We start from the raw sequence: 51,981 nt of genomic DNA, 5'->3' as shown, positions 1-51,981 counted from the left end.
AGAGGGATACCATAGGTCCCAGGGTGGTACACTTTTCATTCCCGCTTTTGGGCCATTATTGCATTACCAGTGACACACCGGCCGGCAAGAATCCGACCCGTGACTTCAAGGGTGAGAAACTGGCCAACGAAACTCACGCATCGACCACTGATCCCGAAGCCAAGTATTACCGTAAGAGCATCAACCAAGAGCCCCGGTTGTCGTTTGCGGCCCATCTGCTGACAGAGAATCTGAATGGACTGGTCATGATGAGTACCGTTACCGAAGCCAACGGCTTTGCTGAGCGCACTGCCGCCGAGGCCATGATTGCCAAGGTCGCACCCCGAAAACGCCGCATTACGGTAGCTGCTGACAAAAATTACGACACCAGCGGGTTTGTCAAGGCGATGCGAGAGTTGAAGGCAACTCCGCATGTCACCCAAAACCACATGAAGAAAGGCGGTTCATCCATTGATGGTCGCACCACTCGGCACAGCGGCTACGCAGCGAGCCAGAAGTTCCGCAAGCGCATCGAAGAGGTTTTCGGCTGGCTCAAGACGGTGGGCCTGTTCCGCAAGACCCGCTACCGAGGAGTCAGGAAGATCGACTGGCACTTCACCCTGGCGGTCACGGCTTACAACCTAGTTCGAATGCGAAACTTGGGGGTTTATGCCACCTGATATAGGGCAATGCCGCCGAAAAGGCAAAAAATGGCCTGTCCGGCCGGCTGAAACTGTTTCAAAGAGCAAGAAAACAGCAAAATAATCAGCAAAAATCAAATTGACCGTCCCCGGTAAACCTCAAACGGAGATTGTAGGGGCGAAATTAAGGAGTTTTTCAAAGACCTGATATAGGAAACATGTTTCTTATATAGGAAAACCTATTATTTACGAGTTAGGCAGAGAAAAATGAATCCTGACATAAATGAAATGCTGGAACTGATGGGCCGAACGTTTCGGGACTTCGAGAGTGGGATGCCGAGTAGGCCCCGGATGGTAAAGCTATCCTTCGGGTTTGCTTATCGATTCGTAGAAAAAGATATTTATCAAGCAATGTTCCTGAAACTAGCCCGTGTGCAGAGCCTTGTTCGAGCTGCTACCGTGCTATTGGCGAATGGCTTTGTTCAAGAACAAGGCATCCTTCAGCGGACTATTGATGAAACGAATGAAGACATAATGTTCTTAGTGTACGCTGTGACCAACGACAAGATCACAGAATTACACAAGAAGTTTCTGGGAGCGTTCTGGGAAGAAGAAATTGATGAATCAGGAACGCTGATGAATTCCAAGCAAAAAAGACCAATGATTCCGAGAAAGCAGATTCAAGCATATCTGGCAAGAATTGAAGGAGTCAAAATAGATCCAAGCAGACAGCAAGATGCTGCAAAAACTATATACAAAACTTATTCCGGCTATGTGCATGGTGCATCCCCCCACCTCATGGATATGTACGGTGGCAATCCACCGCACTTCCACACTAATGGGATGTTAGGGACACCAATAGTTGAAGAACATGCAGATGATCTCTGGAATTACGCTTACAGGAGCCTCATCTCGCACATTGTTGTAGCTAAGGCTTTGGGCGCCGAAACACATGCAACAATTCTGAGCCAACACTTGAAAAGATTTGAACAGAATGCGGAGATGAGGAGGTAGGAATACCTAACAATCGGGTGCTGCCGTCAAGTCGGCAGACCCTCAAGACGTTGTGGCTAAAGCGCCATTACGATCTGTTACTCAATAAATCAACAATGCCCCCCTGTAGCTTTGGAGAAAACGTGAACGACTCAGATATAGAGCACCTCTTACAATCCCTTTCAATAGATTCGATTCTTGGCTATAGCTATGTTAGTAGACTAGTCGGGGGGCTAGCTGCAACTGCACTGCTTTATTCAAACGGAACAGAAGAAATTGTCCTAAAGTTACTCGTCATGCCACGAAATGCTGAGGAGTTAGCTTCTTTCAAAGATGAAGCTGAAGCGATCAATGATGCTATATCCATTGCCTTCGTACCGCACATAAGAATACCTTTCACGAAGGTTACTAACCTCCCCGTTTACTACTACGGAATGGAGTACCTAAAGGGGATCACGTTAAAATCTTACATAGATACTGATCCATTACCATGGAGTTGGGATAAAGCTCTCACTGTTCTTGCAAAGGTCGCTAAAGCTCTTGGTATTTCATTGTTCTCACTGGTGCATAGGGACTTGCACTCAGGAAACATATTGGTTGTCGATGAATGCAAGATGATGGACCCTGATGTTTATTTATCAGATCCTGGAGTGCGGATTATTGATTTGGGTTGCCATAAAAATCTGTTTCAAGAGACATACGGAGCATGGAAAGAGAAAGATCTTTTCCGGCCAATTGGAGCCATTTCGACGTGGTCGCCAGAATTCTGCAAAAACCCTGAATCTATAAGTTACAAACATGATACATGGGCTTTAGGGACTCTTCTGTACAGGCTATTGACTAACTGTCTTCCTGTAGAAGGAAAAAATTTTGGCGAAGTTGTCTCGAAGCTATCAATGGAACCTTTACAGATAGATGTGTCAAAAATTACGGCACCTTACGGGGTGCAGGCTTTCGTACTCAATCTACTTGATCCTGATCCCTCTAAGCGAGGCCATACCTCATCTATCGTCAAGTTCTCCTATGATGCCCTTCACACCAACTTGCTATCGATGAAAAATGAGTTTGTCGATCTCTATATTGGTTATGGTGGGGAGGTTTATCTCTGCTGTAGATGCCATCATTTCACAGTTGGATACGGCAGCAAGTGCGGAAAATGCGGTCAAGTATTAGATGAAGAAACGGTTCACACCATAGTGGACTTCAGAGAAGTAGCAGCCTCTTTAGAAATGATTTATGAATCATTCTAGGTACCGGAGTGAAAATGAATAGCAGCATAATATATAGGGGTATGGATACCGTAATAATTGGAAAACAAGAAATCGTAAATGATTATCTCCTTTCACCACGTTTACCTCGTAATATGCCATTCAACCTGCACAATGATGCAGACATATGGTTTGGTGAGAAGTTCAAATTTAAGTTCAGATCCCAAGCTATATTCTGTACCGGATCCATAGCTGTGGCTCGGACGTTTGGGGCGCCCGCAGCAATCTGTCCTATCGGAGAGCATCTTTTCTGCTGGAGTCCTGACATCGGAGACCTGTATATCTCCTACCAAACCTCCTCACTATCCATGCAGCAGTTGTTGGAAGCTAGCTTCTATACCACCTTTACCTATTCAGATACAGAAATTATGAAAAAAGCTCTTGCCAGTGGAAATGAAATGATGCTGTGGTGCAATTCATACTTAGCAACAGAGCTTAACCGAATCTGTCTGACCTAAGAGTTTTAGGGGACGCCCTTCACATATTCAAATTTGAGGAAAAAGGATGTCCCAACTCTCGTGTGGACTCGGTCGCCGCGGTAAAACTGCCGCGCCGGTCACACTCATAGACGTTGGTAAGTTTCTTCGGTTACTAGAACAATCTCGTGGATGACGGGAGCGAGACAATAGAGATGACTAATACAAAACGTTTCGTTGGGAAGTACGCGTTGCCGTCAGGACAGGAAGCGGTTGGGGAGTTGACTCTGGCTGGGAGCAAGACTCTGTTGACCCTGCACTCGGACGATTTTTTGCAGAACGTTGAGCCGGGTGCGTGCCTGACTGGTGTTGCCTACAATGGCGATATTCTAAGCCTGATCGACTGTAGGAGTTCGGGGACCGGGCATACCAGTTTTAAAGATGGCCCAACAAAGTACCACGCTGATGTTTTTCCTCATTTTGTCGCTGTGGGCAGGGTTCACTTGAGCCCAGCTGAGGCGCGCATTGCTGGCGTGCACTTCACAACCACAGACCTGTCAACTCTTTTCTACGACTTCGATGCCTTTAGTCATGTAATAGATGCTAGACCGATCATTGATGCCGTCTTGAGCGAGAGGCGTACAATTCGCGATGTTGAGGCTGGTGATTATCCGCAAGTGCTTTACTTCACAGGGAAAACATGCATTGCCGAGGTGCAGACGGTTATCGGCAAGATCTCAGTTCACCATTGTCCACGATCAAATATGGGTGGCCCCAGCGGGATCTACATAAAGAATCGCATCGTCGTGTCTATTGAGCCAGACTCTCCCGTTACGTTCGACGAGGCGATGAACAAGATGTACGAGGTATGTTCCTTTCTTTCCTTTATCGCAGGTCGTGCCCAGGGTATCGAGCGCATACATGTTACGACAACAGAGACCGTCGATGGCTTTCCACAGATGGTTACGGTCCACCAGAGCTATAAATGGAAATGCAGTGGTGGAGAAGAGCACCGACCGCATCCTGCCGACGTTCCGCTTGACCCAATACGGCGCAAGGAGGAATTCAACAACGTACTAGTAGACTGGATCACGCGGAATCGAGACTGGCGATTAGCGCGGGGACGTTACTTAGGATGCTTGCAAAAAAGCAACAAATATACAACAGACCGACTCGTCGGCGCGGCCAATATGTTCGACATTTTGCCAATGACCGCTCTCCCAGCTAATCCACCGTTGGAAGAGAATCTAGCCAAGACGCGGGATGCCTGTGTGGAGATGTTTCAGAAACTTCCAGTTGGACTAGATAGAGATAGTGCCCTGTCAGCTCTGGCCAGGTTAGGACAACCGTCATTACCCAAGAAGGTGGCGCATCGTGTAGCCATCGTGGAAAGAAAATTTGGTGAGACTTTACCAGACCTGCAATTTGTCACTAAAACTGCTATCCAGTGCCGGAACTTTTACGTTCATGGCAGTAGAGGACGGATTGACTTTGAGAAAATAGAGCCCTTGATGCACTTTCTCACAGATGCACTTGAGTTCGTTTTTGCAGCGTCAGATCTTTTAGAGGCTGGATGGGATCCGGCCCAGTGGATTGCTGAGCCGAAAGGATGGGGGCATAGCTTTGCTAGGTTTCGCGCAGAGTACAACTTGGCATTAAGAGAACTGCAGCGAACGATAAGTCCCCGGAGGAGTCTGCCCTTGACACGAGGCAAAAGTAAAAAGGCAGAAGGCTAAAATACGAAATCCCAACCAGGCAGTTCGACACCGGTCGGGCGGTAAAGCTGCCCGAACGGGTCAACTGCACAGCCCGTTATGCAGGGAAAATAAAGGCATGAAAAAACCAAATCTGACAACCATCTTCTTGACATGCGTTTTCGCCACGAGGACAGCAACAGCGCATGCGGACGTAGTTTGGCCAGCACTATACGTGGCAGATTCACAGAAACAGAGCAACAGCAAGAAAGAAAGGCAACGTCCAAGTGCCATTTGTGGAAGAAGCTGAATTTTATTTTTTAAAAACTGTGATCCCGAGTCGGAAGGCGACGAGGGATTACCTGCAAAGGAGTTGATAATATGAAAAAAATCAAACTTGACGATTATGAAAAGGAAATACTCGATGCTTACGAAAAGGGGGAGATGAAATCAACTGTCACCTCTGAATCTGATCTTGAGAAGTACCGCTCAGCGGCACGCGAAACCTTTATCAAAGATCGGCGTGTTAACATAAGGCTCTCTACTCCAGACTTGATGGACATTCAAGAAAGGGCAATTGAAGAGGGAATTCCATATCAAACGCTGATTGCAAGTGTCTTGCATAAGTATGTTAGTGGGCGCCTTATAGAGACTCCTTCTCGCCTAACCGCGCGCTCCACCGGGCGCGCAAAAAAGCTGCGCGCCGGTTAGCTCACAGCCTTTGGCAAACCATGCACAATTACAACTCTGGAGCAAAACGTGCCTGAACTCCCCGAGGTGGAACTGACCTGCCGCAGGCTGGAGCGGGAACTGACGGGCAAGAGGATCGAGCGGGTGATGGTCCGAGCGCCGAAGCTCCGTTTTCCGATCCCCCAGGAGCTGCACGCTTTACTGACGGGGCGGACAATACGATCCGTCGGGCGACGGGGCAAGTATCTGCTGTTCGACTGTGAAACGGGGTGGCTCATCGTCCATCTGGGGATGACCGGCTTTCTCCGCCTGCTTCCCGGGACGACCCCTCCGGGCAGACATGACCACCTCGATATCGTCTTTGACGATGGCGCGGTGCTTCGTTTCCACGACCCGCGAAAGTTCGGCACCGTGGTCTGGACCACGGATCTTCCCGCAACGCACCCGCTCCTGGCCGCGATCGGCCCGGAACCGCTGACCGCGGCCGTTGACGGCGCCTATCTCTTCAGGGTGAGCCGGACACGCAGGGTTGCGGTGAAACAGCTCCTCATGAACGCGGCGATTGTTGCCGGGGTCGGCAACATCTACGCCAACGAGGCCCTGTTCCGCGCCGGAATCAGTCCCGACCGGCCCGCCTCTTCCCTCAGCCGACCTGAATGCGAGCGGCTGGCCCACACCGTTCGTGAAGTGCTGCAGGAGTCGATCGATCAAGGGAGCACCTACCGGGTGGAGGAAGAGACGGTCGCCTACCATCCGCTGGATTTCGACGTTTACGGGCGCGGCAAGGACGCCTGCACCCGCTGCGGCGGGGCGCTGAAGGAGATCCGACTCGGCAACCGGAGCACGGTCTTTTGCCCCCGCTGTCAAACGTGACCAGACCTATGATTTCGGAGACCTCATGCTTACGAAGAAAAAAGGAAATTTATGCTCGGCTCCCTAACCCTGATTCTCATCTGCCAGTTGATCGGAGAGATCATCACCAGGCTCACCAAGATACCCGTGCCTGGTCCGGTAATCGGGATGATTCTCCTTTTTTGCGGCCTGGTCTTTTTCCCTCGGCGGATGCCCAGTGAAGTGGAAACCGTCGGGGGGTTCCTGCTCCGTTACCTGGCTCTGCTTTTCGTTCCTGCGGGGGTAGGCGTCATCACCCATCTCGACCTTCTGATGAAGTCATGGGCTCCGATATCCGGCGCGATCATCATCGGAACCCTTGCGACAATTGCAATAACCGGTCTGGTCATGAAATTCCTTAATCGCCGATTCGCCTGCGCACACGAGGAGGCCCGGCAATGAGCGCTGAAATGCAGCAGGTATGGGTTTACCTGTCGACCTCTCCCCTGTTGTGGCTGACGTTGACCCTGATCGCGTACCAGATCGGCACCTGGGTCTTTCGGAGGCTCGACTGCCCCCCTTTGCTGAATCCGGTGCTGACCGCCATCATTCTGCTCGTTGTGCTGCTCAAGGTGAGCGGCATCGATTATCAGACCTATTTCCGGGGAGCCCAGTTCATTCACTTTCTGCTCGGTCCGGCAACGGTTGCCCTGGCAATACCGCTCTATCGGGAAATGGAGGTAATCAGAAAGTCCTTTATCCCGATTATCATCACCCTGGCCGTGGGCTCCGTAGCGGCCATCATCAGCGCGGTCGGCATTGTCTGGGCGCTGGGGGGAGAAAAGATCATTCTGTTGAGCGTGGCCCCGAAATCGGTTACGACGCCGATCGCCATGGGGATTTCCGAACAGATCGGCGGCTTGCCGTCGTTAACCGCCGTGGTGGTGGTTCTGACCGGCATCACCGGGGCCGTTGGCGGCGACTTCATACTGAACCTGCTGAGGATCAATGACGACAATGCCCGCGGCATGGCTCTGGGAGTCGCCTCCCACGGTATCGGCACCGCCCATGCCATTCAGAAGAGCCGGGTTGCCGGTGCGTTTTCGGCGCTGGCGATGGCGCTGAACGGGTTGTTTACCGCTCTGCTGCTGCCGGTGCTCGTTCATTTGCTGCAATAGTCGAAGGAAATAGAGAGGTGGCCCCCATGAAAAGACCAACTTTCCCTGCGCCTTACAAACATGAACACGCTCCGGTCAAAAACGTCAACGAGGTCGTCAATGAACAGCTGACCATAGGCCAGAGGGCGGCGGACTGGATCGCCGCCAAGGTCGGCTCATGGGAGTTCATTATCGGGCAGTCCGCAATCCTTACCTTCTGGGCGCTGCTCAACGTCACCGCCTGGGTCCGGCACTGGGACCCGTATCCATTCATCCTGATGAACCTTGTCCTGTCCCTTCAGGCGGCCTACACGGCGCCGATGATCATGATGAGCCAGAACCGGCAGGCTGCTTACGATCGGATCGAGGCCCACAACGATTACGAGGTCAATCTCAAGGCGGAAGAGGAAATCAAGGAAGTACTGGAGAACCTCGCCGCGCAGAACATCGCCATTGCCGAACTCCACGCGATGCTTGAAACCCTGCTCGCCCGACCGGAGGATAAAGAGTAGCCCGTATTTTCGTTACTCTTGCATGGGACTCGGCCCTGAATTCTGGAAGGAGGGCTGCCGTGGATACAGCACATCTGCAGAAAAAAACCGGTTATGTCATACGCCTGTCCGAGCATGCCCTGATAACGCTCATCCTGAATGGACTCGAAGCCTATTCCGTTGAACATGACAGGAAAACCCCGCATCTAGAGACATGCGGTGCCCTGTTCGGGTACCAGGTGCCGTTGAAGGACAACAGGATTCTCTACCAGATCGAGATTGCCAATGTTGATACGTCAGCCAAAAGAAACAAACGGTCGGTGACGCCGAATACCGATGCCATGAAGCTGAAGGCGGAAATCATGGGGGCCTTCTGGCCGAACCTCGAATACCTCGGGGACTACCATACCCATGTGTATAAATCCGTCAGCGATGTCTATTCGGTGGAACTGGAGGAAGGCGACCGCCGAGGGGACGACAAAGGCTATTACATCTCCAACGGGGACCGCCGCTGGCTGGAAGCGAATGCGGCGTTGTGCCTCAGCTACGGCTACCGGATAGGGCTCGTCGTTACCATTGCAGGGATGAAAAGAACGGGAGGCGTGGGTGCGAAACCCGCCAACACCAGATCACAGGCAATTGAGTTTAACCTGGGAAAGAAGAAAGTATGGCTATCGGCGTACTATGTGTACGAAGAAAACGGCACCATTAAATATTCAGCCAACAACGACCGGCTGATTACCATCGAGTGCCCTTCCCTCCTGGGGTTTCGGGGCGAAATCTGATCCGGATCCTTTTACCCTTCACTATTCTAAACAATTCCAGCCCCTTCCCTTGCGACCTCCCGCATCGGTTCTATACTTACCCATGAACCGCACCCCATACGAATAAGCAATCGCCCCCCTTGAAACATAACCGGTAGCGCATCCTCTCTCGATACGAAGGAGCACTTCATGGCCGACGACCCGAAGCAGCCCGTCAAACTCCGCATCCCCGGCACGGAAATCTCGGAACCGCCGCCGGCGGAAGCCAGCGGCAAGATCACCTTCAAAAAGGTGCAGACCTTCCAGATCAGCGCGGCGCGGTCCGGGGGAACGGAGACCCCGGTCATCGAAAGCGACCCCGACGACATCGTGGAGGTGGAACTGGAGGACGGGACCCGGTTCTGGACCTCCCAGGAGCGACTCCGGACCGAGGTGCTCAGCCTGGCCGGCACCAGGGGGGCGGAGGGTGTGGTGGAACTGCCGGCCGCCATCGACCGGCGGGGCGCCTCCCGGGGGCTCATCGGCAAGATCGTCATCAAGACCCTGAAGTTCTTCAATATCGACGTGGCGGCAGACGCGGCCCGCTTCATCGCGGAGAAACTGGAGAACCATCTCCTCGGGACAAAGGATGAGAACCGGGGCCCCGGGCTCTACCGTTTCCTGCCGGGAGACGAACTGGCGATCACGCCGGTTTCCGAGGCGGTGCTCGACCTCCCGGCGGACCGCCCGTCACTCCTCTTCCTCCACGGCACCGCCTCGTCCACGGCGGGGAGCTTCGGCAAGCTCTGGACCGAGAAACGCCGCCCCCAGCGGCAACAGCTCCTCACTCCCTACGAGGGGCGGGTCTTCGGTCTGGAGCACGAGACCCTCTCCAAGAACCCCATCGACAACGCCATCGCCGCTGCCGAGCGGCTGCCGGCCGGGGCGCGGCTTCACCTGGTCTCCCACTCCCGGGGTGGGATGGTGGGGGAACTCCTCTGCCGGGCCGGCATGGAGGGTGGCCGCGACCCCTTTGACGCCTCCGACCTCAGCTTCTTTGCCGAGCGCAACCCCGACAAGGCCCGGGGGGACTTGGAGCGCCTGAACAAACTCCTCAAGGAAAAGCAGTTCAAGATCGAGCGGTTCGTGCGGGTGGCCTGCCCCGCCCGGGGGACCACCCTCGCCTCGGAGCGCCTCGACATCTACCTGTCGGTTCTCTTCAACCTCCTGGAGGGGTACGGCTTTGTTGCCCAGCTCCCCGGCGGGATATTCACCAGCATCTTCAGCGAGCTGATCATGGCGGTGGCCAAGGAACGGACCGACCCCACGGTGCTGCCGGGGATCGAGGCGATGATCCCCTCCTCTCCCCTGGTGGCGCTCCTGAACCGGCCCAAGTCCCCCGTAGCCGGGGAGCTGCGGGTGATTGCCGGGGATATCGAGGGGGACAACGTCCTGAGCGCCATCGGCACCCTCCTGACGGACCCCCTCTACCAGGACGACAACGACCTGGTGGTGAATACCGAGGCCATGTTCGGGGGGGCCGAGCGCTCCGGAGGCTCCGGCTTCATCTTCCGGAGCGGTCCCGATGTGAACCACTTCAGCTACTTCGAGAACGCCGACAGCGCCGACGGGCTCGCCCGGACCCTCTCCCGGAGCGGCTCGGAGGCGGACGGGTTCGAGCCCTTCTCGGTGCGGGCCACCGACAGCGGCACCCCCCCCTACGAGAAGCGGGACGTGGCCGACATGGCGCCGGTGGTCTTCGTGCTGCCGGGGATCATGGGGAGCCACCTGGCCATCGATGACAACCGGATCTGGCTCGACCCCTTCGACATTGCGCGGGGAAAATTGCAGCTCCTGAGCTACGGCACGCCGAACCTGGTGAAACCGGACGCACCCATCTGGCTCTTCTACGGCGACCTGGTGAAGCACCTGGCCAGGACCCACCGGGTGGAGCCCTTCCCCTTCGACTGGCGGCTCTCGATCTTCGACGAGGCGAACCGCCTCGCCGACGCCATCACCAAGGCCCTGGACGCCACCGAAAAGAGCAAACAGCCGGTGAGCATCGTGGCCCACTCCATGGGGGGGCTCGTGGCCCGGGCCATGATCGCGGCCCGGCCGGAGGTGTGGGAGCGGATGAAGGGGCGTGCCGATGCGCGCATTATCATGCTCGGCACCCCCAACGGCGGCTCCCATGCGGTGGCCCAGGTGCTGACCGGGCGCGACAGCCTCATCCGCAAGCTGGCCCTGCTGGACATAACCCGCCGGAAGCGGGAGCTGATCGGCATCGTGGCCCAGTTCCCCGGTCTCCTGGAGATGCTCCCCGCCTTGTCCAGCTTCGATCTTTTCAGCGCCGCGGCATGGCAGAACCTGGCGGACGCCGACCCGGAAAACGACACCTGGCAGCCCCCCACCGCCGCCGCGCTGGCAACGGCCAACGCCAACCGGCAGAAGCTGGCCGCCTCCCCCATCGACCCGCAGCGGATGCTCTACATCGCCGGCTGCGCGCCGGCCACGCCGGTGGACCTGACCATCGAGGACGCGGGGGAAAAGAAGCGGCTGGTCTTCCACGCCACCCCCCGGGGCGACGGCAGGGTGCCGTGGGAGAGCGGCATTCCGGACGGGGTCAAGGCCTGGTACCTGCAGGCCTCCCACGGCGACCTTCCGAGCGCCGAGGAAGGGTTCGACGCCATAACCGACCTGTTGCGGCGCGGCACCACCGACCTTCTGCCCACGGCCCCGCCCGAAGCCCGCGGCGTGCCGGAGCGTTTCGAGCTTCCGGCGGAGAAGGAGCCCCTCTACCCCGACTTCACCGACCTGGCCCGGACCGCAGTGGGCGCCGGGCGCGCGAAGCGGCCCCGCCGCACCGAACACAAGATCCGGATCAGCGTCCGTCACGGCAACCTGGCCTTTGCCGGCCATCCGGTCCTCGTGGGGCACTACAAGGGAGACACCATCATCAGCGCCGAGGCGTACCTGGACCGGACCCTCGACGGCCGGCTGGGCGCACGGCACAAGCTCGGGGTATACCCCGGGGCCGACGGCACGGCTGAGGTATTCCTGAACCTCACGTGGGAGGAGTCACAACGAAATGACGGCAAGCCCGCCGGAGCCATCGTCATTGGCCTCGGCAGCGTGGGTGAGCTCTCCCCCGGCCAACTCCTGCGGGCCGTCTCCCGCGGAGCGCGGGCCTATTCCGTCGCGCGGGCCGAATGCCTCCCGGTCAGGAGCGGCACGCCCGGCCCCGCCGGCATCAGCGCGCTCCTCGTCGGCACCGGCGCCGGCGGCGTCTCGGTGCAGGACGCGGTGACCGCCATCCTGCGGGGGATCATCGACGCCAACCACGCCATCGCCGATTCGGGCCGCGCCGACTGCGCCCCCATCGAAGAGGTGGAGTTCGTGGAACTGTACGAGGACCGGGCCATACAGGCGGCCAGGACCCTTGCGCGGTTGCGCAGCGACCCGGACATCTCCCGGGCCTTCGACATCGATGCCACCCCCCTTGTCATCCCCCTGGAAGGGGGGATGCGCCGGGCCAGCTTCTTCGAGGAGGACCCCTGGTGGCAGCGGCTCCAGATCACCGAGGACGAGGAGGAGCGCCTCTCCTTCAACCTCCTCACCGACCGGGCCCGGGCCGAGGTCTACCTGCAGCAGTCCCAGCGGAGCCTGGCCGACCGGTTCATAGAAGAGATGTCGGAAACCACTGCCAGCGAAGAAGGGGTTGCCGTGACCCTCTTCGAGATGCTGGTCCCCAACGAGCTGAAGGAGTACACCCTTGACCGGCGGGACGTGGTGCTGGTGCTGAACGACACGGCGGCCCGCTATCCGTGGGAGATGATGCAGGAGCGCAGGCGTGGCGACAGCGCCGCCCGGGCCGAAAAGCCCCTGGCCGTCCAGGCCGGGATGGTGCGGCAGCTCCTGGTGGAGCGGTTCCGCGAGCAGGTGGTGATGGCACGGGATGCCACGGCCCTGGTCATCGGCAACCCCACCACCCCCTTCACCAACCTCCCCGCCGCCGAGCAGGAGGCACGGGAGGTGGAGAAGGCCCTCAAGAACTACGGATACACCATAACCCCCCTCATCGGTCCCGATGCCACGGGGCCGGCCATCATGACCGAGCTCTTTGCCCGGGATTACCGGATCGTCCACCTGGCCGGGCACGGCGTGCTGGACTACCGCCCGCCGGTGCCGTGCGGCTCCTGCCACCAGCAGACCGAGGGGAACCCCGTCACCGGCATGGTCATCGGCGAGAACCAGTTCCTGACGGCGGCCCAAATCCGGCAGATGCGCACGGTGCCGCAACTGGTATTCGTCAACTGCTGCCACCTGGGAAAGATCGACGACCGCCAGCCCCCCCGCAACCTGCCGAATCTGGCCGCCAACGTGGCCACCGAACTGATCCGGATGGGTGTACGGGGGGTGGTGGCTGCCGGCTGGGCCGTGCAGGACGATGCGGCGTCTCTCTTTGCCGCCACGTTCTACCGGGGGATGCTGACCGGCAGCACCTTCGGCCAGGCAGTTCTCGCGGCCCGCATCGCCACCTTTGCCGCCCATCCCGAAGCCAACACGTGGGGCGCCTACCAGTGCTACGGCGACCCCGACTTCACCCTCGGCAAGGGGGACGGCGCCACTGTTCCCCGCAGCCGCGGAATCGCCTACACCACAATCTCCGAGGCGATCGTCGACCTTGAGAACATCGCCGCGGCAGCAAAGACCTCCCGGGGACCGGCCGCTGACGCGCATCTGAAGGCCATCCGGGGCATCGAGCAGAGCGTGCCACCGGCATGGCTCGCCTGCGGCACCCTCCAGGAGGCGCTGGGGCGGGCCTACGGCGAACTGAAGCAGTTTGCGGAGGCGGTGGAGCACTACCGCAGTGCCACCGACGACGACAAGGGGCTCGCCACCATCAGGACCGCGGAGCAGCTCTGGAACCTCCAGTCGCGGTGGGCCCAGGAGCTGGCCGCCGCCGACCCGGCCAAGGCGCTTCACCTCGTGACCGAGGCGGAAGAGAGGCTGACGGGGCTGAACAGCGCCCTGGGCGAGACCGTGGAACGGCTGTCGCTTCTGGGGAGCGTTGCCAAGCGGCGGATGATGATCGCCACGGAGGTCCCGGAAAAGCAGGTGGCCCTCCACGCCATGGCGGATCACTACTACCGGGCGTACGCCCTCGGCGTTGAACGGGGGAAACCATCCTACTATCCCCTTGTCAATCACCTGACGGCCCAGACCCTGGCCCACCTGCTGGACGGAGAAGAACAGCTCCCTCCCGATTTCGAATCCGCCGTGGACAAGGCTGTGGAACTGGCGGAGGACGAGCACAACGCCAGCCCCGACTTCTGGAACACGGCCACGCCGGTGGACTGCCGCCTCCTCAGGCACCTGGCCGCGGGGGATCTGGCCGATTACACCGGCGACATAATCGACGACTACGCCAGGGCAAAGAATGTGGGATCGCCTCGGCAGTTCCAGTCGGTGCTGGACCAACTGGCGTTTCTCAAGAACGTACTCTCATCGGTACCGCAAGATCTCGAAAGACAGGGGCTCATGGCGGCCCTGCAGGAAATCCGTGAGGGGGCGGAAGCAGCGGGAAGCGGTGACGAAAAACGCGGGATCGGGCCAGTCGACATAGTGACGATGCGGGCGGGCGGTTCAGTGGCTCGCTTCACTCCCGACGACATGCGATCCGTGGACACACACACAACTATTACTCTCGGCCGCCCCCTCCGGCTGAAAAAACTCGAGCTATCAGAGCCGTCACAAGGGGAGCCATCACCTGTCGGAGCAGAGCCTCCTCCAACCGTCGGGGGAGGGCCTCCGCCGGCACCTGCGCCCAAAATGTCCGGCACCCTGCCGGGTGCGGTCGAAGAGCTGCAGCCGGTCCAGCTCGGCGCCTCGGCCCCCCGGCAGGCGAAGCCGGGGAGCGAGTTCACCGCCCGGTTCGTGGCTTACGAGAAGGCCATGGAGCAGGAGGTCCGGGATCTCCTCACGAAACTGGCCCCCTCCGCCGAGCCGGTGCTCGGCATCCAAGAGTGCCGCTGGAAGCGGGATACCCGCGTCACCGTGAAGCTTTCGGGCCGGGGGCTCACCGTCGATCCTCCCGAGCGGGAATTCACCTGGCAGGGGGGACGGTCCCTCCTGGAGTTTGACGTGACCGTGCCCAAGGGCGCCGAGGAAGGGACCATCCCCCTCAAGTTCGACGTGGCCATCGAGGGGATCATCGTGGCGCGCCTGCGGCTCGACCTGGAGATAACCGCCGCGCCGAAGAGAAAGCGAGTCGCCACCGCCACCGGCGAACCGGCAAAAACCGCCTTCGCCTCCTACTCCTCAAAGGACCGGCTCCGGGTCCTGGACCGGGTGGACGCCATCAAGATCGCGGCGGGCATCGATGTCTTCCAGGACTGCCTCGACCTGAACCCCGGGGAAGAGTTCAAACCGCGCCTCGACAGCGAAATCAGGGAGCGGGACCTCTTCCTCCTCTTCTGGTCCAAGAGCGCCAGCGAGTCCAAATGGGTCGGGTGGGAACTGGAAACAGCCCTGACGGAAAAGGGGGAGCAGGCACTGCAGCTCCACCCCCTCGACCCGGGAGTTGATCCGCCGCCAGGTCTGGAGAAGCTGAACATCGGGAGCAACGCCATGTGGGTCCGCAAGGGGTATGAAGCGGTAGTGACGGAACGCGGGAACTCCGGCCCGCAGTGAGGATGGACACTGATGGATCGGAGACGCACAGAGGAGAGCTTTATGAAAGCGACAATCATGACTATCCTGAAGGTGGCATGTATCGTCATCGTCATGCTCGCGATGCCGGTAGGCACAATAGCGCAGGATGAAGGGGAAGCCGAGCAGGCGGCCAAGTTCAGCAAGCAAGAGCTGACTCAGATGCTTGCGCCGATCGCCCTGTATCCCGATTCATTGATCGCCCAGGTGCTGATGGCATCCACGTATCCGCTTGAATTGGTGGAGGCGGAGCGATGGCGGCGGGACAACATGGGGCTGAAAGGGACCGAACTGGACAATGCCCTTCAGAACAAGCCATGGGACCCCAGCGTAAAATCGCTCTGCCATTTCCCGGACGTTCTCTTCGCCTTGAGCGACAAGCTCGACCAGACGAGGAAACTGGGGGATGCCTTCCTGAGCCAGGAGGATGATGTGATGGCCACCATCCAGGAATTGCGCAGGAAGGCCGAGCAACAGGGGAATCTAAAGACGACCAGCCAGCAGAAGGTTGTCGAGGATCAGGGAGAGATCCAGATCGAACCGGTTGACCCGGAAGTCATCTATGTGCCGGTCTATGATCCGTCCTATATCTATGGCCCGTGGTGGTATCCCGGCTACCCCCCCTACTACTGGTATTACCCGACCAGTTACCCCTTCGGGCTGAGCTACATCGCCTTCGGTCCTCCCTTCTATTTCAGCTTCAACATTTTTTCCTGGGCCTGGTGCGACTGGCGTTCCCATCGTATCCACATAGACTTCGACCGGGCGAGTCGGTTCCACCATTTCAACGCCAGGAGGGATATTGGCAGCCCCATCTGGCGCCATAACCCCGTCCACAGAAGAGGGGTTGCCTATCGGGATATACGAACGAACGAGCGCTTTGGGCTGAGACCAACTCGAGTGTCGCCCGCCACGCCGGAAACACGCGGTTATCCGGTCAGGGGGCAAGTGAGACCGGGATCGAGGGGCACACAGGCGCCTTCTGAGCGCGTGCCTGCTGAACGGAGGGAACGGGCCGTTGTGCCGCAGAGGGGACAAGAGCCGGCAGTCCGGCAGGCTCCGGTCGAACGGCGGGAAGGCACCACGGTAACGCCAAGAATGCAGGCACCGAGGGAACAGGTGCAGAGGCCGGCAGGCCGGGATACCCCCTTCAGGGGGGTCGGTGAAGGGACCTTCGAGCGTCGCGCGATCAATCGCGGCGAGATGAGCATCCGGAGTGGTACGCCGCCGCAGGGGGAGACCAGAGGCGGTTTTCAGAGAGAGATCAGGCAGCCTTCAGGCGGCTTCCGGGGCGGCGAGACAAGACAGCCTTCCGGCGGCGGCTTCCGGGGCGGAGGAAGACGTTGATACGGGCTGTCTGGAGCAGAGCTGCATGCACACAGGGAGGCACCATGAGAGTAAGCGCATCGAATCACACATGCGGCACGGGTTGGGCGATGTTGGCCTGCGTCGTGGCCGTTGCCATGATCATTTCAGTGATATCCACACCATCTTTTGCGGCGCAAACGCGGCAGAAGAGTTTCGCCTCGCCCGACAACGCGGTGAAAGCCCTGGTGACCGCCGTAAGGGAAGGCAACGAGAAAGAATTGACGCTCATCCTCGGCCCCGGCAGCAAGGAGCTGATATCGTCCGGCGACGAGGTTGCCGACAAGACGGACCGGGAAAAATTCCTCGCGGCCTATGACCGGATGAACAGCCTGGAGCACAAGTCCGCCACGACCGTGATCCTGCACGTGGGACCGGATAACTGGCCCATGCCCATACCGATCGTAAAGAAGGGGGGGAAATGGGCCTTCAATATCGGGACGGGGAAAAAGGAGATCCTGAAACGGAGAATCGGCAGGAACGAACTCCATGTCATCGATGTGCTCGACGCCTATGTGGATGCCCAGCAGGAATACGCGGGCAAAGACTGCCGAGGCGGCGGAAAGGTTGAATTCGCCCAGAAGCTCATCAGCTCCGAAGGGAAACGGGACGGCCTGTACTGGGAAGCGAAGGAAGGAGAACCCGAGAGCCCCCTCGGCCCCCTGGTGGCGCGGGCGGCGAAGGAAGGGTACGCCAAGGAAAGCAACCTTTCCCCCTTCCATGGCTATTACTTCAAGATACTCAAGGGACAGGGGAAAAACGCCGCGGGGGGGGCATACCAGTACGTGGTCAAGGACAGGATGATCCTTGGCTTTGCGCTCGTTGCCTATCCCGCCGAATATGGCAATTCGGGGGTCATGACCTTCATCGTCAATCAGGCGGGAACCGTGTACGAGAAAAATCTCGGCAAGAATACGCGACGCCTGGCAGAGGCAATGGAGCTGTTCGATCCCGACAAGAACTGGAGAGTGGTCAAGACCGAGGAAACTCCCAAGCAAAAATGATCGCGGTTTGACCAGCTCTCAACCTCCATGGAAGGAGATCGCTATGGAAGCTCGCCGGCTATTGAAACGGATGTACCAGGGGTTCTGCCTTCTTCTCCTTGGGGCAGGGGCAACTGTCTCGCTCATCACCTTCGAGACTGCCACCTCCCCCACCGCAGCCCTCGCCCTCACCATGGCCGACTGCCGTGTCTGCCACGCAAGCGGCAACAATGTCACACGCCACCACAACCTCATAACCACAAAAGGTCTCGATTGCCTGGACTGCCACCGCCTGGTGCTCGACCCCGTCAGCAATACCTATGTGTTTGCTCCTTTCAGGGACTGCACCAGCTGCCATTCGACCTCTGTCCACTACGACAAGCACGGCCTCTACATCGCCAACTGGCAGACCATGTCCGGTGTTGTGCCGGGAACTGCCCCCCTCTGGACCCAGATCATGACCTTCTCCCTCATAACCCCCGCCCAGAATCAGTATCAGGTCTGCTACAAGTGTCACTCGTACAACGCCTTCGGCCCGGCGCCCACGGGCGTCAGCCCCGTCGTGAGCCACTCCAGCATCAATCTCACCGACCAGGCCATGGAGTTCAACCCCAACAACCGGTCGGCGCATCCCATCCAGGTCCCCCTCAATTCCCAGACCGGCTCCTATGCGCCCAGAGCGCTCAGGTCGAACCAGATGACTCTAACCTGGACCAACGTGGGAACCCAGACAATGGTCTGCTCGGACTGCCACGCAGCGCCCCCCTCCGGGAGCACGGGAGCGACCAAATTTCTCCTCAAGGGGCCCCGCACCTACTGGCCCTACAACAGAAACGGCCAGCTCTGGACCCTCGGCGATGTCAGACGCAACGCCAACAACTGGTCCAACGATCTCTTCTGCGTCAACTGCCACCCCATCTTTTCGGGCGGATCGTGGAAAAACAACGTCCATGATGAGGGGGACCACAACGAGGACTCAATCACCATCGGCGGGATACACTACAATGGAGCCCCCTGTGTCTCCTGCCACGTGGAGGTTCCCCACGGGTACCGCATCAGCCGGCTGATCGGCTACGATACGGATCCGACCCCCTACGCGACCCTCCAGCCCAATGGCACGAAGGTCCAAGTGCTTAAGGGTTTCAGAAAGGCGTCTTCGCCCTTCAATTACGACGAAGGGAACTGCTATTCGACAGTCGGCGCCTGTGACGAACACAACAGCCGGCATATGACCTACGACTGGTAACGTCACCCGTAACATTTCACAGCAGGCCAGTAATCGATGGGGGCTGCCAGGGAACTGACGGCCCCCATCGATTCGAGCCCAGCAATTTCAAGCCGTTTCCTTGATGTAGCGTCAAGCTGGTTTATACTTAATGAAACAACATTGACCAGCACGCACCGCCAAGGAGCCGGCCATGCCCGCTACCGACCCCACCACCATCGCCCTGACCGGACAACTGCCGTTCATCCTGAGCACCGGGGCCATCCTGGCGCTCCCCCTCTCCTACCTTCTGCTCCGCCTCTATCGCAGGGCCCTCCTCAAGGGGATGAACCGCAGTGGGGAAAAAACGGGCAGGGGACGAGAAACCGCCCGTGCCGAACAGGCTGAAGCAGCGCCCACTCCTGCCGGGGAGTTCAGGCTGACGGTGCTCGATGCCTCCTCCTCGGCTGGCAGGGAAGGGGCTGGCCCCTTGCTGCGCCGCGCCCGATCTTCACCCTGGCGGGCCGGCTTGGTCTATGGAGCCGGTGCGGCCGCCTTTGCGGCGATCATGGCCTTCTCCTTCCTTCGCTCCAGCAACACCGAATTCCTCCCCCTCCGCTACCTGATCCTCTTCTGGGTCTACACGTGGCCCCTTGTGTTGACACTGTCGCTGGTGGCTGCGACCAGGCGGCGCACGAAGCTCCTCCTGGCAGCGGCCCATGGAGTGGTGTTCGTCGCCCTGGGCGCGGCAGTTCTGGCACGGAGCCCCGACTCATCCATCGGGCAGCTGGCGGTTCTCTGGCTCAGCACCAACCTCCCCCCTACCCTGCTTCTGCTCGTCTTCCTCATCCGCAAGGTGCGGGCCGTGGGCCCCCTGGTGGTTACCTTCATGGTCATGGCCCTCACCGGCTCGAACCTGCTCCTCTCGGTGCTTGACCGCCACCAGGGGCTTTTGCGTTCCGTGGCAGACGTCGGCTTTTCGCTGGGGCTCGGTGGAACTGCGGTCTTCTGGGCGCTCAACCTGATCGGCTTTCTCCTGTTTGCCGTTCTGGGATGGTTCGCTCTGCAGTGGGTCCGCCGGCGCTACCTGGCAAAGGGGACCAACGACCAGTCCCTGATCCTGGACGCCCTCTGGCTGCTGTTCGGGATTACATACTCCATCGGCCTCGTCTTCGAGGGGGCAATCTGGATACTCTCGGGACTGGCGGCATTCGGCGCCTACAAGGCAACGGTTCTTGCTGGGTTCCGCATGGGCGTCGTCGACGCTCCGAGCCGGAGCGCCCGACTGCTCGTTCTGCGTGTCTTTTCCCTGGGAAAACGGAGCGAAGAGCTCTTCGACGCGGTGACCCGGCACTGGCGCTACCTGGGCGATGTACGGCTCATCTCGGGGCCGGACCTGGCAGCGACCACGGTGGAGCCCCATGAATTTCTCGACTTCCTGAGCGGCAGGCTCGACCGCCAGTTCATCGACGGGACAGAGGCTCTGGAGCAACGGATCAAGGAACTGGATACCCGCCCCGACTTCGACGGCCGCTTCCGGGTGAACGACTTTTTCTGCCACGACGACACCTGGCAGATGACCCTCGGGCGGCTGGTGGGGACATCGGACATGGTGCTCATGGACCTGCGGGGTTTCTCGCCCCAAAACGCCGGCTGCGCCTATGAGCTGCACGAACTGGTCAACACCGCCCCCCTGGAGCGGGTGGTCATCGCCATGGATGCAACGACCGACGCCGGCTTCCTGGAGCGGACGCTGCGCGACGCCTGGGCTGCGATGCCCCCCGACTCGCCCAACCGCTCGGCGAAGGCAGAAGCGCACATAGTGCGACTCCCTCCATCGGCCGAGCAAGGTCTGGTTGCACTGTTGGAGCTTCTCTGCACGGCGGCCGAAAGCACCGACGCCTGACTGGAGGGACCACCATGGAAGGCATATTCATCAGCTACCGCCGCGAGGAGAGTGCCGGCCACGCCGGCAGGATTTACGACCGGCTGAGGGAACGTTTCGGCAGGGATCGGGTCTTCATGGATGTCTCCGCCATCGAGCCGGGAATGGATTTCGTGGAGGCCATCGACCGGGCAGTGGGCTCCTGCGCGGTGCTCCTGGTGATTATCGGCCGACGGTGGGTTGACTGTACCGACGCGACGGGCCGACGCCGCCTGGACGACCCCCATGACTTCATCCGCCTGGAAGTGGGGACAGCCCTGCGGCGGAACATCCGGGTGGTTCCGGTGCTGGTCCAAGATGCCGCCATGCCCGGCGATGCGGATCTCCCCGACGACCTGAAGCTCCTGGCCCGCCGCAACGCCATCGAGATCAACGACACCCACTGGGACTCTGACCTGGCGCAACTGGTGGATACCCTGGACCGGGTTCTGGAGGGGACGGCCGGAACGGCCCAGACGGGCAGAACCGGCACCGGCGCCGTGCCGGCGGTACGGAAGAACCGGCTCGCCTGGGTCATCAGCTCCGTCACCGCAATCGTGGTGGCGCTGGCGGGGCTCTTCACCGGCGTTGAATCGTTGCGCACCAGCTTCGTCAAGCTGTTCAAGGGATCACCGCCAGTCACGACCACGACCGGCACCACCGCCCCTTCCGGCCAGGGGCAGACTGAGCCGGCTGCCGTCACCGTCCCCCGGGTCATCGGCATGGAGGAGCAGGAGGCCGTCAACACCCTCCGTGGCAAGGGATTGCAGCCCCAGGTGGAGCGGCGGGCATCGCCCGACGACCGCCCGGGCACGGTCTTTCACCAGGATCCCGCTGCTGAGACGAGCCTTTCCCCCGGGGCAGGAGTCATCCTCCTCGTGGCCAAGGCGCCGGAGCCGGAAGCACCGCCGCCTGGCGGACAGCAGGAGCCCCCCCCGCCGAAGCTCATCACCGTGCCGAAACTGGCCGGAAAAACCCTCGACGATGCCAAGGCCGCCCTTGCAACAGCCGGTTTGAATGTGGGAACGGTGGAAAAGCGGAAAACCGGCAAGTCAGAGCCGGGCACGATCATCGGCCAGACCCCCAAGGCTGGATCGAAGCTGGCGCAGGGGAAAAAAGTCAGGCTGGTGGTGGCCGTGAAGCCCCCGGAAACGGAACAGGTGACGGTGCCCAACGTGGTGAGGCAGCCACGGGAACGAGCAGTAAAGATGCTAGTGGATGCGGGACTGCAGCCGGGGACCGAGACCCGGCAGCCGACGACCCGGGCGCGTGCCGGAACAATCCTCAACCAGAAGATCAGGGGTGGAACCACGGCAACGCGCGGGACACGGGTAGATCTGGTGGTTGCCGCGCAGCCTGCCGCCGGGGGGACGGAAGAAAGGCCACCCGTAACGGGGAAGGTGATCGCCCAGGGAAGGGGCGAAATTCGCCAGACCTATCTCTTTGACCTGGATGCAGGGAGCATTGCCCAGAACGGCGACGCGGACATCTGGTTCGAGGCGGAAACAGAGACGGAGCGTTACCTGACGCCGCGCAATGGGGCTTCCATCGGTTTCACCCGGGAAAAGCCCACCTATGAAAACTGCTCGAAAGTCAAGATGACGCAGCGGCGCATCCCCATCCAGAGGATACCGGAGAACGCCAACGTCTGCGTCCGGACAAGCCGGGGCAACCTGTCCGCCTTCAAAATCCGGGAGCCGGTCGGCCCCAGCCCCGGCGTTATGAAGATCAGCTATATCACCTGGGAACGGGCACGATAACGTCGCGTCTACGCATTGCATAGTGCCACAACACTACGACGTATGCAGGAGAACGGATTGCACCCCTTTAACGACTCCCAATACATGCCGGGCACAGGAGAATCCCCGGGGGGACGCCTCGCACGTACCGTTCCTCTTACCGGGACCATTGGCCAGGCCTATGTCGAGCGAAGGGGCATACCCGGAGACATCGCCGATGCCGCAGGTGTTCGTTTCGACTTGAACTTCGGCGGCCGACCTGCAGTTCTCGTGGGAATGCGGGACAAGGAGGGTATAGTGGTGGCGGTGCACGGGCGATACCTGCATGTTGTGCGCGGACAGAACAAGATGCTCACGTTCGGGCCCGGTGGCGGCGCGGTGAGCGTACGGGGAGGCTGGCGCGTTGATCCGCTGATCCTCGTGGAGGGGCTGTTCGATGCCCTGTCGCTGGCCACCTGCGGATGGGGCTCCGTGGCGACCATCGGACGCTGGGCGCCATGGCTGCCGGAGGTGTCGGCTGGCCGCGTAGTATGGCTCGCTTTTGACGCCAGTAGGTCGGGTGAGGCCGAGGTCGCTCGCTACGCAAAGCTGTTGTGCACATCAGACATTCGCAGGTTGCTGCCGCCACCACTGTGCAAGGACTGGAGCACGGCACTGGTAAAGCGCGGGCGTAACGCCGTGACGCGCTGGGTGCGCGACCGCCTTATGGCAAAGGAGACATCACCGGAATGAGCGTGATCTATGTCAGCACCGACGTCGAGGTGGACGGCCCGATCCCCGGTCCCCACTCCATGCTGAGCTTCGGGTCCGCGGCTTTCCTGGCCGACAAGACCCTCGTCTCAACGTTTTCGGCAAACCTGGAACTCCTTCCCGGGGCATCGGGCCATCCCGACACCATGGCATGGTGGGCCAAACATCCCGAGGCGTGGGAGGCCTGCCGCCAGGACCTTCGCGCGCCTGCCGGAGCCATGGCCGACTACGTGAAGTGGCTCGACGCACTCCCTGCCAAGCCCGTCTTCGTGGGCTACCCGGCAGCCTTCGACTTCATGTTCGTCTACTGGTACCTGATGCGCTTCGCGGGCCGGAGCCCCTTCAGCTTCTCGGCGCTGGACATCAAGACCATGGCCATGGTGATGCTCGACAAGGAGTATCAAACCATCACCAAGCGGACCATGCCCAAGCGCTGGTTCGATCCCCTCCCCCACAACCATGTGGCGCTGGACGATGCCATCGAGCAGGGTATGCTTTTCTGCAACATGCTCGCTGAATGCCGCCGCTGAAACACCGTGAGGCCCTGCCATGACCCTCCACCTGCCGCCGGCAATCTGCTTTCGGGTCACCCGTTCCTGCAACGCCCGGTGCGGCTTCTGTCTCGCTCCACCGACCGGCGACCACCAACCCGCTGAAGCCCTCATGCAGCGCATTGACTGGCTCCTGTCCCACGGGGTGAAGACCATCCACTTCTGCGGCGGCGAACCCACCATCCACCCGGCCCTCCCGCAACTGCTCGCCCATGCCCATGCACGAGGGGCCAAAACGAAGCTCACCACCAACGCCATCACGATCTCCGATGCCTTGTTGCCGCTCCTCCGGGCAACAGGCACCCAGGTCAAGGTCAGTCTCCACGGCGACCGCGAACACCACAACAGCATCGTCGACGTTGACGCCTTCGACCACACCACGGGCAATCTCAGCCGTCTCATCGCCGCCGGCGTTCCCACATCGGTCCAGACCACCGTCATAGCAGGGGGCACCTGGGTCGTGGCGTGGATGATCGACTTCTGCCTGGAGCACAGGGTGCGGCGCCTGAGCATCCTCCCCTTCATCCCGCGCGGCAACGGCTTCGAACGTCAAGACGAGTTTGGGCTGCGACAATCCCAGCGCCGGGAGCTGCATGATCTCGTAACCGCGAAGCGACGCGCCCTCAGCAATCGACTCGATATCCGGTGGCTGGACTTCACCGCCCGGCCCGTCCATGTGGTCGAACCTGGTGGAGACGTGGTTCTCGAAGGCGCAACAGGAACAAACGACGAGGTGCTCTGCCGCATCCCCTGAATATACATGGCTTGTACTTTTCGAAGACCTCGGCAGCAGAAACAGAACCTATCTCCCCAGCCTTATACCCTTCCCATCGACGAGATGATTCCTCGGCCCAAAGTTTTTCAATCTCGGTATCAGGCATATCAAGGGATTCAAGGAGATAGTCAATAAGCTGCAGCTTGTCCAAAGGGGGAAGTCTGGTCACCTCGCGGATTAGTGGATTATTTACGGTCAATCGTGGAGCACCTCATCTTGTTCAGACTGCTTGTACAGGAAAGCAACCGGTTATTCCCTGCAAGAAATCCGGAACGTTGCGTGGGGTATAGTTCTCTCCTTCAGCAAGGTCAAGGCAGCAGCCCTCCCTCCCCTCTCCGCTCTGCATGACCCGGAACATACCTTCGTAGGTGAAGTGTTTGATGGAGGTGGTGAGGTCGGTCATTGCCGCAAATTCAATAAGTTAATCGCCACAAGTTGACAAATTGACTACGTCCCCGTTCCCGTCCCCAAACGCCTTCTGTTTGCCAGACGCGAGACGATCATTCCCAAACCCATACCGAAAAGGGCGATGGTTGTCGGTTCAGGAATGGCTGTGGGGGTGAAAGAGACAGGTCCGATGGCAAAATCATTCTCAGGGGTATCGGGAACTCCGCTGATCCCGCCCACGATGAGGCGGGTGATCACCTCCCCCTCAGTGGCGCGCACCCCGAGGAAGGTTGCCGTATCGTTCGCCAGCTGGCCACTGACCCCATTTACGGAGAAATCGCCCACAAGGGTGCCTCCATTGAACACGGACAAGAAGAAAGATTCGGGACCCACAAAGTCGTTTTGCGCCCTGAACCCCACCTCTGTCACGCCGCTGCTGAACACAATCTCAATGGGGCCGGCCCCGCCACCGCCAATGTCCCCGGCAGTATTGGTGTTGGTAGAGAGCAGCTTCGTCCCGGGGGCAAAGTTGCCCACCATGTCCCCCATCTCATTGCCCTGATCGGCGCGCCTGAAATCCCCCTGGGCGAGGGTGAAGGTGAGTCTGATCCCCCCGACAGTCAGGGTGTAGGGCGAAGGGAGAATGTCAGGGACGTCGCCGGTATACTCTGCCGTAACAGCTGCGGCATTCAGTTCTTGTGGTGAAAAGAGCTGGATGGTGCCGGCATGGCCTGGAACGCTCATCCCTGTCACCAGCACCATCGCACCAGTCAGTACGATCATCGATAGGGGTCGCATCTCGTTTCCTCCCACAAAAACCTGTCAGCTACGGATCGTTTACCTGCTCTCTTATGGATGCGTGCGTTCGTGTCAGTATTCCAATGTGTCAAAGTGTAGACCTGACACCTAATTTTCATGACACCGACTTTTCACCTTTTGTTTCATTCATGAATCCTATTGATTACCCATTCGAAATGACCTCCTGTGATTTCTTGAGAACCCTTATCTTCAATATTAATATTAAGCATCGCACGGCGCCACGGTTCGGCATCACCCCTAAGGTTTCCTTTCCCATTTGCACAAAGTCGTATAACAAATCCAACAGAATCTTTATACTTGTAAGTATAATCGAGTTTAATAGACATGGTTTCTAACTTAAAAAGATATTCTAATGCTTGACTAATTGGAATTGGTATTTCTTTATTGAATACTTTTTTAATAGCTTTAAGTAATTTGTCATAATCTTGATTTCCCATTTCTAACTCTACAAGGTCGTATGTAATTTTGCATTCTGCACACTTGTCATCAAAATTTTGATATTTTGTAGACAGATTTGTTATATTGTAGAAATACCAATCTTTACCGAATAGATAACTGATAGATGCTGTTCCAGATTGATTATCACCGGCAGCTTTACAACTCCCTTTTTCGCACCGATTATTTTGTTTTATCGGAAGTGTCATTGATCCGGTAACCCCCCAAACATCTATTCCCCAAACAAAAAGCTCCCTTGTCCCAGTGGTTACCAATACCTGTTCTAGTCCCCAAGGATCTGTAAGATTCGGAGAATTGCCCCAAACATACTCGTAGAAATTGATACCCGTGAAATAGCTTAATGGATCCCTCTGCAAAAACCTTCCCTTCTCACAGTCATAATATCGCGCCCTGTAGTAATAGAGCCCAGACTCCTCATCCAACTGTCGCCCGGTAAACATCCACGGATTGCCGATGGCGCCGTGCGGCGTGCCCCAGGCATTCTTCGACACAGGATTGCCAGCACCGTCGGTAATGGTCACGCACCCATAGGCATCATAGGCATACCGCTCAACCACATTGGCCGTACTGTTGGTGACCGCCGCCACCGACCATAGTGCATTCTGGTGGTAGTAGTACGGCTGCCCACCCCGGTCCATAGTCAGCACTTCGTCGATGTAGTTGCCGTAGACATAGGTAGCCTTGGTGAAGCCGCCGGCGTCCTGCTCCTCGATGATCCGGGCATCGTCGTAGAAGTAGCGGGTTTCAACCGGTCCGACGGCCGGATCGGCAACCTTGGCGATGCGGCGGCTCAGGGCATCGTAGCGGTACTGTCCCACCAGGCGGCCGTCAGCCTTGCGGGTGACGCCTGTCAGACGGTTTTCCTCGTCGTAGGCATAGGTGTAGCGCTCGTCCTCCATCAGGTTCCCATTGTCGTCGTGCCTGATGGTCACGGCGTCGATGGCGGTTATTTCATTGACCGCGTTGTGCGTCCGGTTCTGGGGCGTGCCGTCCTTCACCTTGCTGTCCCAGTTCCCCAGCTTGTCCAGGTTGTACTGGGTCTGGGTGACCGGCACCGGAATGGTCGAGCCGACCAGATTCCCCACCTTGTAATCGATCAAGCGGTAGATGGCGTCGTACTGGTACGCCTCGGACTTGGTCGTGTCGTGGCGCTTGTCCTCGTACTTCTTGTTTCCTTCCCTGTCGTAGTCGTGGCCGAACCCGGCGATGCGGGTGGCACCGGCTGTGTGCTCAAGGGAGGTGATCCAATTGTTGGCGTTATAACCGTAGGTCGCCACGGTGCCGTTTCGGTAGGTGCGGGTTTCAACCCGGTTCCCCAGGTCATAGGCATAGGCGGCGATGGCGGTCAGGCCGCCGTCGTTGATGGTGCCGAGCCGCTGGCGGAGATCCATCTGCTCGATGATGACCCTGCCGCCGGGGTAGCTGACGGTACGCTTGCCGTTCTGAATGTCATAGGCGTAGCCGACGTCCTTTCCTCCCTGGTTCGTCTTTTTAACGCGATTGGCCTTGTCATACTCGAAGGTGACGATCCAGCCGCCACGGCCGGCGCGGAGCATCCGTCCCCCCGTGTCATAGGCGAAGCGGTCGTCGGGGTCGGCCTCGTAGTCGCGCAGGGTCAGGTAGTAGAGGTCATTGTACTGGTAGGTGGTGGTCCTGTTCTTCTGATCCCTCCTCGTCTTGAGGTTGCCCGCCCTGTCGTAGCTGAATTCACGGGTGTTCTTGCCCAGGTCGTGGGGCGGATAGGATTCGACGGTGAGGCGGTTCACCTCGTCGTAAATATAGCTGGTCACCTCACAGTCGGCCGGCGGCGCGCCCGAGGCGCAGACATCCGGGGTGCTCCCCTTTTTGGCGGTGATGAGACGCGTGACGTTCCCCACCGGGTCGTACTCAGTCCGGGTCCAGATGTCATTGGCGCTGAGGAGGGCGCAGGTGGTCCCGCCCATGAGCTGCGCCATCTGGGTCCGGCGGTTGATGTCGTCATAGAGGTAGCAGGTCACCCTCCCTTCCCGGTCGGTGGTCTTGGTGAGGTTCCCCGTCTTGTCGTAGCTGTACCGGGTCGTCTGCCCCATGGCATCGGTCACGGCGACGAGGCGATTGGCGGCGTCGTAAGTGTAAGTCGGGCCGTTGTTGTTGCCGTCCCGCTCATGCAGCCGGTTGCCGACACCATCGTACTCGTAGGTGGCAACCAGGCCGACCCCATCAACCACCTGCTTCAACTCGTTCCGGTCAGTGTAGTCGTTGGTGGTGATGTTGCCGTTGGGCGCCTTGAACGTTTTCACGTTTCCCACGTGGTCATAGGTGTATTCGGTGGTCTCACCCTCTGCGTTGGCCTCGGTCTTGAGCCAGTTGTTCAGGAAGTAGGTGAGGACCGTCGGGTTGCCGTTGGCATCGGTGCGGGTCAGGACATTACCCGCCGAGTCGTAGTCAATCTTCTCGACCCAATCGTCACTATCGATGACGCCACAGTCGGTATCGCCCACCTTCCGAATGGTCGCCTTCCTCCGGTCGATCTTGTCATACTTGAAGCAGGTGACCTTATCCTCGGGGTCGATGATTTGGGCGATATTGCTGGAACCGGGTGTCGGGCCGCCGCAGGACGAGCAGCCGCCACCGCTGCCGTTGTCGTAAAAGTACTGGGTGACGATGTCGTCGGCGTCGCCGGGGGTGCACTCCTGGATGCTGATCTTCTTGACCTCCTGGCTGAGGCGATTGAGTTCGTCGTACATAAAATGGGTGTAGTGGCTGTTGGCGTCGATGGCGCAGGTCCGGTTGCCGACGCCGTCATAGGTGGTTTGGGTGGTGCTCCCGAGGGCATCCATCACGGTCGTCAGCCGGTTCTGGACGTCGTACTCGAACTTTGTGGTTTTTCCGCGTGGGTCGGTGGTGGTAAGGCGGTTGTTGTTGCCGTCGTAGGTGTACGCCGTCACCAGCTCCAGCCCCCCAGGATCGCGGGTCTCGCGGATGAGGCGGTTGCGCAGGTCATACTCGTAGCGGGTGGTCTGATATTCGGGAGGCGTCAGCTTGACCTGTTTCTTCACTTCGGTCCGGTTGTTGTTGCCGTCGTAGGCGTACTCGGTGGTGTAGCCAAGGGGGTCGGTTTCCCTGGTGAGACGGTTCAGGGCATCGTATTCATAGGTGGTTTCGTGGCCGTTGGCGTCGATCACCTTGAGCCGGTTGCCGAGGATGTCATACTCATACTGGGTGACGTTGTTCTCCGGGTCGGTGACTTTGCTCCGGTTGCCGTACGTGTCGTACTCATAACGCGTAATCTGTGTTTCCATGCCGCCCGCCATAACGTTATCCACCTCTTCCCTCTCGACGTTGCCATCCACAAAATAGAACCACCGCTTCACCAGGTTCAGCCCCCCGACATCGCGGGTTTCCTGGATGCGGTTCCCCTTGGCGTCGTACTGGTATTTCGTTACGGCGCTGTTCGGGAAGGTAACGGTTGTCACATTGCTGAAGACCTGTTCGTAGGCATAGCGGGTCTCGTTGCCCAGATGGTCCCTCACCAGTGTCCGGTTCCCCTTGACGTCATACTGGTAGGTGGTGGTGTGGAGATTGGCGTCGGTCTCCGTCTTGACGTTCAGCGTAGCAGCGTCATAACTGTAGGCGGTAGAAGCTCCATCGGGAGCGACCACTCTGGTGATGAGGCCGTCTTTGTCGTAGTGGTACTGCCAGAGATTGCCGCGGCCATCCTTCTTGGTGGTGACTGACGGCACGTAGGTACGCTGCTTGTTGAGCAGGAGGTCGGTGGCGTTGGTTGCCCAGTTGCTGGAATTCGTCATCCTGAACAGGGTGGCGCCGTTCTCATCCACCGTTCCGGTCGGACGCCCCGCGGCGTTGTATTCATACCGCCATTGGTGGCCATCCTTGTCGGTCTTGCGAATGATCTGGTGACGCTCGTTGTAGCTGTAACGAACGGTGTTACCCAGAGGGTCCGTAATGGATGCGAGATTGCGAAACCCGTCATACGTACAGTACGTGCTGCGCCCCAGCGGATCGGTGATTTTCCACAGCCGCTCGTTCGAATCATAGGCGAAGGTGATCTTCCGCCCGTAGGTGTCTTCAACCTGGTCAAGAAGACCACTGACGTAGGTAAGTTCCGTGACATTGTCGTTTCTATCGGTAATTCTCTTGAGCATCCAAGGGGTGGTGCCCAGTATCGTGATTGGGTTACCGGGGATCTTTTCGAAGCGGAAGGTGAGACCATCATTGTTTCGAATTTCAATGGAGCCGTCGGCATTCTCCGTGATGGTCTGCTGGTGTCCCCTCGTGGCGGTCAGGGCGCCGCCGCGCGCCGCGCGCTGGTACTTGGTGGTGAGGCCGCCGGGACTCATCTTGAAGATGTCGCGCCCTTGGATGAACAGAAAGATGTTGTAGGAATGGCTCCAGCCATAGCCCATGACGGTGTTCAGGGTCGCCTTTTCCCCGTCGGCCACGTAGCTGGCATAGTGCAGTGAAAGTTCGAGCCCGGCGCCGTTTGCGTTGCGGGCGCTGACCACGGGGTAGGTTTCGCCCATGGTGCCGCTGGAAGTGGAGGTAAAACTGCCGAGAAAGATGTCGGGGCAGGGTCCTTTCCCCGACGGGACATCGGGAAGCGCCTGGCCGCAGCAGTCCCGGCAGGGGGCATCGGCGCCGATAAGTTTGGCAGAGATTATCTGGGGGGTGCCTGCCGATATAACCACTCCGACAATGAGGGCTGCGAGCGTCGAAACCGTCCTGGTTGCCATAGCGTGCCTCCTCTGCACTTCTTGATTACTTTATGTCCCCCCCTCGACTTCCTGTCCGCAGGCAGACAGCCGATATATGCCTATGACTTTCTTCGTCCCTTCCAAAAGAGGAACCCACAGCCAACAGCCACAAGGGCAACAGTCCCCGGCTCCGGTACAGCATTGGCTCCGTACACCTCGCTGTCCGCCTCGGCGGAGAGGTAGTACGAGGAATAGTATTTGAAAGCTGCATCCAGTTGTAACGTACCCGTATACGTCCCGGAGAACTCTCCCCTGCCGGAGTGAATCTCATTTATGAGGTCGGACCCGAGCAGCTCACGGTCCCCTACTTCCCATACCTCCAGTTTGCCCGCCAACGCCGTACTGAAGTATCCCAGACTGTCAGCATTGGCGCCGAGGTGCCCCAGGTAATCGAGAAGGAATATCCCCTGCACCGTTGTTCCCGGCACATCGGGATCATTTTTGACGATGGAGAAGAAATTGTCGAAGAAGCTTAGTGCACCGCCATCTCCCTGCGCGCCAAGCTCGGAAATTTCCAGACTTGAGTGCGTCATTGCCACGATAGACGCACCGGGGCCAATGGCTACGTTTGCTCCATTGGCTACTTGGTATTCTGCCCAGGAGTGAACAAAGAACGAATCTGCCTGAGCCCGGATTTTTCCGTCGTTGTCCAGCAGATAATTGGAATCGCCGTTACTGCCGGTTGCAGTGTCTTGGGCATAGGCGGTGACCTGTCCATACCAACGATCATTCCAGACAAGCCGAGCATTGCCATCCGTGGTCGAAAAAGAAAGGTTGTAGAGCTTCATGTCGCTTGTGGCGAAGACATAGGCATTGGACGTCCTAACCAGCGAAAAACAGCAGAAAAACATCATGAAAACACTGAATATTCCTTTCGCGAGGCACATACATATCTCCCCTCTAATGAACTAAACTGACGGTCTCATTTGACGGATTACCACGATGGCGAATCAAGAAAGAATTACAAAGAGAGGACTATCGGCGGGGCATGGAGCCTTTTCGAAGCTCCGCATCAGCAGCATAAGGAACGACTGGAAATCGTCAGAGGATTTCCGACAAGAGATTGCGCCATCCATTGCATAGTTTTATGCGATTAATTTCAACTAATGCAAGACACATTCCAGACGCTAATGTGCTGATTCGCCGTATTTTTGAAATCCGGAGGGGAGCAAACTGTAAGCAAAACCGACTAAATCCAGGGACTTAATGAGATTTTATGTAGCAATTTCCGACACTTGGCGCCGGAGCGGGAGGAGTGCATTGAGAAGGCGGCATCTTGCGGCGCCACCCTGTTTCCGGTTACTTGCCGACGGTTACCCCTTTTGACAAACCCAAAACCGACAGTACACTTTGCTAATTAGAACACCATCTTCCCCGCCCCTCCCTTCACTCGCGGGAATGTCTGCTTCCGCTTGCCAACAGTCTCACCATTTTGATGTCAACGTGTGCTATGCCAAGGAGGGCACGCATGAAGACCCCTCGACTTTCGTTTGAAACGCTTTCCGATCTTCGGATTCCCCGGCTCGACCCTGCCGACCTCTCGCTGGCGGCACTACGCCGCGCCCCCAAGTCCGCCACCTTCGACTGGCTCGGGAGGGCGGAGGAAGCCATCCTCGGCCCTCGGTCCGCGCGAGCTAAGGCGGCTCCGCCGAAACCGGCCGCCAAAGGTCCGCCGCCGAAGTTCATCACCATCGGTCCTTTTTCCCTGGTCTTCGACCAGCTCCAGCTGACTCTACAGGAACAGGGGAGCAACCGGTTCTGGCACCTGGAGACCGCCTGGTTTGGCGGCACCCCCAAACTGACGGTGAGCCAGAAGGACGGGGGCGTGGATATCGCCCTGGCCGGCGCCTTCTACCCTGGCACCACCATCCCCGCATCCCTCAGGGCCGCGATCCGCCTCGTCAACGGCATCTGGACCCTGCGGCTGCGGCTGAAGTACGGAAGCTTCGACGCCACCCTCCCCCTGTCGCCGTGGCTCGGGCGGACCCAATGGGCCGTGTCGCCGGTCCACCTGGACCTGGAATGCTCTCCCTTGGGTCCGGCCTCGGCGCTGGAGGCCAAAGGGGGTGGGATCGCCGCATTCACGCCGGACTGGCTCCTGGGAACCCTCACCGTTGACGGCTTCAGCTTTTCCGGATTTCCCGGGAACGTGACTGCCGATGCGGCCCTGGTGGGGCTCCTGCCGCCGGGGGCTCAGACCTTCTTTCTCCCGAACACCTTGCGGCGGACCGGTATCCTCTTCGCCGCGGACCAGCAGTTCCCGCTGCAGCCCGAGTTCGCCTCCCCCGGCCCCACCATCCACCTGGGGGCGTTCCGCTTCGACGGACTCTTCCTGGAGACGGCGCTCCTCCCCAACGACCAGGCCATCCGCTTTCTCTTTGCCCAGTCGGTGGCCGACCCGACCCTGGCAGGGCTCGAAACCGGCGGCGGACTCAGGGGAAGCGACGGCGAGCCGTTCCGGATACCGCTCCGCAACCCGCGCTACGGCCAGCTCTTCGACGACAGCCGCCAGCGGACCGTTGCGGGGCTCGTGGCCCAAGTGGACGAGGTCCCCTTCTGGCTCCACAGCCAGGGGGTGAGCCTGCTGCTGGCCCAGTCCCGCCAGGTTCCCTCTACCGGCATCCTCCAGGTGGGGGCGACGACGCCGGTCATGGTCTGCCGCCTGAGCCTCATGAAGAGCGCCCCCCGGATGGAGGGAATGCTGGTCCGCCCCGAGCCGGCTCCGCCGCGCTCCGAGGTCCTCGTCACCTGGCGGCCGCTGCCGGGCACCCTTCAGCCCACCTTCGGCCATGTGGAGATCGACGCTGTGGCCGGCACCGCCACGGTGCGGCTCCCCCGCAACACCACCCTGGCCGTGATCCGCCGCGACGATTTCCTCCACCTGGGATACCGGTGGACCAACCTGCGGCTCGTGACCGAAGGAGCGACGCGGCGTCTCCAGCCGTTGACCACGGGCCCCTCCTGGCTGGCGGTGGTCTTCCCGCCCCAGAGTATCGGCGAGGAGACTTTCTTCGAGACGGACCCCAGCTACAAGGTGAGCGATTCAGACATGCCCCCTGCCCAGCAGGTGAAGGAAGGCCCGAGCATCGCCAACCCGCCGTCGCCGCCGGTCAAAGCCCTCATGGCCAAGCAGAGCCGTCTCGTCTTCTCCCTCCCCCAAGGGGACCAGGCGTTTCTCCTGAACGGCACGACCATCCTCGACTGGCAGCCCCTCACCCCGTCCCTGGCCCCCACGGCCCTGCCGGGGGCGGTGCGGTTGAAGCGGCCGGGACTCCCTCCCATCATCCTCCCGGGCCCCGAGCCGATTTTCAAGGTGGCGGCACCCCTCTGGAACCGCCCCCCGGTGGTACTCTCGAACCGTACCGCGCCGGTGCAGCGGGCAACGGCAACCCTTACGCGCCAGGCGATCCTCGGGAACCTTCGCCCCATCGACACCATCAGCATCCTGCCGGGGCTCCTCCTGAAGCCCGCGCCCCCCTCAGCCACCACGACCCAGATCGAGCTCCCCTTCCGCCTGATCATCTCCCCAAACCACTATGGCACCTGGATCCACGCCAACGCCCCGGTGACCCGGGACGGCCGGACCGAGCTCTGGCATACGCGGCTGGCGGTGCGCGCCGGTGAGGCAATCACCGAGGAGCCCCACCAGTACCGGACCGTGCGGGCCATCTGGTCCCGCGACCACGACATCCCCACCGATTTCGACAAGCCGTTCCTGATGCCCATGGACCAGGACGATCGGCGGCAGATCGTAGACCTGACCGCCGACTTCACCATCGGCACGCCAACCCCGGTGGGCATCAACAAGCTGATGCTCTCGTCCCTCGGCGGGTGGCTCGACAGCAACCTCCAACTTGAACCGCCGGTGGGATATTCCGTGGAGCAGTGGCGGCACCGGGCCACAATGGGGCGCGACCATTTCGTGCGGGTAGTCTACAAGGGGTTCCTCTTCCCCTTCGGCCATCGGGCATCCCTGGTGAAGATCAGCGAACGGAAGGTGGAGCTCTCCCCCACCGGCGACCCGGTGGCGTACATCCGGCAGCGGATGTTCATCATCGTCCGGGAGCCGGAACGGACCTACGGGGGCGACGTCTACACCTTCAGCGGCCGCGAGACCCCCCTGCGGCGCGTCCGGATCACGACGCTCGTCACCCCCAACCTGAACCCGCCCCAGGAATCCCCCTTGGGTGCCGACCCGGGCCAGCGCCCCCTCGGGGGGCCGGTGGGAACGCCACCCATCGCCGCCTTCTGGCCCCGGGTGGGTCCGGGCGACTTCCTCTTCCATCTGAAGGGGTGGGACTGGGAAGGGCACGAGGTGGACTTCGTGATGCCCCTGGCCTTCGTCCGCTCCGACATGCTCGACAACGCCGCCGAGATCAAGGTGGCGGTTGATGCCTACAACGCCGACAAGGAGAAAGACCGGCGAAAGACCTCCCTCGGCGGCCAGCAGGTGGCCATGGCCGAGGCAACGGGGTATGCCGGCAAGACCACCTTCGACACGGCGGCCCTGAGCTTTGTGGCCCTTTCCCCCGCCGACGGCACCCGGGAGCCCCCCTGCTACCCGAAGCTGGACCAGGCCCAGATTGCTATCGCGGCACTGCGGCAGATGACCGGCAGCAACGATCCGGCCACGGTGGAGCTGGCCCCCCGGTATCTTGAGCACAGCTTCGACCCGACGAAAAACAAGGCGGGGCTCTTCGCCCAGGTGCCGGCCATGCTCGCGACCCCCTCCCTGGACTACACGGCAGGGAAAAGCTCCGACCGCTCCGGCGGGGTCGCCACCCCCAGCATGATGATCCGCGGCCTCTCCCGGGAGCTGGGGATTGTGGGGGACACGGCCGACAGCTTCGCCGAAGGGAATTTCGACCCGCTCCAGTTCTTCGCCGGCCTCGATGCCCAACTCCTTGGGGGGATCACCCTGGCCGACATCCTCGACTCCCTGATTCCCGGCGACTTCCTGAACCAGGCGCCGAAGCTCGTCACCGCCAACAGCGCCACCGAGATCACCACGACGCTCCACTGGGAGACCACGAAGCTCAAGGCCAGCGGCCCCTTCGTGAAGGGAGCCGCCTCGAAGCTCACCCTCGACAGTCTCCTCAAGACCCCCAAGGCGGGGGGGGCCAAGACCTTCCAGCTGACGGGGAAAATCGTCGACTTCACCATCAACCTGGCCGACGTGGTGACGGTGAAGTTCGACCAATTCTCCTTCACCTCCGTGGACGGCAAGAAGCCGGACGTCCATGTGGAAATCGCCGACATCACGTTCACCGGCGCACTGGAGTTCGTGAACGAGCTGCGGAACTACCTGCAGCCTGCCAACTTCGCCGATCCCCCCTTCCTCGACGTGACTCCCCAGGGGATCACCGCCGGCTACTCCCTCACCATTCCGGCGGTCTCCGTGGGGGTGGTCTCCATCGCCAACATCGCCCTCGGCGCCCGGCTTTCCCTCCCCTTCACCGGCGAGCCGATGCGGCTCCGCTTCAACCTCTCGGAGCGGCAGAGCCCCTTCACCGTGTCGGTGGCCCCCTTCGGCGGCGGCGGGTTCTTCGCCCTGGCGGTGGGGATGGACGGGGTGGAGACCCTGGAGGCCTCCCTGGAGTTCGGCGGCTGCGTGGCCATAGATCTCGGTGTGGCCAGCGGCGGCATCTCCCTCATGGCCGGCATCTACCTCAAGATCGAGGTAACGAGCAACCATTCGCAGCTGACCGGCTATGTGCGGGCCAACGGCTCCCTGGAGGTCATCGGCCTCATCACCGTGTCGCTGGAATTCTACCTGGGGCTCGACTACGACTTCGGCGCCGGCAAGGCCTGGGGCGAGTGCCGGGTTTCGGTGAAGGTGGAGGTGCTCCTCTTCAGCGCCAGCGTCACCGTCACCATGCGGAAACAGTTCGCCGGGTCCAGCGGAGATCCGCCCTTCGGCGTCATGATGCCCCAGCCGCGCTGGGAAGCCTACGCTGCGGCGTTTGCATAGGGGGTTACTGCCATGAAACAGACAATCATCTGGACCGCTCTTCCGAAAGGGATGAGCGCTGACGGAAAGAACCTCCTCCTGTCGGTGGTGGTATCGCCCCGGCTCGACACCGGCGGGCCCGCCCTGAAGCTCAGCGCCTTTCCCGCCTTCACCAACTGGCCGGCCCAGCCCCTCGCCATCTCCATCCAGTTCAACGGCCAGGCGCCAGTGGTTGCAACCATCATCCCTTCCGGCGCCGACCCGGCCCTCTGGCAGGCCCTCTTCCCGCCGGAGGAGACCTCGGTCCGCTCCTTCGTCCCTGCGGACCAGTCGAAGCAACTCATCCACTCATACCCGGTGGCCAATGTGGTGGAGCACCTGCGCAAGCTCTACGCCACCGTGGGGGTCGCCTCCCCCACCGACCTCCCCCTGATTGCCGAACTGGCCCAGAAGGGGGCGACCCTGGTCCGGACCGTTGAGGGCCAGGGGCGCGAGTGGTTCAACCTTGACGACCATCTGGAACAGGACCTCCTGGGGCGGTACAAACGGCTGAAGACCACGGCCCTTCCGCCGGGCCCGCCGGAGCCGGCCATGGATTTCTTCCGGGCCAAGCACTTCTTCCGCTTCAAGGGGGGTAACCGCGACACCCCGGTGCCGGTGCCGGAGTTTGACTTCCACGAGGCCGTGGCCATGGTGGGGAACCACCCCCTCCTGATGCGGCGACTCGGGCTCGTGATCGAGGTGAGCGTCCCCCTGGCCGGCCAGTCCGCCAGCGGCACCGTGCAGGTGGCAAGCGTTGGGCACGAATTCGTGAGCGACGACCAGCCCCTGCGGGTCCATTACCTCCTCGATACGGCAAAGAAGCGGTTCCTGCCGGCGCCGGCGGCCACGTCGGACCTGGCGGACGGGATGCTCCGGCTCGGCACCACCGACTTCAGCATCCAGCAGGTGGACGCGGACGGCGCGGCCCTGAAGGCCATCGACTATGCCAACCAGCTCCAGATGCGGCAGCAGGGGCGGCTCAAGACCGCCGACTCCCCCCCCGACGACGGCCTCCCGGCCCTGCGGTCCGGCGGGGTCTCGGTGCTCCGGACCGGCCGGGCGGTGCGCCTGGCCAACACCTTCAAGACCGTGACCCAGGCCAACACGAACCTCAATCCCCAGAACCCGCCGGAACTCTGGGCCGATGACGTGACCGGAGGGTTTCGGGTGGACGTGCAGGACGCTAGCGGCACCTGGCGCTCCCTCTGCCGGCGGGGCGTCACCTACCGGGTGGGGCGGCTCGCCGGCCCCCAGGCCACCATCACCGCCGCGGACGAAGGAACCGTCACCGCCGCCGCCATGCAGGACGTGGACCCCACCAAGAACGATTTCTATCTCCACGAGGCCCTCTTCCACTGGGACGGCTGGAGCCTCGTGGCCCCGCGCCCCGGCGAGGCGATCCAGAACGACGGCCTGAGCCACGGCGAGAACCTGGGGCCCGACGGCAAGGCCAGAAACCCCTCGGGAACCTCCCTCAATCTGGAGATCACCGCCGAGCCAGCCCCCAAATCCCTGCCGCGACTGCGGTTCGGCGGCACCTACCGGATTCGGGCCCGGGCCGTGGACGTGGCAGGGAACAGCCTCCCCTTCGACTCCACTGACGCCTCCCAGGCTTCGCCGCAAGTCACCTACCGCCGCTTCGAGCCCATCGAGGCGCCGGCCGTGGCCATCGTCTCCGCCGTTCCCCTCTCGAACCTGCCCGGGGAATCGGCGGCGCGCCTCGTCATCCGGAGCTACAACGGCACCCCGGCCGACGACGGTGTCCTCTCCCCCGAAACGTCGGAGCGGCTCCTCCTCCCTCCCCGGACCGCCGTGGCCACCATCGAGCAGTACGGCCTCCTGGACACCTCCACGGGAGTGGACGCCACCCCGGCCACCTGGAACCGCCTGGCCACAAAGGATGCGGCAACCATCCCGGAGGTGTACCCGAACGCCGCCGCGCTCCCGGCCGAGGTCCCCTATCTGGCCGACCCCTTCGCCAACGCGGCGGTCCTGCGGGGGCTCCCCGGCACGGCGCCGGAATCGGCCCAGGCCATCACCTTCGACGCGGCCCCCGGCTGGTGGCAGGGGAAACCGTTCCGCATCGCCGTCATCGAAGGGAACGGCCCGCCAATCTGGGACGCCACGGAGCGGACCCTCACTGTGGAGCTTCCCAAGGCCACCGTGACAAAGGTGCGCCTCAGCTCCCGGGTCACCCCCGCCGACCTGGATAAGCTCGCCGTCTGGAAGTGGATCGAGGAAGAGGCCTTTGACGACGAGGACCGGGCGCGGCTGAAGCAGCTGGCCCTGGACGGGCTCCACTGGATGCTCACCCCTTTCCGGGAACTGACCCTGGTCCACGCCGTGCAACAGCCCCTGGCGCCGCCGGTCATCGAGGTTCTCAACCCCCGGAAAGCGGCCCTGGGAGATACCTTCGCCACCGTGGAGGGGACCGTGGGGATCCATGCCCCGAGCACCGGCAAGGTGGACCTCCTGGCCCGCTGGAGCGAGCCCACCGGCATCGGCTTCGACCGGAATAACGGCGAAGCCCACGCCTTCGACCTTCCCGTCGCCTCGCCGGACACCCCGTCGGTGCCGTGGGGGAACCGGCGCCACGAATTCGGCGACACCAAATACCGCAAGGTCAGCTACTACGCCACCGCCACCACCCGGTTCCGGGACTACTTCGACCCCTCCCTCACCACCGATGAGCTGACCCGGCCGCCAAAGGCCGAGCTTCCCCCAGCGTCCGACACCCACCTCTTCGAGGCGGAAGTGCTCAACTCAGCCCGTCCCCTGGCGCCGAACCTCCTCTACGTGGTCCCCACCTTCGGTTGGGAGGAGGGTGAGGATGAGCGGGGGACCTTCAGCCGCCGCACCGGGGGGCTGCGCCTCTACCTGGAGGAGCCATGGTTCTCCTCCGGCGACGGCGAGCTCCTGGGGGTGGTGGTCTGGCCCGGCGAGCGGGACTGGTGCCTTTCCGGCAAGCCGCTCCGGGACACCTTCGTACGGATCGAGGTGCCCGACGAGCTGAAACCCTACGCCAGCCAGTGGGGCCGCGACCCCATCTGGCTCTCGGGACCCACCCAGCAGGTGCCGTCGCTCCAGAACTTCACCAAAGCCGTGGCGGTGCAGACCTCCCTCACCATCGAGGAGCGCCCCGACGCCCTGGTGGCCGTAGCCGGCCATGCGGTGGGGTACGACGAGGAGCGCCACCTCTTCTACTGCGACATGGACATCGACGCCGGCGACTCCTACTATCCCTTCGTGCGGCTGGCCCTGGTCCGCTACCAGCCGAAATCCATCGGCAAGGCGGAGCTCTCCCGGGTGGTGCTGGCCGATTTCGCCCAGTTCGCCCCGGACCGGATCTGCTGGGTGGCCCGGGACGCCGCCGACCCGACGGCGCTCCGGATCACCGTCTCCGGCACCGGCTACCGGAGAAACGCCTCCTTCAACTGCACCAGCGAGATCGAAGCACGGCTGGAGCGGTGGCTCGGCCCCGGCGAGGGGGACATCGGCTGGGTGCCGGTCTCCGTTGAACCGATCACCCTCTTCAACGCCCAGGCCCTCAAGACCCTCTCGGTCTGGGAAGGGACCATCACCCTCCCCCTCGACGATCCTGACGCCCGCTTCCGGGTGGTGGTGGAGGAGTACGAGGCATTCCTCGGCGATGCCCCCGAAGCGGGGCTCACCGAGCGGTTCGGCTCAGGCCGGGAGCGGCGGCTGGTCTACTCCGACGCTGTCGAGGTGCGGATGGCGTAACGTATTCAAAAATTGCGGAAGGATCGCTGAGAGGAGTGTCGGGTGGGCAATGAAGATGTCATCAGGACTGACAGAAAATCGACATGTACGCGTTAACGCAGGCGGCCAATAGCCCGTAACACCAGGAGCCCTCACATGCCAGGAATTTTCATCAGCTACCGGAGACAGGACAGCGCGGGGTGGGCGGGGCACCTGACCGACCGACTCAAGGAGCAGTTCGGCGCCGACAACATCTTCATGGACATCGAGGCCATCGAGGCGGGGGTCGATTTCGTGGAGGCGATCAATACCGCCGTGTCGTCGTGCCAGGTGCTGCTGGCGATCATCGGCCCCCAGTGGCTCACCCTTACCGACCCGCGCGGCCGTCGCCGCCTCGACATCCCCGAAGACTTCATCCGCCTCGAAATCGCCGCCGCCCTGAACCGCAACGTCCGTGTGGTGCCGGTGCTGGTCGGCGGGGCGGAGATGCCGAAGCCGGAAGAACTCCCGGAGGATATCAGGCCGCTCACCCGGCGCCAGGCCCAGGAACTTACCGACAGCCGCTGGGACTACGATGTGGAACAGCTTATAAAGACCCTCTGCAAGGTTCTCGGTATCCCGTTCCGCAAGGACGAGCCCCATCCGCAACCTCAGCCGTCCCCGTCGCCCACTCCGCCCCTCCCAACACCGGAGAAGAAGGAATCTTTCTTCTCAAGCCGGAAGATCATAGGCGGCGCGGCGGTTCTCTTCATCCTGACGATGATTGGGCTGTGCAGCCAGCAGCGCCCCACCCCACCCATCCAGTCCGTCACCCCTGCGCCGGAGCCTGTCCGGCCGGCCGTAGCGAACGTGGCCGGCCGCTGGTCCAGTCCTGACGGCAAAACATACCTGATCGTTCAGACCGGCAACCAGATCGCGCTCAGCGTCATCATCAACAACCAGGTCACGGAAGTACAGGCTCAGGGGACGATTAACGGCAACGTCATGGAACTGCGCTGGCAGTCGATGCACGGCCACTGGGGGAGCATGGTGCTCACGGTGTCGTCGGACGGCAGGACCGTTAACGGCAACATCAACAACGACACGATCCGTCAGACGTATCCGCTGGTGCTGAGCCGATGACAACAGGAAAACTGCACCCAATCCCTGGAATTAATCAGAACCGGTAGCCGATTCCTCCCATGAACAGGTCGCTGTCCCGGCTGTAGTTTGTTATGACCCGGCTCCAGGAGGTTCTGAGGTGCCAGTGCGGCGTTAACCGGAAACTGGCCGAGGACGTGAAGATTGTGGGAATGAAGACCTCATTGTCACCAGGGCGGCGGCGGTCGACGGCGAAATAGGGTCCGTAGCCGATGCCGAGAGCAACGTGGTCATCGAAAAAGGGACGTGCGAGCCAAAGCTGAGTGGTCAGGCCGTACCGATCGCACAACGTGCTTCGCCCCTCATACAGCGCTGCGGCGGTAAACTCCACGAATTTCCAGATCCCCCGACGGTATTCAAGACTAATGGCCTGGGAATGCCCGTCGCCGGGAACGTTGACGATCGACTCCCCGCCCAGAATGGTCAGTTCGTTTTCCGTCGTCCTTTTTGTTTGGGGAGGTGCTTTGGCAAGCGGCCCCGGCGTGGAAGGCGCTTCGAACTGATAGCCGATCCCGACCAGTGCCGAGAGGGTGTCAAAACTCGCATTTGCCTTGACCCAGTAAGTCTGGAACTGGAAAAGGAAGCGACTTTCCGTATACCACGTCGCCGACAGGCTGTACATGCTTGCAAGACCATGCTTGTCCGCGGATGGCTCGCCGGCGGGAGGATGGGTGGTGTCGTAATAGTACATCACACCGACCCCGGCAGCCAGGGAGAGCTGGCGGTGGAGCTGGTTGGTGCGGAGCCATAGATTCAAGGAATTCCCGTCGCGGTGGTGCTCGGGAAAGTGCCCTTGGTTGAGATATGAGAGGCTGAACGCGAAATGCTCGCCAAGCCCTTCCAGGTATTGGACCTGATAGGCTCCAGCCTTGCGGTTCGGGTTTGAATCTACCCCGTATCCCCCGAGAACATAGAGCTCCTGGGCAGCCACCGGAGAAGCCAGGACAAGAAGCACAATCGTCAGAGCGATCCCTCGCATATCTCAATCCCTCCCTAGTAAGTAGAGCGATAACAAACGATAACAAACCATAGCATATCGTTAGATAATTTCAATTCATGTAACCACATATTGACCACACTGATTCTTTCTTGTAATTTTTTTGTTGACGTTAGGTTTTTCGTCGCGTATTGTCAGACAAAATAATTTGCAGGGAAGATAGACGACAATACTAAACCATTCGTGAGAATGGGGCGGAAAGCCTACAGGGTCTTACTGAGACAGCCGGGTTGCCGAAATATCATAATGATAATCGGCCCCGGCTGTTCTGTTTTCCCAGTCCCTATCTTCAGTATCGATAGACGATAATACTAAACCATTCGTGAGAATGGGGCGGAAAGCCTACAGGGTCTTACTGAGACAGCCGGGTTGCCGAAATATCACCAGATATTCGCAGCCCGGCTTTTTTGTGGACTGCAGCCTCGAAAACAGCCGGGATGCGAAGAACCAGGAAAGGAGGAACCTTCTGTAACCATGGTGTCTATTACTTACAAACATGGTACAGACACAGTTAATGACAGGCAGATCATCTGCACATTGTCATTACTGAACGAAATCAGGATTCAAGTAACAAATGAAAGGGATTTCAACAATGACCAAAAACACAATGCAAGGAGTTTCAAACATGTCTAAAGCTTTGAAGATGGCAGTTCTCTTTCTGGCACTGACAATCGGACAAACAGCGGTAATTTCCTCGGGACATGCCGACGACGACTATGCAACGAAAATAAAGAAGGCTTACAAGGAAAAGGCTGAGAAAGAGAAAAAGGAACGGGAGAAAAAGGAGAAGGAGAGCAAGAACCATAAACCGGCTCCGATTCCCAGGCCGAACCCGACGCCGGTTCCCCCGATCCCTGCGCCGACTCCCAAGCCTACCCCGGCGCCGACCCCCAAGCCGACCCCTGCTCCGACGCCGGCACCTACTCCCGCTCCGAACCCGGCCCCGGCTCCGACTCCGGCGCCGACCCCCGTTCCTGCTCCGGCGCCTGCTCCGACCCCGGCTCCGGCCAAGACTTGGGCTCTGTATAACCAGTACTGCGCCGGGTGCCATGGCACCTCGAAGCAAGGCAAGTCTGCTGCCGCCACTCAGAGCGCCATCAGTGGCAACGTCGGCGGCATGGGCTTCCTCAGCAGCTCTCTGACCGCCGCTCAGATCACTTCTCTTGCGGCCGGACAGTAACTGTCAGCAGTAAAATAGCTGTAACGCTCAACAACAAAACACAATCGGAGGAAAGTACATGTTTAACAAATCCAAGAAGTTCGTTTCTGTCTGTGGTGTCACCAGCCTTCTCGTTGCGGGTATCGTCTCTGCCGGCTATGCCGACTTCGACCGTGAACACGAAAAAAGGGATGACGACATAAGAAAAGTTCGCCGGGTGCCGACTCCGAAGCCGATCCCTGCTCCGGCCCCCAAGCCGACCCCTGCTCCGACCCCGGCACCTACTCCCGCTCCGACACCGACCCCGATTCCTGCTCCTGCGCCGACCCCGGTTCCCGCTCCTGCGCCGACCCCGGTTCCTGCTCCGGCTCCTGCTCCGGCGCCGACCAAGACCTGGGCTCTGTATAACCAGTACTGCGCCGGGTGCCATGGCACCTCGAAGCAAGGCAAATCTGCCTCCGCCATTCAGAGCGCCATCAGTGCCAACATCGGCGGCATGGGCTTCCTCAGCAGCTCTCTGACTGCCGCGCAGATCACTTCTCTCGCTGCCGGTCAGTAACTCTCGGCAACACCATCAAACAAAGCCCTCCCCTCCCCGGGGAGGGCTTTTCTTTCGTTCTCCCTCATGGTTCCAGCAATAAATTAACCCCTCACATGAAATCCCTTCTGTGAATGCTATAATTAGCTCACTTGCCAACAGGGGGGCTCATCATGAATTTTCATTTCCAGTCGACATCTTCCAAACAGCTCCGCGGCTTCCTGCAGGTCAGCGCCTGGCAGGCAATTCTTCTTGCAATGGCCTCTCTCTCTGCAGGCACTGGCCATTGCGAAACCGCACCAGACACGTTGAGTCTTTCACGGGGAATGGCGATCGAAATGGCGATCCGCAAGAACATTGATCTGCGGGTCGAATCCCTCAATTACTCAATGGCGGAAACGGACGTTGACCGGAGTTGGGGAATCTATAACCCGATTCTTGTCGTTTCCGGCACAGGCGGCGTAACGGCCGTTCCGGGCGACCCCTTCTTCAGCAGCAGATACTCAACCGGCTCCATCGGCCTGACGCAGTATCTCCCGACAGGCGGATACTTGTCCGCATCAACCCAAAGCGGTTACACAAACGCCGAGGTGAGCAATCCGGACACATCCACGTCGACATGGCAGTCAACGGCCGGGCTCGCGCTCTCGCAGCCTTTGTTGAAAAATGCGGGCAAGCAAACGATGGAGTTGAACATCACGCTGGCTGCCAATGCTCTGGAGGATTCAAGGGAACGCTACCGATTCACCACCACCGAGACCGTTCTGGCCGTCATTACCACATACAATCATCTCTACACCTTGCGGCAGACCCTGGAGACGAAGAAGGGAGCCCTGAAAGCCGCTCAGGATTTCCTCGATGAGTTACGAAAAAGACCAAAACCGACCGCGCTTCAGAAGATAGAGATAGCCAACACGGAATATACCATCGCCCAGAGGCTTAAAGATCTCGTCGAAGCGGAGAGAAGCGTAAGGGACCAGGATGCGAGCCTCCGATACCTGATCGGAATGGAGCAGAAAACACAGATCATCCCTGTTGATCCGCCCGCGAGAGAGGAGCCGCAGACAACGGAAGAGCAGGCGATCAAGTCTGCCCTGGAGTATCGCTCCGACCTGAAACAACTCCGCACAACATTGAAATCGTCCCAACTACAAGAACGGGTGGCGGATCATCAGAGATTGCCCGAACTCACCGTCAGCGGCAGCGGAGGTTTCACCGGGACCGGCACCAACTTTGCGGAAAGCTACCGGAAGATAGCCCAGAAGCCGGGAACTTACTGGGCGGCGGGCATGCAATTAAACGTACCGCTGGGCAACACCGCCGCCTATAACGATTATCTTAAAAACAAAATAAGGACTGAGCAGGTGCAAAACCAGATTGATGCGCTTGTGTGGAAGATACGGAACGACGTCGAGGCCGACATGCGGGCGCTTATTTCCGCGCGGTTGCAGATACAGACGACCGAAAAGGCGCTTCAGTACGCCGAGCAGCGTCACGACGAATATCGGAATCAAACCAGGGCCGGCGCTACGACGGTTCAGGATTTCATCAATGCGGAAAACGACCTTATTGCCGCCAGAAATGCTCACCAGGAGTCAACAGAAGCATTCGCGTACGCCGTCTCGAAGCTGTGGCGCGACACTGGCGAGCTTCTCGACCGCCAGGGCGTGCGTATAACGAGCCCGGATCAATACAAGCCCGACAAATAGCGCCGGTTCGGCGACTCTGCGTCACATGGCTATGCCGAAGAGTCTGCCAACACCGGCGGTCAGTCCCATCGCAAGTGCTCCCCAGAAGAAGACTCTCAGGGCTCCCCTGGCGACGGAAGCTCCGCCGGCGTATGCGGCGGAGCCTCCCAACACAAGGAGCGTGATCAAAGCTGTCGCTGATGTGACTTCGGCAATCCATGCCGATGGGGAAAGCATCACCGAGGCAATGGGAATAACGGCGCCAACAGCAAAGAATACAGCTGAGAAAAGGGCAGCCTGGATTGGTCGCGCCCGGAGGGTCTCGGTAATGCCAAGTTCATCCCGGGCGTGGGCTTCGAGTGCATTGCCCAACATCAGCTTCTCCGCCACCCGCCGCGCCAGGGGCTCATCGAGCCCCCGGTCAACGTAAATTGAGGTTAACTCTTCGAGTTCTCGTTCCGGCTGGGTTTCCAACTCATACCGCTCCCTCTCGATGTCCGCCTCTTCCGCATCTGCTTGCGACCTCACTGACACGAATTCTCCAGCCGCCATCGACATCGCTCCAGCCACCACCCCCGCCACTCCCGTCAACAGAACGCTGCTTTGGAGAGCGCCGGACGCGGCTACCCCAACGACGAGACTTGCGACTGATATGGTCCCGTCATTGGCGCCAAGGACGGCTGCCCGAAGCCAGCCTATTCGGTCGAAGGTGTGAAACTCCCTATGAATGCGAGACATAAATGCTAATTCTCCAAATATCGGTTGGGCCGTGGGGCCAGCTTATATCCACTTTTTCCTTCTGAAAAAGACGAGCATCCCCCCGATCACCATAAGCATGAGGAAGAGCACCGCGGGATAGCCCCAGCGCCAGTTGAGCTCGGGCATATAATGGAAGTTCATGCCGTAGAGTCCGGCGATGAAGGTGAGGGGCATGAAGAGGGTGGCGATGATGGTCAGCACCTTCATGACTTCGTTGGTGCGATTGCTGATCGTGGAAAGGTAGATGTCAAGAAGCCCCGAGAGGATGTCACGGAAGGTTTCCACGGTGTCGATGATCTGCACGGTATGGTCATAGACATCGCGCAGGTAGATGGCGGTCTCTTCCCGCACGAGGGATGACTCGCGCCGTTCGAGGCCGCTGATCACCTCCCGGAGAGGCCAGACGGATTTGCGCAGAAAAATCACTTCCCGCTTGAGAGTATGAAGCCTGCCGACGGTTTCGCGCACCGGGTTGGCCACCAGCTCCTCTTCGAGTTGCTCGATTCGCTCCGCCAGGCTTTCGAGAATGACGAAGTAGTTGTCGACGATGGCGTCGATGAGGGAATAGACGAGATAGTCGGCCCCCAGGGACCGGATCTTCCCACGGCCGGCCCGCAGCCGCTCGCGGACCGGATCGAAGGGGTCCCCCGCAAGCCCCTCCTGGAACGAGAGAACGAAGTTCGGACCGAGAATGAGGCTCATCTGTTCCGCGGCCACCCCGTTGTTGCCATTTTTGAGGGAGAGCATCTTGAGGACGATGAAGAGATAGGCGCCGTAATCCTCCCGCTTGGGGCGCTGGTCGGTGTTGAGGATGTCTTCCAGCACCAGGGGGTGAAGACCATAGCACTCGCCCAGTTTCTGAAGAAGATCGACGCTGTGGATTCCCTCCACATTGATCCAACTTACTCCCGGCTGGGCGCGCAAAGGGAAGCAGGCGGACAAGTCGTCGAAAGCCTGTTCGTAAACGCCTTTATCGTCATAGGCGATGATGGAGACCCGGGCCGCTTCGCTACGCTGTTCGCCGATGTGGACGAGGGTTCCGGGCGGGAGCCCCGCCTTGGCGGAGCGCTTCTTGACAAGCCTGTTCTTCATAATTTATCAGTCTGCTCCATCGTTTCAGAACGGCTTAAGCCTGATGCCGAACTGATCCTCCAGGTGGAGGTAGTTTCCGTGCACCATCCCCTCGCCGTGGGCGATGGCCACCTTGCGCTTACGCACATCCTCTATCCACCGCGGGTTGCAGGCCTCGGCCCGGCGGTTGGCCACGATGACCAGGCGAGCTTCTTCAGCCTCATCGGTACTCAAGTCCTTCCCCAGGCGGGCGAAGTCGGCCATTATCTGGGATTTCACCAGGGGCGAAATGCTCCCGTTCTGCGTCTTGATGTCGAACATGAGCGCCACGCCACGCTCGGACCAGAGACCATACTCGGCGCAGAGATCCTTGGCGTCATCGAAGAGTTTGCCTGCCGCGTTTACCTGGATCTCTTGAAACTCATCGGTGCGCCCCAGTGTGGCGAGGAGCCCCTTCCAAGGCTCGAACAAGGAAAATCGCTTATTGTCCTGGACGGAGCGGACCCAGACGAGTTGGTCGTCCTTATCTGAGGTGAAGATGGCCTTTAGTTCCGAAAAGTAATCGTGACAGATGCCTTGCAACTCGTTGGGGTACTTTTCAGCCATCTCCTGGAAGAGTGGCTGCAGCGACCCCTGTCCCAGATTCCACTGGAGGGCGCCGAAACTAAGCCCCTGGCCGTCAAAATCGCCGGAGGCAGAAGCAAAGCAGTCGGGTATCGGTTTGCCCGTCTCGATGGTACCTGTCAGGGCCAGGCAGCGATATGCCAGTGTCTGCTTGCATATCTCGGGCTCCTGCAGATCCTCTCCGGCGAAAAGTTTTTTCCAGGTATCCTCACCAACGATTCCATCCACATCGAGTCCGTTCTTCTGCTGAAAATTCTTCACAGCGCTTTCGGTGCCGCCACCGAAGACGCCGTCAACATCTCCGATGTAAAGGCCCAACTCCGCCAACCGTACCTGGATTGCCTTAACCTCAGCTCCGGTGCTTCCCCGTCGATATGCGTTCGTCATTATTCCTCTCCGTTATTGTGATGATCTACTGAAGTCTCTCTACGCAGTACCCTCGCTCGCCGATACCAGCGATACGGGGAGAGGTTCCGATTCCCAGGTTACATCAGGGAAGAGGACGTTATCAAGGCGAAGGTAAGTGCCATCGACCCCGGATTCTGCCCACCAGCATTCTTTACCCCGGAGAGGAAGATCCTTGAACAGGTAGAGTTGTTTGTCCTTGTCTCTGGCTACATACATGGCATCGGTTCCTTTCAGGGCGCTGGACTCATGACAGCTCAATAGGTGCATCCCCTACCCACTCCACCGTGTCTGTGCCTCGAATGCAAGTCAGAGTTCGGTTAGGGCTGACAATGTTCTAATGAGCAAAGTGTACTGTTGGTTTCGGGTTTGTCAAAAGAACATTGCACCTCCAAGAACACACAAAGCAACAAACCAGTACTAAGTAGCCAGGATACACGGTAGTGTATAATTTGCAGTCTTTCACTGATCAATAATTGATCTTAGATTCAGCCAGCAAAATCGTATTGTGCTGCAAATTCAATCACCTGCTTATATTTGCATCAGCGCTGCATTATTGGTGCATCAACTGCATATATTAGTGGCGCCAACCCACGAATACAAGTGGCGCTATCCAGAGCACATGCCGCACAAGCTCACAATTTCATCACAAGGAGGAAGCATGTCACCGCAACTTATCGACGAAAGACTCGCTGGCATCTACCAAGATGTACTCAAGCGCAACCCCGGTGAGGTGGAATACCACCAGGCCGTGGCCGAAGTCCTTGAATCCCTCGGACCGGTCGTGACCAAGCACCCGGAATACCTTGAGCGCAAAATCATTGAGCGCATCGCCGAACCGGAGCGTCAGATAATCTTCCGGGTACCCTGGCAGGACGACAAGGGGCAGGTGCACATCAACCGTGGTTTCCGCGTTGAATTCAACTCCGCTCTCGGCCCCTACAAGGGCGGTCTCCGTTTCCATCCGTCCGTTTACCTTGGCATCATCAAATTCCTCGGTTTCGAGCAGATCTTCAAGAACTCTCTCACCGGCATGCCGATCGGTGGTGGCAAGGGTGGTTCCGACTTTGATCCGAAGGGCAAATCCGATGACGAAGTGATGCGTTTCTGCCAGAGCTTCATGACCGAACTCTACCGCCACATCGGTGAGCACACCGACGTCCCGGCCGGTGACATCGGGGTTGGCGGTCGCGAGATCGGCTACATGTTCGGCCAGTACAAACGGATCACCAACCGCTGGGAAGCCGGCGTCCTCACCGGCAAGGGGCTTAAGTTCGGCGGCTCCCTGGTCCGTCCCGAGGCCACCGGTTACGGCGCGACCTTCTTTATCAACGAGGCCCTCAAGGTACGCAAAGATTCATTCGACGGCAAGACCTGCCTGGTGTCCGGTTCCGGCAACGTGGCCATCTACACCATCGAAAAGATCCACCAACTGGGTGGTAAGTGCATTGCGTGCTCCGACAGCAATGGCGTCATCATCCACGAGAAGGGGCTTGATGTAGAACTGATCAAGCAGCTGAAGGAAGTGGAGCGTCGCCGGATCGCCGACTACGCCACCTACCACAAGGATGCCAAGTACATTGCAAACGGCAACATCTGGGATATCCCCTGCCAGGTTGCCATGCCGTCCGCCACCCAGAACGAGATTAACGGCAAGGATGCCAAGACCCTGGTGAAGAACGGTTGCATCGCCGTGGGCGAAGGGGCAAACATGCCCACCACTCCGGAAGGGATCAAGGTGTTCCTCGAGGCCAAAATCGCCTACGGTCCAGGCAAAGCCGCCAACGCCGGCGGAGTTGCCACCTCGGCCCTCGAAATGCAGCAGAACGCCCAGCGCGATTCCTGGTCCTTCGAAGAGACTGAGAAGAAGCTAGAGAAGATTATGGTCGGCATACACAAGCTTTGCTATGAAACCGCCGAAGAGTATGGCGACAAAGGGAACTATGTCCTCGGCGCCAACATCGCCGGATTCATCAAGGTGGCCGATGCCATGGTCGCCCACGGTCTGGTATAAACAGCATTCGTTTATTCGTAACAAAAAAGCCCGGCAATTGCCGGGCTTTTTTTGATTCTTCGACTATCCTCGTGATCTGATTCCGAGAACTGCTTGACTTCAGAAACATCCATGCCGCCGTACTTGCTGCGCCAGGTATAAATAGGTGGCGCCGCTGATGCCATGCTCACGACAAAGATCGACGATCTTTCATACCGGCCAGGGTTTGCTTCAGGATGCCAATGATCTGCTCTTCGGGTAAAGCGTCTCGGTTTCATGTCTAGTCTCCTTCGGGAGGTTCTAGTTCTCGGGGGGAAGGTCAAACAGCTTATGCAGATGGTAGGTTTCAGCGCTTTTGGGACCTTTTTTTCAAGGAATCTGAAGCTGCCGAAACCCCTCCATCACTCTGGCGCTGCAATAAAGCCCAGCAGTTGCCGGGTTTCTAGTGAAAGGGATTTGGGGTACAAGTGGATTGGAAGGGGTAATAATAGCAATTGGGGCATAGGAGCAGCAAAAGCCCCGCACTCAGTGATGAGAGCGGGGCTTTTGGATAAAACTCCCGGCGGCGACCTAC

Annotated in this window: 38 protein-coding genes and 2 riboswitches; of the genes, 28 read left to right on the top strand and 10 right to left on the bottom strand. The window is 59.7% G+C overall.

Features of this window, described 5'->3' with window-relative positions:
• The 20 genes from KI811_RS17785 to KI811_RS17690 form a co-directional block, all read left to right on the top strand.
• The coding region (locus tag KI811_RS17785; protein ID WP_246551857.1) for a transposase at positions 1-659 on the top strand (659 nt) is incomplete at its 5' end.
• A gap of 228 nt (positions 660-887) precedes the next feature.
• Positions 888-1,634 carry a hypothetical protein gene (locus KI811_RS17780; RefSeq protein WP_214187814.1) on the top strand — a complete coding sequence of 249 codons (747 nt, stop codon included), beginning with the start codon at positions 888-890 and terminating at the stop codon, positions 1,632-1,634.
• Positions 1,635-1,756: 122 nt separating this feature from the next.
• Complete coding sequence (locus tag KI811_RS17775; protein ID WP_214187813.1) at positions 1,757-2,863, top strand: protein kinase domain-containing protein; 1,107 nt, start codon at positions 1,757-1,759, stop codon at positions 2,861-2,863.
• A 14-nt stretch (positions 2,864-2,877) separates the two neighbouring features.
• On the top strand, positions 2,878-3,339 hold the full coding sequence (locus tag KI811_RS17770; protein WP_214187812.1) for a hypothetical protein: 462 nt from the start codon (positions 2,878-2,880) through the stop codon (positions 3,337-3,339).
• A 173-nt stretch (positions 3,340-3,512) separates the two neighbouring features.
• Positions 3,513-5,033 carry an ApeA N-terminal domain 1-containing protein gene (locus KI811_RS17765; protein ID WP_214187811.1) on the top strand — a complete coding sequence of 507 codons (1,521 nt, stop codon included), beginning with the start codon at positions 3,513-3,515 and terminating at the stop codon, positions 5,031-5,033.
• 339 nt (positions 5,034-5,372) lie between these two features.
• Positions 5,373-5,702, top strand: a complete 330-nt coding sequence (locus tag KI811_RS17760; RefSeq protein WP_214187810.1) for a hypothetical protein — start codon at positions 5,373-5,375, stop codon at positions 5,700-5,702.
• Between the two features lie 48 nt (positions 5,703-5,750).
• Entirely contained in the window at positions 5,751-6,554 is an 804-nt protein-coding gene (gene mutM, locus KI811_RS17755) for a bifunctional DNA-formamidopyrimidine glycosylase/DNA-(apurinic or apyrimidinic site) lyase (RefSeq protein ID WP_214187809.1), read from the top strand.
• A 51-nt stretch (positions 6,555-6,605) separates the two neighbouring features.
• Positions 6,606-6,974 (top strand): CidA/LrgA family protein, encoded by a 369-nt coding sequence (locus tag KI811_RS17750; RefSeq protein ID WP_214187808.1) that lies wholly within the window; start codon positions 6,606-6,608, stop codon positions 6,972-6,974.
• Positions 6,971-7,690: an LrgB family protein gene (locus tag KI811_RS17745; RefSeq protein WP_214187807.1), complete on the top strand. Its 720-nt coding sequence runs from the start codon at positions 6,971-6,973 to the stop codon at positions 7,688-7,690. The genes KI811_RS17750 and KI811_RS17745 overlap by 4 nt, the downstream gene beginning before the upstream one ends.
• A gap of 26 nt (positions 7,691-7,716) precedes the next feature.
• Positions 7,717-8,181 (top strand): DUF1003 domain-containing protein, encoded by a 465-nt coding sequence (locus KI811_RS17740; protein WP_214187806.1) that lies wholly within the window; start codon positions 7,717-7,719, stop codon positions 8,179-8,181.
• Between the two features lie 59 nt (positions 8,182-8,240).
• Positions 8,241-8,945, top strand: a complete 705-nt coding sequence (locus KI811_RS17735) for an MPN domain-containing protein (protein WP_214187805.1) — start codon at positions 8,241-8,243, stop codon at positions 8,943-8,945.
• A gap of 168 nt (positions 8,946-9,113) precedes the next feature.
• Complete coding sequence (locus KI811_RS17730; RefSeq protein WP_214187804.1) at positions 9,114-15,596, top strand: DUF7379 domain-containing protein; 6,483 nt, start codon at positions 9,114-9,116, stop codon at positions 15,594-15,596.
• A gap of 42 nt (positions 15,597-15,638) precedes the next feature.
• Positions 15,639-16,961: a DUF3300 domain-containing protein gene (locus KI811_RS17725; RefSeq protein ID WP_214187803.1), complete on the top strand. Its 1,323-nt coding sequence runs from the start codon at positions 15,639-15,641 to the stop codon at positions 16,959-16,961.
• Positions 16,962-17,005: 44 nt separating this feature from the next.
• Entirely contained in the window at positions 17,006-17,983 is a 978-nt protein-coding gene (locus tag KI811_RS17720; protein ID WP_214187802.1) for a DUF2950 domain-containing protein, read from the top strand.
• 43 nt (positions 17,984-18,026) lie between these two features.
• Positions 18,027-19,208 (top strand): cytochrome C, encoded by a 1,182-nt coding sequence (locus KI811_RS17715; protein ID WP_214187801.1) that lies wholly within the window; start codon positions 18,027-18,029, stop codon positions 19,206-19,208.
• A gap of 172 nt (positions 19,209-19,380) precedes the next feature.
• Positions 19,381-21,072 carry a hypothetical protein gene (locus KI811_RS17710; RefSeq protein ID WP_214187800.1) on the top strand — a complete coding sequence of 564 codons (1,692 nt, stop codon included), beginning with the start codon at positions 19,381-19,383 and terminating at the stop codon, positions 21,070-21,072.
• A gap of 14 nt (positions 21,073-21,086) precedes the next feature.
• Positions 21,087-22,850, top strand: a complete 1,764-nt coding sequence (locus KI811_RS17705; RefSeq protein WP_214187799.1) for a PASTA domain-containing protein — start codon at positions 21,087-21,089, stop codon at positions 22,848-22,850.
• 276 nt (positions 22,851-23,126) lie between these two features.
• Positions 23,127-23,561, top strand: a complete 435-nt coding sequence (locus KI811_RS17700; RefSeq protein WP_214187798.1) for a toprim domain-containing protein — start codon at positions 23,127-23,129, stop codon at positions 23,559-23,561.
• Complete coding sequence (locus KI811_RS17695; RefSeq protein ID WP_214187797.1) at positions 23,558-24,109, top strand: 3'-5' exonuclease family protein; 552 nt, start codon at positions 23,558-23,560, stop codon at positions 24,107-24,109. The genes KI811_RS17700 and KI811_RS17695 overlap by 4 nt, the downstream gene beginning before the upstream one ends.
• A 19-nt stretch (positions 24,110-24,128) precedes the next feature.
• Positions 24,129-24,884: a radical SAM protein gene (locus tag KI811_RS17690; RefSeq protein ID WP_214187796.1), complete on the top strand. Its 756-nt coding sequence runs from the start codon at positions 24,129-24,131 to the stop codon at positions 24,882-24,884.
• On the opposite strand, the gene KI811_RS17685 is transcribed toward KI811_RS17690, so the two are convergent.
• From KI811_RS17685 to KI811_RS17670, 4 genes are all read right to left on the bottom strand, one after another.
• Positions 24,787-25,074, bottom strand: coding sequence for an addiction module protein (locus tag KI811_RS17685; protein ID WP_281875409.1), 288 nt, complete (start codon positions 25,072-25,074; stop codon positions 24,787-24,789). The two genes, KI811_RS17690 and KI811_RS17685, sit on opposite strands and share 98 nt — an antisense overlap.
• 278 nt (positions 25,075-25,352) lie before the next feature.
• Positions 25,353-26,090, bottom strand: coding sequence for a PEP-CTERM sorting domain-containing protein (locus KI811_RS17680; protein WP_214187794.1), 738 nt, complete (start codon positions 26,088-26,090; stop codon positions 25,353-25,355).
• Between the two features lie 143 nt (positions 26,091-26,233).
• Positions 26,234-31,300, bottom strand: coding sequence for an RHS repeat-associated core domain-containing protein (locus KI811_RS17675; protein WP_214187793.1), 5,067 nt, complete (start codon positions 31,298-31,300; stop codon positions 26,234-26,236).
• Positions 31,301-31,380: 80 nt separating this feature from the next.
• A complete protein-coding gene (locus tag KI811_RS17670; protein WP_214187792.1) occupies positions 31,381-32,208 on the bottom strand; it encodes a PEP-CTERM sorting domain-containing protein in 828 nt (275 codons plus the stop codon).
• 581 nt (positions 32,209-32,789) lie between these two features.
• Here KI811_RS17670 and KI811_RS17665 point away from each other — a divergent pair.
• The 3 genes from KI811_RS17665 to KI811_RS17655 all read left to right on the top strand — a co-directional run bounded on the left by KI811_RS17665 (position 32,790) and on the right by KI811_RS17655 (position 42,155).
• Complete coding sequence (locus KI811_RS17665; RefSeq protein ID WP_214187791.1) at positions 32,790-37,292, top strand: outer membrane channel; 4,503 nt, start codon at positions 32,790-32,792, stop codon at positions 37,290-37,292.
• A gap of 12 nt (positions 37,293-37,304) precedes the next feature.
• On the top strand, positions 37,305-41,054 hold the full coding sequence (locus KI811_RS17660) for a hypothetical protein (protein WP_214187790.1): 3,750 nt from the start codon (positions 37,305-37,307) through the stop codon (positions 41,052-41,054).
• Positions 41,055-41,189: 135 nt separating this feature from the next.
• Positions 41,190-42,155, top strand: a complete 966-nt coding sequence (locus tag KI811_RS17655; protein WP_214187789.1) for a toll/interleukin-1 receptor domain-containing protein — start codon at positions 41,190-41,192, stop codon at positions 42,153-42,155.
• Positions 42,156-42,189: 34 nt separating this feature from the next.
• Here KI811_RS17655 and KI811_RS17650 read toward each other — a convergent pair whose 3' ends face one another.
• Positions 42,190-43,152: a hypothetical protein gene (locus KI811_RS17650; protein ID WP_214187788.1), complete on the bottom strand. Its 963-nt coding sequence runs from the start codon at positions 43,150-43,152 to the stop codon at positions 42,190-42,192.
• A gap of 179 nt (positions 43,153-43,331) precedes the next feature.
• Positions 43,332-43,408, top strand: a riboswitch (cyclic di-GMP riboswitch).
• Between the two features lie 62 nt (positions 43,409-43,470).
• Positions 43,471-43,547: riboswitch (cyclic di-GMP riboswitch) on the top strand.
• A gap of 248 nt (positions 43,548-43,795) precedes the next feature.
• Here KI811_RS17650 and KI811_RS17645 point away from each other — a divergent pair.
• The 3 genes from KI811_RS17645 to KI811_RS17635 all read left to right on the top strand — a co-directional run bounded on the left by KI811_RS17645 (position 43,796) and on the right by KI811_RS17635 (position 46,576).
• Positions 43,796-44,350, top strand: a complete 555-nt coding sequence (locus tag KI811_RS17645) for a c-type cytochrome (RefSeq protein WP_214187787.1) — start codon at positions 43,796-43,798, stop codon at positions 44,348-44,350.
• A gap of 58 nt (positions 44,351-44,408) precedes the next feature.
• The gene (locus KI811_RS17640) at positions 44,409-44,888 is read left to right on the top strand and encodes a c-type cytochrome (RefSeq protein WP_246551856.1); all 480 of its coding nucleotides are present in this window, start codon (positions 44,409-44,411) and stop codon (positions 44,886-44,888) included.
• Positions 44,889-45,040: 152 nt separating this feature from the next.
• A complete protein-coding gene (locus KI811_RS17635) occupies positions 45,041-46,576 on the top strand; it encodes a TolC family protein (protein WP_214187786.1) in 1,536 nt (511 codons plus the stop codon).
• A 21-nt stretch (positions 46,577-46,597) separates the two neighbouring features.
• On the opposite strand, the gene KI811_RS17630 is transcribed toward KI811_RS17635, so the two are convergent.
• From KI811_RS17630 to KI811_RS17615, 4 genes are read right to left on the bottom strand one after another with little or no spacing between them, the layout of a single operon-like run.
• The gene (locus KI811_RS17630) at positions 46,598-47,293 is read right to left on the bottom strand and encodes a VIT1/CCC1 transporter family protein (RefSeq protein WP_214187785.1); all 696 of its coding nucleotides are present in this window, start codon (positions 47,291-47,293) and stop codon (positions 46,598-46,600) included.
• A 42-nt stretch (positions 47,294-47,335) separates the two neighbouring features.
• The gene (gene corA, locus KI811_RS17625; protein ID WP_214187784.1) at positions 47,336-48,406 is read right to left on the bottom strand and encodes a magnesium/cobalt transporter CorA; all 1,071 of its coding nucleotides are present in this window, start codon (positions 48,404-48,406) and stop codon (positions 47,336-47,338) included.
• A gap of 24 nt (positions 48,407-48,430) precedes the next feature.
• Positions 48,431-49,396 carry a peptidoglycan-binding domain-containing protein gene (locus KI811_RS17620; RefSeq protein ID WP_214187783.1) on the bottom strand — a complete coding sequence of 322 codons (966 nt, stop codon included), beginning with the start codon at positions 49,394-49,396 and terminating at the stop codon, positions 48,431-48,433.
• A gap of 39 nt (positions 49,397-49,435) precedes the next feature.
• A complete protein-coding gene (locus KI811_RS17615; protein ID WP_214187782.1) occupies positions 49,436-49,633 on the bottom strand; it encodes a hypothetical protein in 198 nt (65 codons plus the stop codon).
• Between the two features lie 442 nt (positions 49,634-50,075).
• Here KI811_RS17615 and gdhA point away from each other — a divergent pair, with 442 nt between their 5' ends.
• Positions 50,076-51,428 (top strand): NADP-specific glutamate dehydrogenase, encoded by a 1,353-nt coding sequence (gdhA, locus tag KI811_RS17610; protein WP_214187781.1) that lies wholly within the window; start codon positions 50,076-50,078, stop codon positions 51,426-51,428.
• 11 nt (positions 51,429-51,439) lie between these two features.
• On the opposite strand, the gene KI811_RS17605 is transcribed toward gdhA, so the two are convergent.
• Entirely contained in the window at positions 51,440-51,685 is a 246-nt protein-coding gene (locus KI811_RS17605; RefSeq protein ID WP_214187780.1) for a hypothetical protein, read from the bottom strand.
• Here KI811_RS17605 and KI811_RS17600 point away from each other — a divergent pair.
• Positions 51,684-51,981, top strand: a 298-nt coding sequence (locus tag KI811_RS17600) for a hypothetical protein (RefSeq protein WP_214187779.1), incomplete at its 3' end; no start/stop codon positions are given. The two genes, KI811_RS17605 and KI811_RS17600, sit on opposite strands and share 2 nt — an antisense overlap.

Origin of the sequence: Geobacter hydrogenophilus (assembly GCF_018501225.1) — a bacterium.
In the GTDB taxonomy this organism is placed as follows: domain Bacteria; phylum Desulfobacterota; class Desulfuromonadia; order Geobacterales; family Geobacteraceae; genus Geobacter; species Geobacter hydrogenophilus.
This window is presented reverse-complemented; position numbering and strand designations above follow the sequence as displayed.

Coding starts and splice junctions, on each gene's coding strand:
- KI811_RS17780 (WP_214187814.1), top strand. CDS start 888: ATGAATCCTGACATAAATGAAATGCTGGAACTGATGGGCCGAACGTTT.
- KI811_RS17770 (WP_214187812.1), top strand. CDS start 2,878: ATGAATAGCAGCATAATATATAGGGGTATGGATACCGTAATAATTGGA.
- KI811_RS17765 (WP_214187811.1), top strand. CDS start 3,513: ATGACTAATACAAAACGTTTCGTTGGGAAGTACGCGTTGCCGTCAGGA.
- KI811_RS17760 (WP_214187810.1), top strand. CDS start 5,373: ATGAAAAAAATCAAACTTGACGATTATGAAAAGGAAATACTCGATGCT.
- KI811_RS17750 (WP_214187808.1), top strand. CDS start 6,606: ATGCTCGGCTCCCTAACCCTGATTCTCATCTGCCAGTTGATCGGAGAG.
- KI811_RS17745 (WP_214187807.1), top strand. CDS start 6,971: ATGAGCGCTGAAATGCAGCAGGTATGGGTTTACCTGTCGACCTCTCCC.
- KI811_RS17740 (WP_214187806.1), top strand. CDS start 7,717: ATGAAAAGACCAACTTTCCCTGCGCCTTACAAACATGAACACGCTCCG.
- KI811_RS17730 (WP_214187804.1), top strand. CDS start 9,114: ATGGCCGACGACCCGAAGCAGCCCGTCAAACTCCGCATCCCCGGCACG.
- KI811_RS17725 (WP_214187803.1), top strand. CDS start 15,639: ATGAAAGCGACAATCATGACTATCCTGAAGGTGGCATGTATCGTCATC.
- KI811_RS17720 (WP_214187802.1), top strand. CDS start 17,006: ATGAGAGTAAGCGCATCGAATCACACATGCGGCACGGGTTGGGCGATG.
- KI811_RS17715 (WP_214187801.1), top strand. CDS start 18,027: ATGGAAGCTCGCCGGCTATTGAAACGGATGTACCAGGGGTTCTGCCTT.
- KI811_RS17710 (WP_214187800.1), top strand. CDS start 19,381: ATGCCCGCTACCGACCCCACCACCATCGCCCTGACCGGACAACTGCCG.
- KI811_RS17705 (WP_214187799.1), top strand. CDS start 21,087: ATGGAAGGCATATTCATCAGCTACCGCCGCGAGGAGAGTGCCGGCCAC.
- KI811_RS17695 (WP_214187797.1), top strand. CDS start 23,558: ATGAGCGTGATCTATGTCAGCACCGACGTCGAGGTGGACGGCCCGATC.
- KI811_RS17690 (WP_214187796.1), top strand. CDS start 24,129: ATGACCCTCCACCTGCCGCCGGCAATCTGCTTTCGGGTCACCCGTTCC.
- KI811_RS17680 (WP_214187794.1), bottom strand. CDS start 26,090: ATGCGACCCCTATCGATGATCGTACTGACTGGTGCGATGGTGCTGGTG.
- KI811_RS17675 (WP_214187793.1), bottom strand. CDS start 31,300: ATGGCAACCAGGACGGTTTCGACGCTCGCAGCCCTCATTGTCGGAGTG.
- KI811_RS17670 (WP_214187792.1), bottom strand. CDS start 32,208: ATGTGCCTCGCGAAAGGAATATTCAGTGTTTTCATGATGTTTTTCTGC.
- KI811_RS17665 (WP_214187791.1), top strand. CDS start 32,790: ATGAAGACCCCTCGACTTTCGTTTGAAACGCTTTCCGATCTTCGGATT.
- KI811_RS17660 (WP_214187790.1), top strand. CDS start 37,305: ATGAAACAGACAATCATCTGGACCGCTCTTCCGAAAGGGATGAGCGCT.
- KI811_RS17655 (WP_214187789.1), top strand. CDS start 41,190: ATGCCAGGAATTTTCATCAGCTACCGGAGACAGGACAGCGCGGGGTGG.
- KI811_RS17650 (WP_214187788.1), bottom strand. CDS start 43,152: ATGCGAGGGATCGCTCTGACGATTGTGCTTCTTGTCCTGGCTTCTCCG.
- KI811_RS17645 (WP_214187787.1), top strand. CDS start 43,796: ATGTCTAAAGCTTTGAAGATGGCAGTTCTCTTTCTGGCACTGACAATC.
- KI811_RS17640 (WP_246551856.1), top strand. CDS start 44,409: ATGTTTAACAAATCCAAGAAGTTCGTTTCTGTCTGTGGTGTCACCAGC.
- KI811_RS17635 (WP_214187786.1), top strand. CDS start 45,041: ATGAATTTTCATTTCCAGTCGACATCTTCCAAACAGCTCCGCGGCTTC.
- KI811_RS17630 (WP_214187785.1), bottom strand. CDS start 47,293: ATGTCTCGCATTCATAGGGAGTTTCACACCTTCGACCGAATAGGCTGG.
- corA (WP_214187784.1), bottom strand. CDS start 48,406: ATGAAGAACAGGCTTGTCAAGAAGCGCTCCGCCAAGGCGGGGCTCCCG.
- KI811_RS17620 (WP_214187783.1), bottom strand. CDS start 49,396: ATGACGAACGCATATCGACGGGGAAGCACCGGAGCTGAGGTTAAGGCA.
- KI811_RS17615 (WP_214187782.1), bottom strand. CDS start 49,633: ATGTATGTAGCCAGAGACAAGGACAAACAACTCTACCTGTTCAAGGAT.
- gdhA (WP_214187781.1), top strand. CDS start 50,076: ATGTCACCGCAACTTATCGACGAAAGACTCGCTGGCATCTACCAAGAT.
- KI811_RS17605 (WP_214187780.1), bottom strand. CDS start 51,685: ATGAAACCGAGACGCTTTACCCGAAGAGCAGATCATTGGCATCCTGAA.